The following is a 47,369-nucleotide window of genomic DNA, read 5'->3' on the forward strand; positions in this document are numbered from 1 at the left end:
AGTGAAAAACTCCAATCTATCAAAAATCGCATGTGAATTATAGTGAATTACTCCAACTCGCAAAGGGCTGGGGTAATTTTATATCTGACCGCATCATTATTTGGCGGTTACGTTATTTGAAAGCTATATAAACTCTAATACATACTGGGTAATTGAGAGAAAACCAAATACATATATCGGCTCTGTAACTATTGATAGGGATGAAAAATATGAGGCATTTTTATATATTCAAGTCCTTGATGATGCAAATATTGATGGTTTTGGAAAAGAATTATTCGATGATGTTATTGATAATATAGCGCATGATTTCTTAATTACTACTTTTTACGTTGATTTGTGGAATGAGGCTGATAGGTCGAAGCAAATTTATCAAGAAGCAGGATATAAAATGAAGAATGGGCATTTAGAAATTGATATGTAAAACAAAACAATAGAAATGAGGCGTGTGGATATGAGTAAAAAAGGATATAGCAGACCAGGTTTGTTCGGAACAGTAAATCACTATGATGTGAACGGAAAGAAAATAGGAGAAAGCCGTCCTGGATTTTTTGGAGGTATGAATAATTATGACAGCAATGGGAAAAAAGTCGGGCATAGTGATCCAGCACTGTTCGGAGGCATGAATCATTATGATAGTCATGGACATAAAGTAGGAAGTAGCAGACCTGGCTTTTTGGGTGGTGTAAACCATTATGATAAAACAGGTCACAAAAAAGGACATAGCAATCCGGGGATTTTCGGAGGAATGAGCCATTATGATGAATGAAAATAGCTGTCAAAATATTCGATATGGTTTATAATAAAAGCAGGAAATATAAAGGCAGGTATCACTCACATGGCAAGTAAAGAATTAATTGAAGAAGTTGGAAAGTACATAGATAAATATTATGAACCGGGAACAGATGATATCAAAATGGATGATGAAATGAAATCTATTTTTGATAAGATAACAAGTTTCCGAAAAAAGAGACAAAAGCAACAGGAAGCTCTGGTAGAACAGGAGGCGGTAAGTTGTGCTCCGACAGAATTTGATGTTGGCAGCATGAAGAAAACAAAGATCACCAAAGAAATGTCACAGACTATGGCGACAAATCGAAATATTGATGATCTGATGAGCCAGATGGAAGAAACTTTTTCCGAGCGCCTTCTCCGCATGATTGATGAGAGGGGATTGACAGATTCCCAAGTATATACAAAAGCCAATGTAGATCGCAGACATTTTTCCAAAATAAGGAAGGACGTCAATTATGCGCCGAACAAAAAGACAGTGTTAGCCTTTACAATCGCATTAGAACTGTCTTTGGATGAAGCAAAAGATTTACTTCGGAGTGCTGGATTTGCCTTGTCAAGAAGCTCTAAAACGGACATTATTGTGGCATATTTTTTACAGAATAAGATTTATGATATGTTTGAGATCAATGATGTATTATATGCTTATGGACAGCCGGTATTTGGTTAATTGAAAAAGGGAAGGATAATAGTTTATTATGAATCAAGTGGTAGATAAAGAAATTAGGAAGCATATTTGTGCACTTCATAAGGATATGGATATGGTTTTGAAATTATTAGATTGCGACATGCCGGAGGATATAATCAAGCTACATTTTGAAGGCATCAGAATTTTAGTGGATTATTGTGAAAAACTGGCACTTGAAGGAGAGACAGCAATAGAAACCTTAGATTAATTCATAAAATTGTCAATAGAAAATAGGCGATCATAATTGTCGCCTGGTATGCGACCAACTTGGTTGGTCCTGTATGTAAAATGTGATTATAACGATTGAGAATGGTAATCCCGAAACGGGATGCCAGGATGACCGGAGAAAAGGTCAGGAAAGGAGTAATCACATGAATACAGGATTAACTGAGTTGGTTTTTATTTTGGACAGAAGTGGTTCTATGGGAGGTCTGGAGAGCGACACGATTGGTGGATTTAATGGGATGATAGCTAGACAAAAGGCAGAAGGAAAACAGGTAAATGTAACAACGGTATTGTTTGATGATGAAGTAGAGATTATCCATGATAGATTTCCAATTGAGATTATTGAGCCTTTAACAGAAAAGGAATATTTTGTACGAGGCTGTACAGCCTTATTGGATGCTGTGGGAGAGGCGATTGTGAAAATTGATAATGTTCAGAAGCATCTTCCGGAGACTCATAAAGCAGGAAAAGTGATTTTTGTCATTACAACGGATGGATTGGAAAACTCCAGTGAAAAATACACCTATGAGCAGATCCGGAGAATGATCAGTGCAAAAAAGGAATGTGGATGGGAATTCCTGTTTCTTGGTGCGAATATTGATGCTGGAAAAGAAGCAGAGAAGATAGGGATTGCCCGTAACCGTTCTGTGACTTATGAAAATGATTCCGAAGGTGTTGCAATCAATTTTAGGGCTGTTGGAAAGGCTGTATCAGAAGCTATTGATGCAAAATGCATGGAAGTAGTGTTTGATGACAACTGGTCAGAAGAAATTGAAGAATACAAGAAAAGCAGTCAGATGAGAAAGAGGAGGTAATTTATGTATTTCCTTGTGGATTTTGAAAATGTCAGAAGCGGTGGATTGCGTGGGGTGGATTATCTTGACAATAGTGATTATCTCACAATCTTTTTCAGCAATGCAGCTCATAGCTGTGAGAACAGATATCTGGAAGATATCGAAAGATCCGGGTGCCATTTTGACACCTGTAAGCTGAAAAATACCGGAAAAAATGGACTGGATTTTTACATTGCAACCAGAGTGGGAGAGTTTTATGGAACTGGCCATAAAGATCGTGTTGCAATTATCAGTAAAGACCAGGGGTATAAAGCAGTAAGAGATTATTGGGATGTCAGGTTGCCGGCAAATAATAAGATCATCATATCCCCGTCAGTGGAAAGAAGCCTGATTGCCAGTAATGACAATAGTGACAGGGTGAAACGTTTGAAGAACCAATTATCCGGGGTGGATATTGATGTGTTTCAGGCAAGATACGAAGAGCGCATGAAATTGCAGGAGCTATTGAAACAGATTTTCGGGGATACGGATTATGCCAGTAAAATGCCGGAAATACAGGATATGGTGGAAGAAGGAAAGACACCAAAGGTGATTTATCTGAATTCCCTGCATCGTTTCGGAAAGAAACAGGGGCTTGAAATTTATAATCGCATAAAGCCAATGCTGTATCTGAAAGCTGCACAGGCTTAGAGATAAAAAAGAAGTACAAACAGGAGGAAAGAGAAGTATGGCAATGATGGAATGTCCAAATTGCGGAGAACAGGTATCAGACAAAGCAAAAAAATGTGTGCATTGTGGAACGGTTCTGATTCCAGAAGAAAAAAGATACTGTAAGGAATGTGGAACAGAACTGGAAGAGGGAGTAACAGAATGCCCGAAATGTGGCTGCCCTGTTGATAGTGGTGAAAAAGAGGAAGTGGCACCGCAGCAGGTAGAAGTGACCGGAGTAAAGATAGCAAAAAAATCAAAGAAGATCATTGCGATTGCAGCAGTAGTGGTATTGATAGTTGCTTTGATTGCAGTTGCTGTAGTACAGGGACAAAAGAAAAAAGCTGCAGAAGAAGCGGCAAAGAGAATGGAAGAATATTCTGCAAATTTGGAACTTGTTACATATTCGATGCTCTCTGGAGCTGGCGATGCGGAAACCTGTGGAAATCTGGTGAAGAAAGTCTGGTATAACGCAATTTATGAAGAGCGGGATGATGATACCGATAAATATACCAGACCAAAAGGGTATTTTGTATCTGATTTTAATGATGCATTGCAGAATTTATATTCAGATTCTTCTTTCAGTCTGAAGGTGAGCGGTATCGAGGATAATCAGGATACAGTAAATTCATTGATGAAGAAGTTGAAAAATCCACCGGATGAATATGCGGATGCGTATGAAGCGGTTACGGAGTTGTACGATGCGTACCTCACGTTGACAAATCTGGCGACAGATCCATCTGGCAGCCTCCAGACATTTTCATCCAATTTTAATGATGCAGATTCCGAAGCATTAAAGTGTTTTAATGCAGTGCAAATGTATCTGGAAGAATAGGATGACCAGGGAAAATAGGAATATATTAGTTTCAGAATTATTATGAGTGGTAAGAAAAGAAGGTAAGCATCCATATCATATAAAAAATTGCAATCTGTTGCAATTAATTCACACAAATTGCGTCCTCAGTGGTATAATCTTATCATAGGGCGCTTTTTGTCGTTTTAGATTTTTCTATCACTATTATTCGTTTTAGTAAACGGCAAATATCCCATAAATATGAACACTATTTAGCAGGTTTTTTACGGATTTGGGAGGAACTATAATGGCTGTTTCCTATAAGAAATTATTTAAAATGCTGATTGACCGAGATATGAAGAAGAAGACCTTATGCGAAAAAGCAAAAGTAAGTCAGGGAACGATTAGTCGTATGGCAAAAGATGAGCCTGTTTCGATGGAGATCGTTGCGAAGATTTGTCTGGCTTTGGATTGTACGCTGGATGATATTGTAGAGATCATTCCAGATGAGGAGGATTAGCATGAAAAGAAAAGCATATAGCGCAGGGGCTGTGAAGTTTTCCTTCTGGTTCATGGAATTTAGAAAGGTAGTACAGCTTTTAGCTGCCGAGAACGATTATAAAGAAATCAAAAGATTAAGTGAGGAAGAGAATATTTTTGGAGCATCCACACCAGCGAGGGCTGCCATGATCTGTTCCACAACAACTGCAAGGGCAAAAGCCCTGGATCCAAGTTTTATTCCATTATTCATGGATAGTGATGTGGGAACGCAGAAGCTGTTTGCACTTGCCGCAGTATTGGCACATGACACTTTATTCTTTGATTTTGTGTATGAGGTTATACGAGAAAAGCTGATCATTGGAAGTAATGAATTGGCGGATAGTGATATTAGAATCTTCTTTAAACATAAGCAGGAACAGGACGAGAAAGTAGCAAAATGGAAGGATTATACATTGCACCGGTTAGGTTCCTGTTATAAAACCCAGTTATATGAAGCTGGATTGTTGGATGATAATAAATTTTCTAATACCCGTAAGATTTTGAAACCGATATTAGATCCGGAATTGAAACACTGGCTGGAAGATAATGGACTAAATTCGCTGGCTAAGGCATTTGAGGGGGTTCGATAATGGCAGATTTGAATAAACGTTTGGATGAGATGGAGGCTGCGATTAAAAAGCCATCCTTTAGAGCAAGCAGCGGAAAAGCCAATGAGGTAAATTACTGGATCTTTGATTATCCACCGGAAAGAGAATTGGAAGTTCGTGAACGTATTGAATACATGAAAAATAAGAATTCCAAGGGAACCGATGATTTTGAATTGGTGGTATTTGACCTTTACGATATCATCATAGATTATCTGGAAGAAAAAAACTTTATGGATAAATGCTTCCAGTTTGAACAGAAAAAAGGACTGGACCGTATTACGAAGGCGGTAAACAATTCCATGAAGATCAATGATGATGACAGCTTTATCGTTCAGTATATCAAAGATCATACACCAGAAAATGCAGTTGTGTTTTTAACTGGTGTGGGAAAATGTTATCCGATCTTACGGTCACATAAAGTTTTGAATAATTTACACCAGGCATTTGTAAGAGTTCCGGTTGTGATGTTCTTTCCGGGAACGTATAACGAGCAGGAATTGATCCTGTTTAATGAGATTAAAGATGACAACTATTACAGAGCATTTAAATTAGTGAAATAGAGGGAGCGTACACTATGCAGATTAAAGAAATGTTTGCCAAGAAGATTGACCGTGAAATTCAGGGCGTTATTATTGTTGGACAGGGCGAAGAGACAAATATTGCACAGGAATTGGAAGAATATGTGGTAACAAAGGAGTTGCATAAACACTTTGCGGATTTCTTTGCAGCATATAAAAAAGGAATTGTCGGAAACACACCGAAGATGGGTGTATGGATTTCTGGTTTCTTTGGAAGTGGTAAATCTCACTTCTTAAAAATCCTGTCTTACCTGCTTGCCAATAAAGAAGTTGGGGGAAAGAGAGCACTGGATTACTTTATTGATGACAAGAAAATCATAGACCCTATGGTTATGGCAGACATGAAGCTTGCTGCCAATACATCGACGGATGTGGTGCTTTTTAACATCGATTCCAAGAGTGAATCGACGAGCAAACAGAATAAAGATGCTATCGTAAATGTATTTTTAAAAGTATTTAATGAGATGCAGGGCTACTGCGGTTCCATGCCGCACCTTGCTGATCTGGAAAGACGTCTGAGTGAAGAAGGGAAGTATGAAGAGTTCAAAGAGGCGTTTGAGGAAGCATACGGTGATCCGTGGGATGAATCCCGGCAGGATTTCGACTTTATCCAGGATGATGTGGTAGAGGCATTATCAGAGATTGGTTTCATGAGCGAAGCTGCCGCACGTAACTGGTGTGAAAAAGCAGCAGAACCATACCAGATCAGTATTGAAGACTTTGCAAAACGTGTAAAGGCATATATTCAGAAGAAGGACAAGAACCATCATGTTGTGTTCCTTGTGGATGAGATTGGTCAGTATATCGGTGATGATTCCAAGCTGATGCTGAACCTCCAGACGGTAACGGAAGAATTAGGAAAAGAATGTGCCGGAAAAGCATGGGTTGTTGTTACCTCCCAGCAGGATATTGATTCCATCACAAATGTAAAGGGAAATGATTTTTCCAAGATTCAGGGACGATTTGACACCAGATTATCGCTGTCCTCTGCCAATGTAGATGCAGTCATTAAAAAGAGAATCCTTGACAAGACTGAAACAGCAGGTCAGACCCTGCGGCTCCTCTATGAGCAGAAGGCAACGATCATCAAAAACCTGATCGTATTTAACGACGGTGTAGAGAAAAAACTGTATACCAATGCCAATGACTTTGCAGAAGTCTATCCATTTGTACCATATCAGTTCAACCTTTTGGCAAGTGTACTGACATCCATCCGTACCCACGGCGCATCCGGAAAACATTTATCCGAAGGAGAACGTTCCATGCTTGCACTCTTCAAAGAGTCTGCTGTGAAGTTGATGAATGAAGAAGCAGGAGCGATTGTGCCATTCCACAGATTTTATGATGCCCTTGAGAATTTTCTGGATCACAGCCATCGAGGTGTTATCCTCAAGGCTTATGACAATAGCTATATTAATCCGGAAAAGAAAGATTCGGATGTGTTTGCCATCAATGTATTAAAGACATTGTTTATGATCAAGTATGTTCTGGAGATTGAAGCAAACCTTGATAATATCACAAGTCTGATGATCGACAATATTGATAACGACCGTATTGTCTTGAAGAACCAGGTGGAAGAAGCCCTGAAGGTTCTCCAAAGACAGATGCTAGTACAGAAAAATGGTACATTATATGTTTTCCTGACAGATGAAGAACAGGAAATCAACCGAGAGATCGACAGCCAGACTGTAGAAATGGCAGAAGTCATCAACAAAGTATCCGAGATGATTTTTGAAGATATTTTCACGGATAAGAAATATCGTTATCCGGCATTTAATGGACGTTATGCATTTTCCTTTAACCAGTCAGTGGATGACCGTCCGTATAAATCCAACCAGAATTACGATGTAGGACTCCGTATTCTTACACCTTGGTATGATGGTGGAATGGATGATGCCACACTTCGTATGATGTCGGGACAGAGAAATGAGGTATTAGTGGTTCTTCCAAATGATTCGGCATTTCTGGATGAACTTAGAATTTATCTGAAAATAGAGAAATTCCTGAGATTAAATACATCCGCCCAGCTGACAAAATATGAAACAATCAAAGAGGCAAAGCGTGTGGAAATGCGTGAGAGAAACAGTAATGCAAAACTGTATCTCACAGAATCCTTAAAAGAAGCAACCATCTATGTAAATGGAGATGTGGCGCACGTTGCCGGAAAAGAAGTTACAAGCCGTATCAATGATGCGCTGGGACGCCTGATCCAGACCGTATATCATAAATTATCCTATATTGATGCAGCGATGAGCGAAGCAGATATCCGGAAAATGTTTAAGACTTCCAACCAGATGACCTTGAATCTGGAAGGTGGAGCGGATGCAAATGCACATGCTCTTGATGATGTACTGGCGTATATTGCAGGTAATTCCAGAATCCATATGAAAACTTCCATGAAAACCATCAAGGATCGTTTTATGAAAGCTCCTTATGGATTTGTTGAGGACGATGTACATTGGCTTGTGGCAAGACTGTTCAAGATTGGAAAAATTTCTTTTACAGTGAATGGCTCTAATGTAACGCTCCTGAATAAGAGTGAGGATGAGATTGTAAGTTACATCACGAAAAAGCAGTTTGTAGAAAAACTTCTGATGGAAGAACGTGTTGGCGTTCCTGAAAAAGATAAAAAAGCAGTCCGCAATGTATTAAAAGAACTGTTTGGTACGACTGTTGTATCTGATGATGAAGATACCCAGATGAAGAACTTCCAGAACTACAGCCGGAATATGCTTCATGATATGGAAAAGTTGGAAGGTAACTATAAATATTATGCATATCCGGGTAAGAAGGTACTGGCAGAAGGAAAACGGTTATTACAATCTGTTCTTCAGATTAATACACCGCTTGAATTCTTTGCATATATCTCAAAACAGCAGGATGATTTTCTGGATTTATCAGAGGATTATGAGCCGGTAAAAACATTTTTTGGTGGCGAGCAGCAGCAGATCTTTATGCGTACTTTAGATATGCTGGAAATCTATGAGGACAGTAAAGCATATATCACGGATAAAGAGCTGGAGTCTATCGTTTCTCAGATGCAGGCAATCATCAAAAAAGAACAGCCATATAGAGATATTCCGAAACTCCCGGAACTGCGGAACCAGTTTATGGATGCCTATGGAAAAGTATTGGATGAAGCATCCAAACCGGTTATGAATTCCATTGATCAGGCGAAAGAAAGAGTCGTGGAAGTTGTTGATACGAAAGAGTATGCGGCACAGAAACGTACCGGTTATATTCAGCTGTTTATTGAAATCGAGAATGATGCGACGAAGTGTAATAATGTATCAAGATTAAGAGCCTATGCCGATAAAGCAGATGCGTTAAAGATCCGTCTTTTAAATGAAATGGATCAGATAGATGCAGATATTGCAAGGAAGAAAGCAGAGGAAGAGCGAAAGAAAAGAGAAGAAGAACAGCGTAAAAATGGAGGCGCAGGTAATACTGTTGTGACACCAGAGCCGGAGCCGGTTGTGCATGTGAAGACAACGAAGAATGTGACCATCAAAAATGTGACAGGAACTGCGTCCTGGAGATTAGAATCTGCGGATGATGTAGACAACTATCTTGCACAGCTTAGAAAAACACTTCTTGCTGAACTTGACAAAACAGATATTGTAAATGTCGAATTTTAGCAATAGATGAGAGGGACAGATACATGAACAAGACTGCGATAAAGAATTTTGCCATATGGGCAAGAAATAAACTGATAGCTGATATTCAATATAAAGCCGGTTTAATGGGAATTACTGAGAAGGGTATTGCCAATGCCCTTCCTCAGTCCACCAGAGGTACAGAATTTTATGATATCGGAACATCTGAGCCTTATACCATCAGCGGGAAAGAAATTGAACAGAGAAGACGTTTAAAAGAAGTGATCGAGAATAAAGCGTCTGATACTGATTATTCAACAGCGTATAAGTATGTCATCGAAGAAGTAGCCTATACCTGGTTTAACCGTTTGATTGCTGTGCGTTTTATGGAGGTCAATGATTATCTTCCTGGACATATAAGAGTATTGTCTTCTGAAACGGGAAAGATGGAACCGGATTTAGTAACGACACCTTTTGACGCTGATCTTGAATTTACCAGTACCGAAGAAGAACAGATTATTCAGTTAAAGCAGGATAATAAAATAGATGAGTTATTCCGTATGCTGTTTATTAAGCAGTGTAATGCTTTGAATGAATTGCTGCCTGCGTTGTTTGAAAAAACCAATGACTACACGGAAATTCTTTTAAATCTTTCTGTTATTGATCAGGAAGGTGTGGTATATCATTTGGTTCATGATATTTCGGAAGAAGATTTTGATGTAAACCGTGGCGGTCAGGTGGAAATCATAGGATGGCTGTATCAATACTATAATACGGAACCTAAAAATGATGCATTTGCAAAGAAAGGGAAAATCACAAAAGAAGAAATTCCTGCGGTCACTCAGCTCTTTACACCAGATTGGATTGTTCGTTACATGGTTGAGAATAGTCTGGGACGTTTATGGCTGGAAGGACATCCGGATGAGGCCTTGAAAGAAAAATGGAAATATTATCTGGATGAGGCAGAACAGGAGCCGGAAGTACAGACTAAACTGGATACAATTAAAGAAGAATATAAAAAACTAAATCCAGAAGATATTAAATTGATCGATCCTTGTATGGGTTCTGGACATATTCTTGTGTATGCATTTGATGTACTGATGCAGATTTATGAAAGTGCAGGATGGTCTCAGAGGGATGCTGCTAAGAGCATTGTTGAAAATAATATTTATGGATTGGACATTGATGACCGAGCGTTTCAGATGGCATATTTTGCAGTTATGATGAAGGCACGACAATATAATCGACGTATACTGAATTCTGATATGAATTGCCATATGTATGCTATTCAAGAGAGTAATGGTATTACAACTCGGACCTTGAATAACATGGGTACGAACTTAACGGATGATGAGTATAAAAAAGCATCAAAACAGGTAAAGCAAATTATTGATTTATTTAAGAATGCAAAAGAATATGGTTCTATTATTAATGTTCCTCAAATGGATTGGGAATTAATTAGAAAGTTTGTTGTTATTAAGCAAAATGATAATGAACAAATGACATTAGACATTTATGGAGAAGGTGATGCAAGAAAAAGATTATCAGAGATAATTAATATTGCAGAAATTATGTCAAACAAGTATTTTATTGCAATTACTAATCCTCCATATATGGGTAGTGGAAGTATGCAACCGACAATGGTGAAGTATTTAAAGGAAAAATATCCGGATAGTAAAAATGATTTATTTGCTGTATTTATTGAAAGATGTACAGAATTTTTAGACAAAAATGGAATACAGGCAATGATTACTCAGCAAGCTTGGATGTTTTTATCAAGTTATGAGAATTTGAGACTTAAATTATTTGATAATATAATTGTTAATATGGCACATTTGGGGACGAGAGCATTTGAGGAAATTGCTGGTGAAGTTGTACAAACTACAAGTTTTGTGGTGCGAAAAAGTAATCTGCCAAACTATAAAGGAGTATATATTCGATTGGTAGATGGAAATTCACAGCAAGAGAAGGAACGATTATTTCTTAATCCAGATAAAAAATACATATCCCAGTCGGCAGTATTTAAAAAAGTCCCAGGTGCTTTACCAGCTTATTGGATTACTGAAAAATTTGCATCTATTTTTGACGAAAAGACTGTGGAAAGTACAGCCTTAAAAGTGTGTAAAGGTGGATTTACTGGAAATAATGATAAATATTTAAGACTATGGTTTGAAGTGGATTATAATACTATACCTCAAAAGTGGAATAAGTATTCTAAAGGCGGAAGTTTTAGACGATGGTATGGAAATTCTCAACACGTAATATATTGGGCGAATGATGGGAAAATATTAAAAAATGATCCAAAAGCTGGCATGGGTGCATCTCAATATTATGGAAAAAAACATCTTGTTTGGTCTGGAATATCAACAGGATTAGCTTCATTTAGATATGAACCGCAAGAAGTATTTTTTGATGATGTGAGTCCTGCTGTTGTTTTTAGCTCAGAGTTTAACTGGCAATTATTAGGATTGTTGAATTGTAAAGTTGCAACAGAAGTATTGAAAATTATTGCACCAACAATGCATTTCCAAGCGGGAGATATAAAAGCCATTCCTATTGTAAATGGTTATCGAAGCATTAATGAAAATGTTATTAAAGAGAATGTTAATATATGTAAGACTGAATGGGACTTGTATGAAAACTCATGGGATTATGTTAGGCATCCACTTGTAGAGAATGTTGCTGGTAAAGCGTTTGTTTCAAATAAATATGAAGAATGGGAAATGGAATGTTTAGACCGTTTCGCAAAACTCAAAGCAAATGAGGAAGAATTAAACCAAATTTTTATTGAACTATATGGACTTCAGAATGAATTGGTATCTGAGGTAGAAGAGAAAGATGTTACTGTACGAAAAGCAGATCTTCAGCGAGAAATAAAGAGTTTAATCTCATATGCTGTTGGTTGTATGTTAGGGCGTTATTCATTGGATTGTGATGGTCTGGCATATGCAGGTGGTACTTTTGATGGTAGCAAGTATGAAACTTTTATTCCTGATGTTGATGGAATTATTCCTATAACGGATGAAGAATACTTTGAAGATGATATTGTAGGATTATTCTGTGCATGGTTAAAGAAGGTTTATGGTGAGGAAACACTGGAAGAAAATCTTGACTTTATAGCAAAAGCTTTAGGAAAGAAAGGAAATTCCAGTCGGGAAATCATTCGGAATTATTTCTTAACAGACTTTTATAAAGACCATTGTAGTACATATTCCGTGACCGGATCTGGTAAGCGTCCAATCTATTGGCTATTTGACAGTGGTAAACAGAATGGCTTTAAAGCATTAATATATCTTCATAGATATACGCCGGATACCATTGGAAATCTTCGTGTGGATTATCTTCATAGGATGCAGCGTGTTTATGAAAGTGAAATGAACCGTATGCAGGATATGATTGAACACAGCACGAATAGCAGAGAAGTTGCTTCAGCTTCCAAGAGAAAGGAAAAGCTTCAGAAGCAGTTGAAAGAGTGCCGTGAGTATGACGAGAAGATTGGTCATCTGGCTTTAGATCGTATTGAATTGGATTTAGACGATGGTGTGAAATACAATTATCGTAAAATTCAAACCGGTCGTGACGGAAAGTTCTATGAAGTTCTTGCGGATAGTAAAGCCATTATGATGGATGCAAAGAAATATGCTGACTTTAAGAAATAACATAAGGAAGCATAAAAATCGGGAGGAGCCGATATGGCTGAATTAAATTTAAAACAAATTGTAGATCGTTTAAATGCAGAGTTTACCGGCGATACTCGTAAACTGGTGTTTTGGTACGATGATAAAGCAGAATTTGAAGAGGATATGGAGTCGGTAGAGCTTGAGAATGCCAAGGTTTACCGACTGCAGCCGGACAATCAGTTCCAGACCAAGTATTATTTGGAAAGAATTGATACAACAACGAATTATCTGATTTATGCACCGTTTCCCAAACCGGATGTAAAAGACAATCATTTGGAAGATACGATGTTATATTCCAAACGGTTTTATGCAGACCGGGCATCGCTTCTTTCTGTTGATCTTGGAATTGATGAAAAATATAAGCATGTTATAGAAAAACACATTAAGTTTTTTGCAAATAAAGACAGAACACAGCGGTTCTATGACCTAGAGATTGAAAATTTCAATGAGGAAAATATCCTGATTGGATTATTAAGCGCACTCTGTAAAACCAAAATCTGTTCTTTTGAAGAGGTTGTCCGCATTGTTCTTACTGAGAGCGAATTAGATGAAAATTCATACTTGGAAGAATTTGAAAAGTATGAGCTGTTATCTGCGTTCTGGAAGCTGTGTGAACAGCAATTTGGTTACAGTGATGATAAACCGACATTGGAGAAATTGGTTGTCACAATGTTTGTAACCTATACAGAGCGATACTTGCAGGGTGGTATTCCAAAGTCATGGAATTCTTTCTCTTCAACAAAACCGGGAAATATCATAGCTTTTCTGGATAATTTAATGAACAATGTCTTATATAGAGACAAGTATGATGAACTGTCAAAGCACGTTGCTTCAGGACTTAATGTTGCAACAGCATTGTCAGGATATGAAATAGCTGATTTGTTGAATTGCGATACCTTTATTCAGATTGACGAGTTCATTGAAAAATGGATCGTTGATCGTTTGGCTGCCGAGGATACGGGAGCAAAGGTAGATGAATTATCCATTCCACAGATTTGTGATATGCGATCCAAGATGCATTTCGGACCGCAACTGATGAATCAATATAATATGCTGTGCAGTGCCTACCAGATCATTTCCGAGGTAAATTATCAGCCGGTAGATGGATTTAAGGCTGTCATTAGGGAATACGTTGAAAAGGACTGGATGGTAGACCAGGAATACAGAAAATTCTATTTCTATTATGACAGAATAGAGGATACGGAACACTATGAAATGTTGAAAACATTGGTTGAAAACATTTATACCAATGTATATTTAGGAAAACAGCTTCCAAACTGGAATCAGGCAATTTTGGAAGAAGACAGCTTTTTACAGTTGCCACTGCAGAGAAGATTTTTTGAAAAATATGTGCGTTATTCCAAAGAACGTACTGTGGTAATCATTTCTGATGCAATGCGTTATGAAGTGGGAAAAGAATTATTCATACGTATGCAGGATGATCCGAAGTGTACAGCTAAAATCGAGCCGATGCTCAGTACACTGCCTTCTTATACAAAATTGGGAATGGCTGCATTATTACCAAATAGAAAACTTTCTATAACAGACAGTTACCAGGTGTTAGTGGATGGACAATCATGCGATAATTTAACCAGCAGACAAGCTATTCTGCAGGCTGCCTGCCGGGATAGTGCCTGTGTCCAGTTTGATGATATTAAGGGATTGAAGAAAACGGATCTGAGAAATATCTTCACCGGAAAACAGGTTGTGTATATATATCACAATCAGATTGATGCCAGAGGAGATAAGGCAATTACTGAGGACGAAGTATTTTCTGCCTGTGAAGAGGCTGTTTCGGAGATCATGGATTTGATCAGAAAGATTTCGACAAATGCCAATACATATAAATTTATTGTGACTGCAGATCACGGTTTCATTTATAAGAGAGAGAAGATTACAGAGAGTGATAAGATCTCAGGAATCAATGGAGCAGATGCGTATGTCAATCGGCGTTTTGTGATATCTGCTGATCAGATTCTGGAAGATGGAATTGGAAATATGTCTTTGGGATATGTTCTTGGAAGTGACGACCAGAGGGTGATATCTTATCCGATCAGCAGTCATGTGTTCAAGACACCGGGAGCCGGTCAAAACTATGTCCACGGAGGTTCTTCTCCACAGGAGATGTTAGTGCCGGTTGTTAGTATTAAGATGGAAAAAGGACATATGGAAACAACAAATGTTCAGATATCCCTTGTAAGTATGGTGCAGAAAATTACAAATCTGATCACAACAATGGATTTCATTCAGTCAGATCCGGTCAGTGATACAGTAAAGCAAGCAACATACAAAATGGTATTTATGTCGGAAGACGGGGAACGTATTTCCAATGAGAATACCTATGTGGCTGATAGCAGAGAACCAGATTCACAGAAGAGAATCTTTAGGATGAGATTTAACTTTAAAAATAAGAGTTATGACAAGAGTAAGCAATACTATCTGGTCGTTTATGATGCAAATACCGAAATAGAAGCATTCAGACATCCGGTAATTATTGATCTGGCGTTTGCTGATGATTTTGGATGGTAAACTTGTTCCGATTATTGATGAATAGCCTTTTAAAGAGAGTAATGTAGGTGACAGTTATGTTTGTGATTGACAAAGAAAACAATAAAATTGATAAAATTCAAGCCAGGACATTTCATGAGCTTGGATTTAGGGAAAGAGATCATCTTCAGGAATGGATTGCAAAAAATCCTTCCTGTTTGGGTGATGAGGAATTCCTGATTATTCAGAAAGAATTTGATGGGTTTAATGACACAAATGAGCGTCTGGATCTTCTGGCACTCGATAAGACCGGTTCACTTGTCATCATTGAAAATAAACTTGATGATACAGGAAAAGATGTAAATTGGCAGGCATTGAAATATGTTTCGTATTGTTCCACTTTGTCAACGCAACAGATTATTGATATCTTCCAACAGTATTTGGATAAACAAGGAAAAGGGAAAAATGCCAAGGAAGAACTGGTTGATTTCTTCGATGGGAAACCATTAGAGGAATTATCCCTTAATGAACATGACCAGCGGATGATCCTTGTGGCGGGGCAGTTTAGAAAAGAAGTAACGTCTACTGCTATGTGGATGTTGAATCATGGAATATCCGTACAGTGCTTTAAAGCTACTCCATACCAATATGGTGATGAACTTCTGCTTGATATAGAACAGATTATTCCGGTAAAAGAGGCTGAGGAGTATTTAATCAAAATGGCTGATAAAACAAAGGAAGCACAGTCAGTAAAGGAAGCCAATAAAGGAATAGATGAATTAAGGAGAAGGTATTGGACGGCATTGTTGGATAAGTTCAATACAGTTTCAAAACAATTTCAGAATGTGAATCCATCCACTGACCATTGGCTGTCCGGTGGTTCTGGTGTAAGTGGAATCCCATTTTCTTTTGTAGCTACTAAGAACTATGCAAGTGTAGAAATCAACATTAACAAAGGTGATCGGGAGACAAACAAAGCCATCTATGACAGACTTGAGGCACAGAAAGAAGAGATTGAGAAAGATTTTGGAGCAGAACTTGTCTGGCAGCGGTTGGAAGAGAAGAAGTCCTGTAGAATAGCATCCAGATTGGAAAACGTGAACGTACAGGATTATGATGATTGGGATAAAATAATTGATTTTCATTGTAAGGCGATGCCTAAATTTTATAAAGCGTTACACGATAGGCTGTTGGCTGCAGTAAAAGGGTTATAGAGGAGGCAATCATGGAGGAATACATGGAAACGGGAAACACCCGTGACGAAATAAAAAGAAAACTGCGTGATAATTTCGATGGATATATTGTGCGGAAAGATTTGACGAAATCCATCAGAGAAGGCGCAAATGTGCCGGTGTATGTATTGGAGTATCTGCTTGGTCAGTATTGCAATTCCGATGATCAGGAAATTATTGATGAGGGTATTGAGAACGTAAAACGCATCTTGCGTGACAACTATGTGCGTCCGGATGAGGCACAAAAGATTCTTTCTCTCCTTCGTGAGCATGGTAGTTACACGATCATTGATAAGATTACGGTAGTTTTGAATACGAAGGAAGACCGTTACGAAGCTGCTTTTTCCAATCTTGGCATTAAAAATATTCCAATCCACCCGGACTATGTGAAAGATTATGATCGTCTCCTTTGCGGTGGTATCTGGTGTATCCTGCGTTTGGAATATGAATTTATTGAAGAAGATAAAAAGAATTCACAGCCAATTCGTGTGCGTAGCTTAAAGCCGATCCAGATGCCGCACATTGATATGGACGATTTGAAGAGTGGACGTAAGGCATTTACCAAAGAGGAATGGATTGATGTAATTCTTCGTACTATCGGTATGGAGCCTGAGAAGTTTACACAGAGAGAAAAATGGTTGCTTTTAGCACGTATGGTTCCATTGGTTGAAAATAACTATAACCTGTGTGAGCTTGGTCCGAGATCCACTGGTAAGTCATATGTTTACGAGCAGATTTCACCAAACAGTATTCTTGTGGCTGGCGGACAGACGACAGTTGCAAACCTTTTCTACAATATGTCCAATAATACAGTTGGTCTTGTAGGAATGTGGGATGTAGTGGCTTTTGATGAGGTTGCCGGTATTAAATTCAAGGATAAAGATGGTGTCCAGATTATGAAAGGATACATGGCATCCGGTTCTTTCTCAAGAGGCAAGGCAGAAATTCAGGCAAAAGCATCCATGGTATTCGTGGGAAATATTAATCAGAGTGTCGAAACATTGCTTAAAACGTCATCTCTTTTTGATCCATTTCCACCTGAAATGGGATTGGATACAGCCTTTCTGGATCGTATGCACAGCTACGTTCCTGGATGGGAGATACCAAAGTATCGTCCGGATTTCTTTACTGACGATTATGGCTTTATCACGGATTATTTGTCTGAATTTTTAAGGGAACTCCGTAAAGATTCTTATAGCGATTTGATGGACAAGTATTTTAAGCTGGGCAATAATCTGAACCAACGAGATACCATTGCGGTTCGCAAAACAGTATCCGGTCTGATAAAACTTGTATATCCGGATGGTGAAGCAAGTAAAGATGAAGTAAGAGAGATTGTAGAGCTTGCGTTAGAGCTTCGCCGCCGTGTAAAGGAGCAGTTGAAGAAAATTGGCGGTATGGAATTCTATGATGTCAATTTCTCTTATATTGATAACGAAGATTTTGAAGAACGTTATGTATCTGTACCGGAATCTGGTGGTGGAAAGATGATTCCTGAAGGTATGGGTAAGCCGGGAAGTGTTTATACAGTCGGACGTTCGAAGACAGGTATGGTTGGATGCTATCATTTGGAAACCCAGATGATGCCGGGTAATGGAAAACTGACATTGACTGGACTTGGAACAAGTTCTGAAATAAAGCAAGGTCCGAATACAGCGTTCAATTATTTGAAGGCAAATGGAAACGCTATTTCCGGACAGATCAGTACCACAACTAAAGATTACATCATTGCTTATCAGGATCTTCAGGGAATAACAATGACACCGAACTTGGCACTGCCAACTTTGATTGCTATCTGTTCTGCAGCGTTATCAAAACCAACGATTAGCAGTCTTGCAATTCTCGGAGATATTACGATTGGTGGAACCCTGGTTAAGGTTGAGAATCTTGCAAGTACCTTGCAGGTATGTCTGGACAGCGGTGCGAAGAAGATTTTGCTTCCGTTGCCATCTGCGATGGATTTGGGCACCGTTCCGGCAGATCTTGTTGGCGCATTTAGCTTGATTTTCTATTCTTCCCCAGAGGAAGCAGTGTTCAAAGCATTGGGTGTAGAGTAATGAGAGGCGGTGAATCCGTTGTTTGAACAGGATTTTGCATCCATGCTGCGACAGTATGAGGATGCAGTTGATGATAAAAAGAAATTTACCGGGCTGATCAAAGATTTTTTCCCTGAACAGGCGAAGAACATAAATCTTTTATTAACAGCTTATTCATTGGGCATAGCGCAGGACATCAAAAAAACGTCCAGAATAGGTAACGCATTTGCATTTCGTTTTGTAAAGCAGCTGATGGAGGAGTATGGCATTAGCAGATCTAATGCAGATTGGGCAGTGTCGATTTGGTGTGTGTGTTATGGTCATCAGGTTCTGGGGAAAGAATGCGAGATCAATATTCAGACACCTGGAACGGGACCTGCGGTAAAAGAAGATAGAAGAGAAACAAGAAGCTATGGCGATTTATTCCGATACCGCAAGAGTAATCAAGGGAATGGTCTTAGCGTTTGTGGATTTGATGGTGATAAGAACCAGACAATCATATTTCAAAATCGGCACAATAATCAGCCTGTTATTGAGATCTGTGATGAAGCATTTAAAGCTACTGCAGTTCAGGAAGCAATTTTGACAGATGGAATTGCTTTTCTTGGAAAGAGTGCATTTGCTGATTGCAGTTGCCTTCATCAGGTGATATTGCCATCTTCTATGCGAGAAATAGGCGATAAAGCAATGGAAAACTGTACGATGTTAAAATCCATCAATCTTCCAATAGGACTGGAACGTATTGGTACGGATTCATTTAAGGGAAGTGGTTTACGCACGATTAGCTTTCCAAATACTTTGTATTGGATTGGAGATGGAGCTTTTGCAGAGTGTCAGGAATTAGATAATATCATTCTTCCGAAAAATATTGACCGTATCTCTGCGAGAATGTTTAAAGGTTGCAGAAATATCCGAAAGTTTGAAATGAGTGAAGCTGTAACAGAAATCGGGGAACAGGCATTTTATGGGTGTAAAAGTATGGATATGATTTACATACCGGATAGTGTGACAATGATTGGTGATAATGCTTTTGCAGACACCAGTAAACAGTTTATTATACAGTGTTCCTTCGGTTCTTATGCAGAAGAATATGCACGGAAACATAGGCTGAAATACCAATTGATTTAAAGCAGATGTCACCTGGCAGGCGACCATGTTGTTGTAAGAAGATGATACCATGAAATCAGAGGAGGGATGAAATGGGTTTTTTAGATGCTTTTTTCAATAAAAATCAAATTCCGACAGTCACAACCATCCTTCCGGATGCGGCAAAAAAAGAAATATGGGCAGGGCGGCTGCCTATACTAAATACGGATAATGTTTTTCTGAAAACAGGGGAAAAGATCCATCTGATTGATAAAGCAATCAACCTGGAAGAAAAACGTGTAAAAGAGGCTGCCCATTATGGACATAGTGGACCAGGACTCTTTAAAGGAACCAGATATAATGTAGGAAGAGCAAAGCCGGTGGAACATATTGAATATGTACAGCATCGAGGAATCCTTTATATCACAAATCAGAGAGTAATCTTTCAGGCTAAAGAATGGGGATTTGATAAGACCTATAAATACCTGACTGCGATTACACCATACAGCAATGCGATAGAATTTCAGTTTGGAAATAAGACGTACCAGATGATTGTGAATGATGGATCAACGATTTATCAGGCATTGCAGCTTATAAAGAAAAGGAGATCGATTTACTAATGGATGGACAATTAAAACCAGGAACATACCTCACATCGGAAAGTGGAAATAAGTATAAAGTAATCAGTCTTCTTGGTGCAGGCGGACAGGGGGAAGTTTATGAAGTAGAGTGCAGTGGCAGACATTATGCACTCAAATGGTATTTTAAAGAAACTGCGACAACTGCACAGAAGAAAACACTGGAATCCATTATTGCCCATGGAAGTCCGGATCCGGCATTCTTATGGCCGCAGGAATTAGTTGTACCGGCGCAGGGAAATGTATTCGGTTATATCATGGATATTCGCCCTAAGAATTATAAAAGTATTGTAGATTTAATGAAGAGAAAAGCAGAACCTTCTTTTTATGCGCTTTGTCGGACTGCATTCAACTTGGCTTGTGGATATAAAAAGCTGCATGACTGGGGTGCTGTTTACCATGATATTTCATTCGGGAATCTCTTTTTTGATCCGAGTAATGGAGATGTTTTAATCTGTGATAATGATAATGTGAGCTTTGATTGCAATAAGGCAGGAGGAGTGCTTGGAACACCAGGATTTATGGCTCCTGAGATTGTCAGAGGAGAGGCGAGACCATCAAGAAATACAGACCAGTATTCTCTTTCTGTTTTACTGTTTTATCTCTTTATGGTGAATCACCCGTTGGAAGGACGCCTGGAAGCACAGATTAAATGTATGGATATGGCTGCCAGAGAGAAATTATATGGTACAGATCCAGTATTTATTTTTGATCCGGATAATAAGACAAATCGTCCGGTAAAAGGAATTCATGATAATGCGACGATTTATTGGCCAATCTATCCGGAAAAGCTTAGACAGATGTTTACAAAAGCTTTTACTACGGGTCTTACCGATCCTAAGAAACGAATTACTGAGTTGGAATGGATGACCACATTTGCAAATATGATGAGCGGTATGATGCAATGTCCTAAGTGTGGCGCAAGGATCTTCTATGATGAGGATTTAGTAGCAAAAGGAGCAGGACATCTTTGCTGGAATTGTTCTAACAGTATTGCAGTTCCGACAAGATTGGTGGTAGGAAAGAATACAATTTTATTGAATCAGAATACACGCATCATGCATCACCACATTTATGGCGATTATGATATGAACACAGTAGTCGGTGAAGTGGTGCAGAATCCAAATAATCCCAACCTTTGGGGAATACGTAATGCAGATACTGTGAACTGGACATATGAAAAAGCGGACGGAACACAAATTCCGGTTGCGCCAGGAAGAACAGCTGGTATAGCCAGGGGAGTAAAGATACACTTCACAAATGGAATTGGTGTGTTTGAATAAAATGGAATCATTATTTTGAATATGGATACATACGTCAAAGCGTAAGGAGGTTACAAAAAATGGAAGAATTAAGAAGACCAGGTGGAGAATTAGCAAGCAGACCGTTGCATTTCTTTTGGATTGTAGATTGCTCTGGATCTATGTACGGAGAAAAGATTGGAACAGTCAACAATGCAATACAGACATGCATTCCGGAAATGGCTTCTGCAGCTGAGAATAATCCAAATGCACAACTTTTGATTCGTACACTCAGCTTTTCTACAGGAGCAACCTGGCTGACAACAAATCCAGTCCCGGTTGAAGATTATGCTTGGGAAGATCTGGATGCCAATGGGGTTACAGATCTTGGAAAAGCATTTGAGTTGCTTGCTGCACAGCTTTCTATTCCACCTATGCCTGCAAGAGCACTTCCGCCGGTTCTTGTATTGTTATCAGATGGACAGCCAACCGATAATTATAAAAAAGGATTAGAGGAATTGAAGAAAATGCCTTGGTTTAGAAAGGCAGTTAAGATAGCTATTTCCATTGGTCAGGATGCGGATGATGATGTATTGATCGAGTTCACGGGAAATAGGGAACTTGTGCTTCAGGCGAATAATGCTGCAGCACTTACAAAGATGATCAAGTGGGCGTCCACTACAGCATCTATGGTATCTGCACCTGCGAGCAGACCAATGAATTCTCCAGCGTCCGCTCCTGCTGGAGACAATATTCCAAGCGGAAATCCGTCAGGTAATAGTGTACCAGCTGATGATCCATTTGCGACACCGAATGGTGCACCACTTGTACTTGATATGAGTAAGATTCCTGATCCTAGTGATATTGGTGCGGGAGATGTATGGTAGGAGGTGCTTGCATGAAGCATTTACTTTATGGTGAGAGCGTAAAAGGTGCTACTCACGTGCGTAATGGTGCCCCTCTTCAAGATAGTTACAAAATAGAAAAGGTTTCTGATGATATATCCATCATTGCTGTTGCAGATGGTCATGGAAGTGAGAAATGTCCCAAAAGTAAGAATGGATCAATGATCGCAGTAAATGTATTCTGCAAGGTAATGAAGGACTATATCAATAATTATTCCGATGACACAGAAAGCCTTATTACCTGGCTTAACCGTGAAGGTGAGTTGAGATTTGCACAGAATATTTGTGATGAATGGCAGCGTAGAGTTCGCAAATCATTCAATGACAGTAAAGCAGAAAAACCATTAGGAGACGATGGTAAAACGGATTGGAAGTCTGTGTACAGATTATACGGGACCACTCTTTTGGGATTATTGATTACACCGACATATATATTCGCATTCCAGTTAGGAGATGGAGATATCCAATTGGTGGATGAGAGTGGTGTATCGTCCGTTGTAGAAACAGAGAAAATCCTTGGAACAGAAACTCACTCATTATCCAAAGTGGATGCCTGGAGAAAGGCAGTATCTGTAATACGTCGGAGAGATGTATCAGAAGGTGTTCCATACTTGTATCTGATTTCTACAGATGGATTTGCCAATAGTTATCTTACCGAAGCAGATTTTGCAAAAACCTGTCGTGAGTATTTTGAACTTATCCGAATTCATGGATTTGATACAGTATGTGCTAATCTTGGAAAATGGCTGACGGAGACCAGTGAATTGGGGTGTGGAGATGACATCACGGTTGTTATGGCGTATCTTGATGCAGATCCAATGAATTGTGAGAAAGAAAAAGAGGTTCCGGCTGAGGAATAAAAAGATTAGAGGTGAAAGGTCTGTTGAAAGAAACAAGTGAGTTGACTGGCAGAGCTTCAAACACGCCAGAGGCAAAGATTGCAATATGTAAGTGCAAAGAATCTAAAAAATTATATGGTGTACGTTTTGAGAAAGATGGGGATGGCTGGAAATATACCTGGGCTTTTCCGATTAAAGAAGACGTTGCACGAAGAGAAGGCTATGATACCACCACTATGGTCGGGATGATTCATCCGGATGAAGAATATCCGGGATGCCCATATTGTGGTCGTCGGACTTTTGTTGTTTGCGGGGATTGTCATAAGCTAAGCTGCAATATTGTAGTAGGAAATACTTTTACATGTGATTGGTGCGGAATGACAGGCACAATTTCTGACTATGAAGGCGAAGGTATTTCATCCGGAGGTGATCTCGGATGATCGCTGATCGATATTATTATCAATGTTTAAACGATGTAGAGAAACAGGTATATCAGACTGTTTATGCGGGAATCAAGCAGCATAAAAGCTTGATTCCCATAATGGTATCTGGTCTTCCACAGGAATCTGTAAATCGAATCTTTCATGCAGTGACTGCAGATAATCCGCTTTTTTATTACTGCAATCATTCAGTCATGAATATTGCGCAGGATCAGTTTGGGAATATAGCTTTTTGCCCACAATATTATTTTAAAGAAGATCAGGTATTAGAACATAACATAAAAATTCAGCAGGCAGTTAATCAGCTGATTGCTGATTTACGATTGACAGAAGGCTCAGACTACGAAAAGGTCTTAAAAGTGAATGAGTATTTCTGTAAAAACATAGAGTACGATGATGCCGGGGCTGATTTGGCAGATGTGAAACGTGTGATTATGGCACACACGATTCTTGGGGTATTTGCCAAGCAGAGGGCACAATGTGAAGGAATTGCAAAAGCAGTTAAAGTATTATTAAATGCGGTAGATGTGAAGTGTATTGTCGTTGATGGAACGGCAACGTTAAGTGATGGAACAAGGAGCTTACATGCATGGAATATTATCAAGCAGGACGGTGTTCCATATCATGTGGATATCACATTTAATATTGGTCACACCACAAATGGAAACGTGGCATACGATTGGCTAAATGTCAGTGATGCTATGATAAAAGGAAATCATGTGCTGGATGCGGGGATGAAATTGCCAGTATGTCTTTCGGAAAAGATGAATTATTATACATTGAATAAAGCAGTGTTTTCATCAAAAAAACAGGCATGTGAATATGTAAAAAGGAAAATAAAACACGGGGAACGGCTAATTTATATTAGATTTGGCGGTCGGATTAAAGTGTCAAATATATATATGGAACTTGTTAAAACGGCAAGTGAGGCAATCCAGGAATATTACACAGATAATCAAGATAATTTATCGGTCAGCAGTGCTTTGGGAAGAGATACCAATACACTGAGATTATGGGTACACTAAAGAGAGAAGAAGTCATATGAGTAAATTTGTACAAGGACAAGTTATTGTTTTAAAATCAGATAAAAATACAACGGGTGCAATCGTTAGCATTATGGAAGGATATCCTGAAACACGTTATCAGGTATTTACGACGGCAGGATTGCAAACTTACTATGAGTCCCAGATAGAGGCACAAGAGGTTCAAGATGAATTGGAGATCATAGATGCAGAGCGTTTTCACGCTGGTCTTACTGCGTCTTTAATTCGTAATCCCTCTATTTCGTCACTGTATTCCCTTAATACAGCTCAAATTGATTTTATTCCTCATCAGTTTCGCCCTGTATTAAAATTTATTCGTTCAGATAGACCAAGACTGTTAATTGCAGATGGTGTCGGTGTCGGAAAAACGATTGAAGCAGGCTTAATCTTACGTGAATTGCAGGCAAGAAGAAATCTGGATTCCGTGTTGATTATATGTCCTCGTCCTTTGGTTACGGAACGTAAATGGGAAACAGAGATGAAGCGGTTTGGTGAAGAGTTTACTGCTTTAGATGGGGATCTTTTGCGTCATTGTATCCATGAATTGGATATGGAAGGGGAATGGCCGGAGAAATATAAAAAGGCGGTGGTTCCATATTCTTTATTCGATGAAGGAAATGTCTTTGGAAATAAGAAACATAAAGGATTAATGGAGGTGGACCCTCCGAAATTTGATTTAGTAATCGTCGATGAGGCGCATCACATTCGTAATACAGCGACTTATGGCTATCGGGCAGTGAGTCGTTTTTGTGATGCAGCAGAAGCTGTTGTTTTATTGACAGCAACACCTGTGCAGCTTCAATACGACGATTTATTTGTTTTACTGAACCTTTTGCGACCAGATCTGATTATTGATCGCAAGACTTTTCATGATATGGCAGAACCTAACCAATATATCAATATGGCATCGACAATTGTAAGAGGTTATAAAGATGGTTGGCAAGAAAAAGCACACGAACAAATGGAACTCGCCTGTAATACAGATTGGGGGAAAAAGGTATTCGTTGATAATCCGACAATGAAAACGATTCTTGGAACTCTTGAGCAAAAAGAAGTATCTCTAGAAGATAGAGTACAGCTGATCTCTGATATTGAAAATATGCATACGTTTTCAAATATGATCAGTAGAACCAGAAGACGGGATATTGGGGAGTTTACGATTCGTAAACCATATACGGTGACGGTAGATTTTACTCCGGAGCAGCGAGAACTTCATGATAAAATTCTGGAAGTCATCCATGATATATTCTCGACGATTCATTGTATGGATAATACAAAGTTTATGATGACAACCATACGCCGTCAAACAGCCAGCTGTTTGTTTGGGCTTGTGCCTATGTTACGAAGTATTCTTTGCCGACATTTATGGGAAATATCGGATAATGATGACGATGTTATTGACCTTAGAGCAATTGGTCAAGATAAATCTTTTGCATCATTTAGTGAGCGGATTGAAGAGATATTACATATTGCGGAAAACCTTCCGGAAGAGGATCCGAAATTCGATGCATTGATGGAAATTGTGAGAAAGAAACAGACAGAACCTAAGAATAAAATCATGATATTTAGCAGTTTCCGGCATACACTGACCTATCTTTATAGAAAATTATTGGCAGAAGGTCTACGGGTAGGAATGATTCACGGAGATGTTGACGATGAAGAAAGACGTGCACTCAGAAAACGTTTTGACCAAAATGTTACACCTGTGGATAGCGAAGAAGCATTGGATATTTTACTTTTCTCCGAAGTTGGATGCGAAGGTTTAGACTACCAGTTTTGTGATTGCATGATAAACTATGACCTTCCGTGGAATCCAATGAAAGTTGAGCAGCGTATTGGTCGTATTGATCGAAACGGTCAGACCAGTGAAAGTGTTGCAATTTACAATATGGTCACACCGGGTACAGTGGATGCTGATATATATGATCGCTGTTTGCTGAGAATCGGTGTGTTTCATAATTCGGTCGGGGATTGTGAAGACATTCTTGGAGAAGTGACAAGTGAAATCCGAAAATTAGTGGAGAATTTTGACTTAACAGATGAAGAACGGCGTGAAAAGCTGCAGCAGATGACAGATAATAAGATCCGTTTTATTAAAGAGCAAGAGGAATTAGAGGAGAAGCAGCGAGATCTCTTTGGAATCCATGTTCCGCAGTCTGCATTTGATACAGAGCTGAAGAATGCAACGAATTATTGGCTGTCAGCTGATAACATTCAGAATCTAGTGTACTGTTACTTGAAGCAGCGTTTAGATGCAGAAAAAGAATATATTATTGGAACAAAGGATTTAAAGAAGCTCAGGTTGTCACAGGAAGCAAGATTTGTACTCCTGGACGATTTTAAACAGGCAAAATTGCCACGTAATGAAGTGAACAAGTCATGGAGAAAATGGCTTGAATCTGGGGAACAGATGTTAGACATTACCTTTGAGAGTAAATGTTGGAAGGAAAATCCCAATGCCACTCTTTTGTCAATTACACATCCATTAGTAAAATTGGCGGCAGATTATCTGCAAAGTAAAGGAAAAGTAGTCACAACGCTGCGTGTGAAATCCGATAAATTTGCGGCTGGAGAATATCCTTTTGCTGTATATCAATGGAAACTTTCCGGTGAAAGAGAAGATGTGCAGATGACAACCATTTCAGCCAATACAAATTTAAACCGTATTCTGTTTGAATTATTGAAACAGAGTTATGGAATAAATTATGCTATGGATGTGAAAGAAGACGCATGGAAATCAGTGGAAGCAACACATCACAGTTTTTGGTCGGCGGCATTAAACGAGCATAAGGAAAAAACGACAGAAATGATTGGGTATAAAGAAGCAAGTTTGCGTACCAGTCATGCTGCACGTATGAAAACACTGGAAGATGCTCTGCGGAATAATTCAGATAAGAAAAACTATGTCCAGATGATGACCGGAAAAATTCGTATAGCACAGGAAGATTTAGATATTCATATGATGCAGTTGGAAGAGGCGAAAAGATCAGCAGATATTTTGTTTGAACAATTAGCCTATGGCTTACTTGTAGTAGAACCATTATCTGCCACATCACCAAATCAATCATTTACAGAGGTCATGAAACACATAGCAGATGTTTATGGTAAAGAATTGATAAATTCACCCAAACAGTTGTTGGGACTCATTTCTGATTTAGCCCCAGAGCAAGTCAATGACCGTAGAAAATTAAAACTCTTTTTTGATATTGGAGCTGTAGACATTTTAATTGAGAATGGACTGAAAGATGAAGAACGAGTGATATCTATTGCAAGGAGTGAACTTGGTTTTGAAGAGGAGGATACAAGAAAGTTGATACATTATTTAAAACCATTCATTGAATCATGTGGTGTTTGCGAATAGACGTATTGTAATCAAAGGAACAGGGGGATAAAACATGTCATTATATAAAAAAATCAGTGCTGATAATCGAACCAAGTATGGTACAGAGGCTGAAAAAATACTGAAAATTATTATTAACCAATATAGTGACAGAACGCATTTTATTTATGAAATCCTGCAAAATGCGGAAGATGCGGGAGCAACATACATAAAATTTCATTTGGAAAAAGACCAGCTTATTATTTTACATAATGGTCGTCCGTTCAACGAAAAGGATATAGAAGGTGTCTGTGGTATTGCTAATGGAACAAAAGAAGATGGTACCCGTATTGGACATTTTGGAATTGGTTTCAAATCCGTCTATTGTTATACAGAGCAGCCTTTTATTTATTCAGGGGAATATCATTTTGTAATCAAGAATCAGCTTTTCCCACAGGAAGTGACTGCAAAACCAGGCTTAGATTATAAAGTGACCTGTATGATTCTTCCTTTTGATAAACCGGAGGTTCCTGCAGAAATTGCATATCAGGAAATCAAGGATGCTTTGATAAAGAAGATCACTGCAGAAAGTATTTTAATGCTCAATAATATAGGAGATATTTCAATTGAAATTGAAGGGTATCCGAAAGTAATACAGATCAATAAACAAAAATATCCGTTAGATAAAGGACAGTATAGGGACAATGTTTTTGGTCTTAGTATACAGACTACTATTTCCGATAAGGTGACAAAAAAGACTGGTGAACGGGATGCAGATTATCTGTTTTTTACAGACGCAGAACCTGAAGCAACTGCTATCATATTTAAGGTTGATGGGAAAGAACTACAAGCAGTAAAAAACAGTAAGATATATGCCTTTTTTCCGACTGCAAAGGAAGCACATCAAAACTTTTATATTCATGCTCCATTTGATACGACACCTGCCCGTGATAATTTCAAAGAAGGTGCTGAATATGGGAAACACAATATTCATTTGATTGATGCGATTGGAAAATTGATCTGGTTTGCTTTCCGATGGATGAAAAATCATCAGTATCTGTCGGTATCAGGATTTAATACAGTATTTCCGATATATGAATATGAAGAAGATGATGTTCTGTATGGTATTTATAAAAATAGTATAGACATTATCCGGGAAGAGGAAATACTTCCAACAAATACACCTGGTGTATTCAAAAGAATTAACGAAATTTGTGTACCTCTTTGGGGAGTTATTGTTGATATATTTAATGATGAGGATTTAAGAACCCTCAGAAGAAATAGAAAATTAAGTTGGTTAGCAAAGGAGATTGCTACAGAGGCATACCGTGATCTTAAAAATTTCCTTAACAATAATTTCAAACTGGAAATTTTAGATTGGAAAGATCTGGTTCTTCCTATGGATGCTTTCTTTCTAAGACAAAAATCATTGTCCTGGACAGAAAGCTTGATGGCAAGAATTGAAAACTATTGCATAAAAAAAATAACTTATGACAGCCATTACATAGATGTATCAAAGATTCCGTTCGTAAGAACTGCTTCTGGGGAGCAGATTTGTGCAAGGGATGAAGAAGGAAAATTGCAAGTATATCTGAACAATCCCGATATTGCCAGATATAGAATTGAGAGTACGTTTTTATCCAGCGAACATATTAAGAGCTTTTATCGTAGAGCACTTAACATTCCAGAATATAATATTGAGCAGGAAACCATAGAAAATGTACTGCCGAAATATGAAACAGCAAAGGTTCAGTTTAATACATCAAATCATATAAGGGAGAACATTGAAGATTTAAAAATAATCAAAGATGCAATTTATACAAATCCAAATGTGCTGGAACGGGTACGGGAAAAATATATTGTCACAGATGGTCATGCCTGGTATAAACCGGAAGAGCTTTATATTCGTAGTACGGACGTGAGAAGTGGATATTCCTTAGTGAAAGGGATAGTGAATATAAAATATCTTTCGGATGACTATTTTAGTGGTTCCTTATACAGTTTAAAACTTGATGAGGATTTTTTTAAGAAAATTGGCTGTAATGCCAGTATAAGAGTTGTAGAGACCTCTAAAGACGATTATCTGAAAATGGTAAGAAAATATGCCGGTCCACAGGCAGAAATGGATCTGAGAATAGGTATCTTCCAGAAGACATATATTTCTCGTAAATTGAATTGGTCGTTTAATTACGAAGGATTTCCACAAATTTTTGCAAATATGACAAAGGATAAATCATTGGCAATTGCAAGATTTCTTAATCCAAATGCAATGAACTTTGATATTCAGGGCGAGTTGGTTGCTGCCGATGATCAGCATTTCAGTGGGAAAAATGTGGATAGCATGATGGCATATTCTATGCTTGGATTGCAGCTTTGTTATGAAAAATGGATTTATACAAATGGTGATCCGCATCCGCATAGTCCTTTAGAGGTCGATAAGGAAGACCTTCTTCCAGATTATAAATCGGCAAAACGTCTGATTAGTATTCTGCCTTTCAAAGAGGTAAAAAGTGCACTGACGGAATGGCTGGAAGAAAATATTGATGATAAAGGTGATCTGGATCTTATCAAGCATTACTTGTCATCACCGGAACAATTGGCAAAAGTAGCAAAAGCTATGGCTAAGAGTGAAGCTCAGAGTGAAGCAAAGAAAAACAAAGCAAAATCAGCCAAAGATTTAATTGAAAACGGTGATGTCTCTCAGAAAGAGCCGGGTAAAAGAGATGAAGGGCTAGATATTAGTCCGATTTCTGAAAAAGGTAAGGAGAGAAGAGAGAAAAATCTAGATAAAGAACTTGCAGAATCGTTGGACCATTTAACCAGTGTGGCAAAGGGGTTATCTTTTACCAGTAGATCCAGTAATAAAGAAGAACGTGTTTTCCTTGAGGAACAATATGGTGGACACTGTCAGATCTGCTTAACACAGATAAATAAATACAATGGTGAACATTATTTTGAGGCTATTAATATCATAAAATTTAGTAAATTGCCAGCAAGATTAGAGAATAGTAGCCGATTAGGATGGAATTCTTTATGCCTGTGTCCAAACTGTGCTGCTCTTTATAATTACAGTTCTAAGAAGATATCTACAATATACGATCAGGTAATGCATATGGAAGTTGAACCGGGATCAGAAGAACCATTGGATATTCACATTGAATTGCCCATGGGCGAACCACAAGTGATAGCTTATACACCACGTCATTTTATGGCGTTGAAAGAAGCATTAAAAATATTCTCTGAGGAAGAGTAGGAAATGATATGGCACTAAATTTTTATAAACAGAGTGATATTGATGCTATGGATGCAAATAATATCCCTGTAAGATTCAAAAATTATTTTAAATCCTTAGATTATGCCGGAAAAGTTGCTATTTTGGGAAACAGATATGATTTAGCAGAGGCATTGGGGTTTAAATTACCTGAAGAAGAGGGTAAGGAAGACTATCTGTATTCAGATTCGGAAAATGAAATACCTGATATAGTGGATAGTGCGGATAATGAGGCGGCTGTAAATATAGCGCAGGAAGAATCTGAGGAATCAGAAGAAGCAGAAGAGGAAATAGGTGAAGAATATGATTTCTCTCAAATTAGTCATAATTCTTATGAGGGACAAAGTTTTGCCTACATAATCCAAAACAATATGGAGCCATTAGAAGCTCTTGCTCTTAAGAATAATGTGGAAAAATGTCCCCTGCATCATACACCGCTGAAAAAATGGCAGATTAAGTATACTCAAAATGGTATGTATAGTATGTATGTATATACCTGCGAAGAATGTCACCGTATTTTCATGTACGAAGAGAATATGTCATATATCCATGATGTGTTAGTTGACAAAGGTGTCGCACATACATTTTATAATCTTGACTTGACGAACCATTATCTCCGCAGTCAGATGTCGGAATATGAAATAGGAACGGACGAGAAAGTCTATGTGCCGGATCTATGGATAGAAGAGGCACCAATTTGTCCAGTGCATGGCATTGAATTGTATGAGAGACCATGTTGTCGATCCTACAAGGACAGAAAAGTTTCATTTACCGGATATGTATGCGAAAAATGTAATAAAATCATGGTACGCCGGGCATATATTGACGAATTACAGGATCAGTGCGCAACAATAGGTGTTCCTGCAATTGAGCATGAATCTATAGCGAAGAAAGTGCCGAAAAAGAAACCCTTGCCTCAGAAAGAAGTGAAGCCAGATTATATTATCGAAAATGGAAAGAGAGAAAAGTACGCATATGATCATATTGCGGATTGCTATAAATTAACCGAGGAAGATACGGTAGTTGTTACGGATTCCATATATTGTACTTTGGAAGGGCATGATACAGAAGAAGTATTGGCAATGATATGGGTAAATCAGAAACGAGGAGGGAGAAAGTCTTACCTCTTTGTGGTAGGTTATTGCGCTCATTGTCAAAAATATTATATGGATATTGATGATTATAATGTAGTCTATTCCATTGGTCGCCCGGAAGTTACGATATTGAGTGATATTGATGATGGCGATTATCAAATTACTTCTGGGGAAGTATTCAATCTTGAAAAGAAGCATTTGGGTAATCTTGAACGTGGAATAGCTGGGGAGATTGCGTCCATACAACATAGTTCTGACTATGTTAATCCGTATGCAGTAGGAGATTATGATGATGGCAATCTGTCCTTTGCCAAAAGCCATAGTAAACAAAAGTATGGTCAAAGATTGGAGGATTTGACTGGATATATCAATAAACCGTACTCTTACCGAGTAGATATCAGTTGCGATGATGATACGGAGACATTTTACATAGGTGCTTCAGATATCGTATTAGATAACGGAAAAAAGGTAATATCTGCCAACAGCGAGCTGGGGTATGAACTTATTAACTATCAAACTATATCGGTAAAAAGAAATGGGAAAGATTACAATATCAAGTTATCCCGCCAGTTCGATATTGAAAACGCTGCATTGTATGGCTATGTAAATCTGCGAACAGATGAAGATGTAATATTTAAGAGCGGTATCACGGATCCGTTCTTGGTACGAGTGCTGAATTTGAGAAAAAGACAGCATAATCTTACAGATATCTTTGTTACAATTCAGGAGAACCAGAATAAGATTGTCAATTCAGATTTTCGGAAGAATATTATTGTACAGGGATGTGCTGGCTCCGGAAAAACTATGGTATTGCTTCATAGATTATCAGCTTTAAAATACAGAAATAATTATTTTGATTTTTCAAGTAAAGCAATGATTCTGACACCGAATGAGCAATTCAGCTTACATATTAAAGGATTGGCAGAAGGGTTACAAATAGGAAGTATACACCGAGTATCTGTAGAGCAATACTATATTGATATGCTGATGCAATATGACAAAGTGTTTAAGCCTGAAAATAAGACATCTTCGGAAATGTTTGTTCGACAGGATTATGTGGATTACATCTATTCTGATCAGTTCCGGCAGGATTTTGATGATGCATATGATAAAGTAATAGCTGATCGAAATAGGCTCCTTGATGCTTTAAACAGCCTTACAGAAGCGATGGGTCAGGAACAACGTATCATATCGTTGGAGGATGATTCAAGAGTAATTCCTCAGCTGAAAAATGCAGCGGAGATGATGAGCGGAATTGTCCAGAGACAGGATCAGGTGGTTGATGCTGCAAAGGAAGAATTGGAAAAACACATTACCCGTAAGAGATTCCTTGAAAAAAGAATACCGGAGACACAGCAATTCGCATCTGGAATTGTGAAAGAAACATTGTCAAGAGTGTACGCAAAAATAGCCACATATATGAAAGAAAAGGAAGATGCTATTTCTGAGTTTGAGAATCAGCTGCAGATTTTGACAGAGGAGCAACTAAAAGTTCAGAAGGCATTCAATCCATTTGGAAAACGTGCAAAATTGGAACAGCTTGAAAATGACATTCAGAAGCAAAAAGATGTGATCTCCAAGGCAAAAAAACAATTAGATGTAGAAAAAGAGATTTTCAGCGAACCACAAGATGAAAAAACAGACGAAGAAATTGTTAGTTGGATGCGGTTGGTAGCCCAATATATTAAGAGTGTCCAAGAGGATGTTCGACTGTGCAATAATACGAAGGAAGAGTTTATCAATTATTCGCAGGAGTTTTCTGAGATTGACCAATTAATAAGTGATGCTGAGGAAAAATATAATGATGTTCAGGAGAATCAATATCCAGATGATGTAAAAAGAATGATTAAGTACTTAAATTTAAAAGTTGGTGAGTATGGGATTCTTGAAACATATCAAATGGTATTTGATGAGGCGGTACACAAATTTAAAGAAGAAAACGATGTTAAGAATATCAATGGAAAATACCATAGATATGATTTTTATGCACAACTTTTGTTTGCAATGAAATTTTTCAAGAGAGTATATGGGACATTGGAATTTATGTGCATTGATGAAGGACAGGACCTAGCTCTCAATGAATATCGTTTGATATCTGAGTTGAATCAGAGAAATGTCATCTATAATATTTTTGGGGATACCAATCAGTTGATGAAACCGGGAAGAGGTATTGCAGATTGGACAGCATTGGAAAAAGAGTTTTCAGCACAAATGTTTACATTGAACGAAAATTATAGAAACACAAACCAGATTACAAAATTCTGCAATAGTAGTTTTGGGATGGATGTGCTTCAAACTGGTGTGGACGGTCCGAGCGTTAGGGAAATACCACGCCGTGATTTGGAAAAAGAGCTTGCTGATCTGAATGTGACAACAGAGCGCATTGCAATATTAGTGCCTAGAGGTGTTCAGAAAAAGAAATATATTGATACTGATATTCTGCCAAAAGACATTGCAAAATTAATTGGCGATAATATGGATAATGGATATATCGCTGTTATGTATGTAGATGAAGTGAAAGGTATTGAGTTTGATAAAGTCTTTGTTGTGGGTAATAAAATGACTCGAAATGAGAAGTATATTGCCTATACAAGGGCATTGTCAGAATTAATTCTTGTAGTAGATGATACAGTCCAGGACTATGATGATGGACATGACAGGAAAAAGACGAAAAAGGCTACAACAGATCAAAAGAAAAAATCTTATTCCGGAATTTTGACGTATAAAAGCGGTTCAAAAAATGAGCATCTTGAATTAACAGGGGTTCAACATATGCCGGAGATGGATGAGAATAAGAGTGATAATCAGATAATATCTGACAAGGAAGCTAAAGTTTGTAGAGTTCCATGGGAGTTAGATGAACCACCGAAGTCATTGCCCCTATTAAACAGGGTTTTTGAATTTGAAGGTGTTGGCTCTATACCTTTCGATTATATCAAGGTACTAAAAGCAAGCAGGCCTCAAACGGAAAAGGTAGATTCATTAATAGAATATTACAAAAAAAATCGTCATCTAGATAAGCCAATTACAGTGTCTTGTCAAAATGGTGAGTATGTTCTTGAAGATAAGTTTTTGCGTTATTATGTGGCAAGAGAATTAGGATTAAAGTTTATTGATTGTGAAATAGGAACTCGTAAAGATAATAAAGAGAAAGACAAATTGCGAACTCTGAATACTATGATTTATGATAGCAATGAGAACGATAATGGTATTGTTGTAGATGTAACTCTTTCTTGTATTAAGATCAAGTTCTCTTCAGGTATAGAGAAGTGGTATGACATTAACCGATATTATAAGTCGGGTGTTGTTAGTATATTAGATGAACCTATATCTGAAAAAGTGTTGACAACTGATAATGTTACCATGGATGGAAGCAACGATTATCAACAGATACCCTTTTCTATACAAGATAGTGATATCCTTTTGTCAGAGGAATCAGATAAATCCGAACAGTTTAACTTTGATTTTTCTGAACCAGAGAGAAAGAGCGGAGAGGAAACAGTTGTATCAAATTCAATAAACCCTTCAATAATGGATGTTGCAGTTCCGTTTGAAGGTGTTAAAGAAATTCCTATGAAGTTAATTAAATTGCCAGGATATTTTAAAAGTGCTAAACCAAGTCCTGATAAAGTGCAGAAAACCGTAGAATATTATCAAGAGCATGGAAGATTTGATAAACCAATAACGGTTCAGCTTCAAGATGATAATTATTTATTGAAAGATAAGTATCTTCGCTATTATGTTGCGAAGAAATTGAATCTTGAATCCATCGAAGCTGAATTTGAAGATAAGAAAAAGGAGGTAATTATACCTAGCGAAGAAATAGATGGATCATCGACACCATTACAAAGTATTGCAGGTGCAACGTTAAAAGAGGGTTCATTTGTAAAAGGAAAATATACGGATGAAGAAATAAGAGATGCATTGACAAATGTATTTTCTATATCATCAAAGAAAGATACCAGCTATAAATTTGTATTTCTGAAATCTATTCTTGATTGTATGTATGAGGTAGAAAACGGATTTAGATTATCTTTTGACCGATTATTCCAACGATTTACAGAAATTTACTGGCCGATGGTTGTTGAATATGACTTGCATCAAAAAGTTGGAGAAGATAGTCTTAGTTATGTGGAAAAGATTCTTCTTGAAGTGGCAGATAAATATGGTATGGATGCTAACTCAAAATTTACAGATCTGACGAAAAATCAACAGAGGAATATTGTAAAAACTGTAAAACAGAAATGTAAGCAGAATGTTGTTGGTGCCCTATACGGTGATACAAAAAGGATTTTCTATTCTTTTTCAAAAAAAGATGAATGGATTGAGATAAATCCGTTGGTGTTCCATTTCTTAATGAGATATGAAGATGAGATTCAGGAAATGAATTATAAGGCATGGGCTGAATTCATGGAGCGTGTCAATGTGCAATCTATAGATGAGAAGGCAAAAAAACGACATGGAAAATATAAAGGTACAGGATCAGATTTATATTATCAGATTTTAAAATCAACTTTTATGATAGGACTTCCGTTGATTGCATTGTGGGAACCGGTTATTAGTATTCTGTTAAGGGTTAGCTGATATGGAAAGCAGATAAAAAGAACATACCCTTTTTATGATAAAGAAAATTTGTAGAAATCCTGAGAAATGCTCTATGCAGGATGAAAACAAACCCATATTCCGGAAGGGACATGATTATAAGCTAAAATTGTATGAATAATACTATAGATAGGAAGGACTACAATGATAATGATTGAAGAAAAGAGAAATACAGAAGTATCTGCAGAAGAAGCATTAAGAATGATAGCGAAAATTAGATTTGATTTGGCAAGAGAAGAATCTATGAAGGAACGAAAGTTGTTTCTTTTCCGGTTGAAGCATCCGGTGAAATATCTTAGATGGTCCAAGACAGAAGAAGGGATAAAGTATAAGAGAGAAAAGATGATGCGTGCCATTGGGATAGGTTTTTGAAAAATGGAGGAGGTATGCACTGAACATGAATGCTCTTTGTCTCTTATTATTTGAATTGAAAATATTTATAAGGCAATCAGTAGTGCCATTGTTGCCTTCGCATTTGTGAAACAAACAAATACAAGAATGAATGGGAGTCAATAACTTAGATGAAAAAAACAAAGGATATAGTGAGTCAGGAAAATAAATTTCTTCGTTTATGTGGAGACAAATACAGAGATAAAATCAAAAAGAGAATTCCCATGAGTGTGGGGGATTTTCAAAAATTTATGTATATTTTCAATACGATGGAATTAAATGAGTATTCGGTTTATTTTTCTATGGAAATGTTTCCAGAGTTACTGGTAGAGTACGGGAAACGAGGTAAAGATGATGATTTGGATATTTGCGATGGTGAGTGTGGTCTCCCAGTAGAAGAATTGGTGGAAATCAGTGATGAATGGTTAGAAGAATTTTGTGCTCAGATGCCGCTGGAAAGCCAGAAAAAGAAATATCGGAGAATATTTCTGCTTGATGAAATGTAATAAAGAGCCAAGGTTGTAGTGACCTTGGCTCTTTACAAAATGCCGGATTACAAATCATGTTCGGTTTTCTGTATTTCATTTTTATATGGTGTGCCATTGGAAAGTAGGTGTTCAATATTTTCAGATATGATATTGAGGGTAGATTGCTGTTTTTCCAATTCCTGCTTTTCTTTCTGTACTCTGGAATAATCTTTTTTCAGAGATGTAATTTTATTCTCAAGCCGTTCAGGAGCTGGTAATTTGGTAATACCCAAGTCTTGCAGTTGCTGTTTTAAGGTATCATGCAGTTTGTATTCTGTCCGATGAGCCGATTTATATTTTTTCGGATCAGGTGATTTGTTACCGTCTTCAATAATTTTTCGGCAGGAACGGTATGAATTACAGTGCTTCTGAATAATTTCCTGATGGGATATTTCAGAGCTTAATTCTGAAATTCGTTGTTCTGATGCTTCCAGGGCATGATCAATATCCGAAACATGACGTTGGAAATCCTCATAATTCAGCAGATTGTTTTCGGAGAGGTAATTGAAGGTAAGGGCAGCTTCCTTTAGATTATTCAGCTGTGCCCATCGTTCAAAACCGGCACGGTTTCCAGTACAAACGTAAGTCGAGATATTGATAAATAGCTGAACTTCTCTTGAGGCTGTTCGTGGTGCTTTCGCTTTATGCCTGTTTTGCTCAAGGCGACGAAGAACATTTTCTTCCGAATAGTAACTGCCCAGAGATTTTAAATTTGTGAAGTTTACTTGCTCTGGTGCTCGGAAGGCAAGATTTTTTCCCTGTCGGATTTCATATCCGGCGAGTTGCATCTTTTGAAGAAATTCATCATAGTTGATGGATGAGTATATGGCTTTATCAACAGCTACTTTCAATTTTGCTTTCCAGCTGTTTCCACGATGGTATTCCATATTCTCTTTATAACATTTTCCTTTTTCTCCGGTAGGCATACTTGTTGCAAGACCATTTTCCTGACATATGCGGTTGCTGATCTGGCAGATCTTATGATAGCTTCGCTTGTTAGAAACATATTTGTGTTGGTCAACAAAGCTGGTGGCATTAAAAATAATGTGGTTGTGAATATGATTTTTGTCAATATGGGTACTGATAACATATTCATATTTTCCTTTTAGCACTTTGTCAGCAAATTCTTTACCAAGCCTGTGAGCAGTTTCGGTGTCAACTTCTCCCGGCTTAAAAGACTGAATGAGATGAAATGCGAGATTGTCTCCTTTGTCCATAACATTCTTTTTGCCTTCTTCTCTAGTAAGTGCAAATTCAATATCGGCAGTTTCCGGCGAACAAGCAAAACTGGAGACCAACAGTTTTTCATCCGTCTTGTCTGGATTTGTAATGTAGTTCACAGCCTTGTTGACAGTTACTTTAATGGGGAAGATTTTAATATACGCCATATTTCATTCACCATCCTTTTCAATTCTTCCATTTCATCCTGGTATATATCGCCGGTGGTATTCACTTTTTTTGCAATCTGGTTAATGTTCACACCGATTTTATGCATTTCTTCATATACCTGCCGGATGGGGGTCGTGTCCGTATTGACGATGTAGCCATCAATAGCCATTTTGCGAAGATAAGCTCCCATGTTTCTGGTTTTGGAAAGTATCATCTTTTGTTTTATGAGTTTCCGTTCTTCATCCGTTACATAAAAATGTATTTCTTTATTTCTCTTTCTTTCAGCCATTAAAATTCTCCTTCCTGATATTTCGTCTTACTTGCATTAGTGGTTTTTCAATTTGGGGTAGGGGTCCCTAAATTGCCAGTTTTTCGGAAGTGCGTCCTCACTTCCTGTCCTTGCTGTTTTGCCCTCTGAATGATAAATTCAGAGGAAGAGGAGAAAAGCAAAAGAATTTAAGAAGCTTAACCAGTAGTACAGTATATAAAAATGTGATATGATTATTGTCAAGATATATGAATATCCAGAGGTGAAAAAAGATTGGATAGAGAAGAAATATTTGAATATGTGAAGAAACAATACGGAACAACACCGGAATATTTATGGAAGAGTTCACCGGACAGTGCGGTGCTTCGACATAAAAATGGGAAATGGTATGCAGTGATCATGAATGTAGAGAAATCCAAATTGGGATTAAGTGGTGATAGCACTGTAGAAATAATGGATGTTAAATGTGATCCGGAAATGACGAGCATGATTATCCAGACCTATGGATTCTTGCCAGGGTATCATATGAACAAGCGGCACTGGATTACAATTCTGCTTGACGGGACGGTAAGTGAATCAAAGATTTTGGATTTTTTAGATATGAGTTACGATTTGATTGATGGAGGATTTAAGTTAAAAGAATAATACATCGCAAAAATTACAAGCACTATTAAGAAGAAATAATCAGTCATGGAGGTAACCATATGAGTGAAAGATTGAATGTTGAAAGTATCAATGAAGTCCAAAAAGTTGAGAAAACCAATTCTTTGATGGAGAATACTCAAGATATTTTGCAAGAAACTCGTGCGTTGGTCGAAAGTAAAGATACAATGAGTGTGCCGATTACAGAGTTGTCAACATTGGGCGCTGCTGTATCTTCGCTTATCCCAGCGTTAAATACAGTAACACAAACAACAACTATTGCAGCAGATGGATTATATACGCTTGCAAATGCCGGTGTTGGGGATGTGTTGAAAGTAGCAAAGAATGGAAACTTTTGGGGTGCGTTTAAAACAGCTGACGGAGCTTCCAAGTTTGCACAACTTCAGGCAGCAGGACCAATTTCCGCAACAACACAGACGGTGGCTGCATTTAATCCGGCTACAATGCTGATGGCTGTTTCGTTATTTAGTATAGAACAGGAATTAGGAAAAATTGAGGAAATGCAAAAACAGATTCTTTCTTTCCTAGAAATTGAAAAAGAATCTGAAATTGAGGCAGATGTAGAAACCCTTATGGGAATTATCAATAAGTATAAATTCAATTGGGACAACGAGCATTTTGTTGCAAGTAATCATAAGTTGGTAATTGACATTCAGAGAACAGCAAGAAAAAATATGAATGCTTATCAAAAGAAGATTATGGAGATTTTAGGAAAGAAGCAGTATATCGTTGTGCAAAATAATGTGAACCAGGCTTACAGCAATCTTGAAAAGAAATTCAAGTATTACAGACTGTCACTTTATACATTTTCTCTGGCATCACTAATGGAGATTATGCTGAGTGGAAATTTTAAGGAAGAATATATCTCTGGGGTTAAAACTGAAATTAAAGGATTGTCTGATGCTTATAGAGATTTGTTTAATAAAGGATCCAGATATCTTGAAAAATTAAGCGAGGCATCTTTGGAATCGAATGTGTTGAAGGGAGTAGGAACAGCTGGAAAAACAGTCGGTAAACTTATTGGCAGTATTCCGATTATTGAGAAAGGACCTGTAGACGAGCTTTTGCAGGATGGAGGATCACATTTAAAGAAGAGTGCCGCTGGTATGGAGAAGAAAGTTGTCCATCATTTTGCAGCCCTTAGTAATCCGGGTACAACTATATTCATGGACAAGATGCAGGACATGATAAAAATATATAATCATACGGAACGGATTTGCTTTGATAACAAGAAAATATATTTAATTGCAGATTAGGAAGTAGCAGATTAATGTTGGCTCTAATATTTTAAAAACCGAGGATTTTACTCCTCGGTTTTTTGCTGGCAGGAAGGTCCATCGTCCAATTTGAAGATTTCTTCCACACCCATATCCAGATAATGGGCAAGTCGGATTGCCATTTCCAATGAGGGATTTCGTTCCCCTCGTTCAATTCTGCCGATGGTGCGGCTGCAGGAGCCGGTTGCTTCTGCAAGGTCTTCTTGAATGAGATTTCGTTCTATGCGAATATCTTTCAGGATATTACTGATCGCCATCCAATCACTTCCTTTATCTTTATTCTTATCTTAACAGCCGGTTTGAATGGCAGGGCTGCTTGCCTGTTATTGAAAACCAGGTATGTCAGAAGCATCACACTTTCCGACAACTTTTCCGAATATCTTAAAAGAATCGGATTCCTGAACTGCAATAGGTTTATATTTGGGGTTAAGAGAGATCAGGAATAATCCGTCCGGTTCATCATGGAGCTTTTTGATATAGGCATCGCCGTTAAGATAAAAGATTCCAATCTCACCATTACCAATACTTTCTTTTTTCTGGATCCATGCAATTTCACCATTGTGATATTCCGGTTCCATACTGTCTCCAGATATCCGGACTCCGAAGTCAGCAGTATCCGGAGCCAGATCACCGACCTCGTAGGATTCTTTCGGCGAATCTGTCAGGAAGTTTCCGGTACCAGCAGAAACAGCGTCTCCGAAAATATCCATGAAGATCTCTTTTTTGCGGAATGGAATAATGTCAGCAACTGTCGGCTCAAATAAACCGGAAGCTTTTAAAATTTTTGCATAATCTTTAATCTTGTCTTTACCTTCCTGGTTCAGCCCGTCCATTACGTTATAAGGATTTTTTCCAAAATAAGCATCATAAATATCTTCAATATCCAATAATTTGCAGAGAGTCAGAAAAACGTGAAGCCCAGGTTCTCTTGCATCGGTCTCCCATTTGGAGATAGCTTTAATAGTTACATCTATTCCTTGTTGAGAGAGTAGTTCCGCAAGCTCTGTCTGCGAAAGCTGTTTCTTTTTTCTGTTTTCTGCAATAATCTTGCCGATTGAACGCATATGTTCGCCTCATTTCTATAAAAATTCCGTTAGATTTCTATAGTGGCATTATACAACAAGATACATATAAAATCAAGATAAATCTCCGAAATGGAGAATAAACAACCAACATGTCAGTTGACTATCTCCATAATGTCGGATTATACTTACCATGCAAGGAATGATAAGAAAGCCGTACGGAGGTGATAACAGGATGAGGGACAGGACCATTTTACATAGTGACATGAATTGTTTTTACGCCAGCGTCGAGATGTTGCATCACCCGGAATTTGAAGGAAAACCCCTTGCCGTAGGTGGTGATCCGGAAGCAAGGCATGGGATAGTGTTGACAGCAAATTATATTGCAAAGAAATGTGGTGTAAAAACCGGGATGGCACTCTGGCAGGCAAAACAGGTTTGCCCGGAAATTATCTTTGTCCCGCCAAGAATGGATCTGTATCTCAGATTTTCTGGTATGGCAAAGGAAATCTATTCGGAATATACGGATAAGATTGAACCATATGGAATTGATGAGGCGTGGCTGGATGTTACGGAGAGCAGCAGTATAAAAGGAGATGGTATGCAGATCGCCCAGCAAATCAGTGAAAGGATCAAATACGAACTTGGAATTACAGTAAGTATTGGCGTTTCATGGAATAAGATTTTTGCAAAGCTGGGTTCAGATTACAAAAAGCCCGATGCGATCACTCACTTCCATCGTGGGAATTATAAGGATATTGCATGGAGGCTTCCTGCTTCAGATCTTCTGTATGTAGGAAGACAGACAAATAAGAAATTACAAAAATTAGGGATTCACACGATAGGTCAGTTGGCGCAGACCGATGAAAAGTTACTTGATAGCCATTTCGGAAAAATTGGATTAGTATTGTGGTCCTTTGCAAATGGTTATGATGAAGATCCGGTTTGCGTGGAAGGTTATGAAGCTCCGGTAAAGTCAATCGGGAATAGTACAACTACTCCGAGAGATCTGGAAACGGATCAGGATGTTTGGATTATCCTGATGGCATTGTCGGAAAGTGTTTCTGCCAGATTAAGAAAACATGGGTTTAAGTGTAATGTGGTGGAAATATCAATCCGTGATAATGGGCTGAACAGCATTACACGGCAGAAGCGTATCAGTCAGCCGACCAATATTACGGATGAGATTGTAAAAGCGGCATATGAATTATTCAAAAATCATTACAGATGGGAACATCCAATACGCAGCCTTGGTGTCAGAGGTTCTGATCTTGTAATGCAGGATATCCCGGTACAGATGGATTTATTTGATAATCAGCAAAAACGGGAAAAGTTAGAAAAGATGGATCGGGCTGTAGATGAGATCAGACGACGGTTTGGATATTTCAGTATACAGCGGGCTGCAATGTACCAGGATAAAGTCTTATCCCACTTGGACGCTGGTACCCATACGGTTCATCCACACAGTTATTTTCATGGATAATGGGAGGGATAGATTTGAAACAGACATTAACCAGAAAACAGGAAGAAAGTTATCAGTGTATCGTGAAATTTACCGAGGAACATGGATTCCCGCCAACAGTCAGGGAACTGGGAGAATTATTGGGGATTGCATCAACCTCAACAGTTTTTACGAGAATAAAGAAGCTGGAGGAAAGCGGATACATCCGGAGGATACCGGCATCACCAAGAGCAATAGAGATTTTGTAGCGGAGGTGACAGCATGAATAAGGTATATGTTGATGTGGTAGCGGAGTTCAGTAAAGAGGGCTGCCTGATTCCGATTTTGTTTGTCTGGGAAGACGGCAGAAAATATAAAATTGACAAAGTGCTAAAAGTGGAACGCTGCGCCAGCAGAAAAGCAGGAGGAGTAGGAACGATGTACACCTGTATGGTACAGGGAAAAGAGAGTCATTTGTTTTTTGAAGTAGATAAATGGTTCATGGAAAGGAAGGTTTCATAATTAAAGAGAAGAAAATTAACCGGCGGTGATAGTCACTTTCCCTTTATATCCCGTTGGTTTTACATAAGAAGCTGTATTCTGATCAGCCGGTATTTCCCACAAGTACCATTAGGAATATAGCTTCTGCAATGAGTAATGTAGATTGCTTTCCATCAAAATCATGGGGAAGGCGAACTGGTCTGCAAGACCTACCAGTTAGTGTGATTATTGATAAGGAGAAATAACGATTTATGACAGACAGAGATTATGCAATTAAATCAATGAAAGAGATTACATTCCAGATGGCAACCCACGCACAGGATTATCTGGAAGTAACAATGGACAGACATTATGAAGATATAAAAGCTTTGATGGTTAATTACCAGAAATTAATTTTGGAAAATAAGATGGTACTGGAAGAACTGGAAATGGAATGCCAGGAGAAGATCAATGAGGATATGGCATATGCATTGAGTTATCTTGACGCATATGGAAAACAGCTGAATGTGGTAAAACTGAAACATGAAATGAATAACCTGATGGTGATTTATGGATTGTCTGATATGGTTTACCGAGGTATCACATTGGTAAAGTACTATGCTCCGGACGGAGTAACACTCAGTGAGATCATCCATTCCTGTTTTTGCAGCCATTATAATAAAACTGATGTTGAGGTCCAGCAGGAACTTGGGATTGGACGTACATCCTTTTATAAGATGAAGAAACAGGCATTGAGGTATCTGGGATTTTATTTTTACGAGATTGTTGTACCGCAGGCAAAAAACAAAAGATTTAAACCGTCATTAGGCGTGGAAGAAGAGTAGGTGATTAGAATGAGATACGAAGATTCGATGGTAAAGGTAGCGGATGATATTATCCGGGAACAGCAGGCAGATAGTAAAGCCAGGAATAAAACACAGAAATGGCATGATGAGTATGCTACTTTGAAATTCTTCCGATTTATTTGCAGAAATGTTGGCAACCTCCGTGAAGGTGAGATTCAGCGGTTGATATGGAAACTGAAACAATCCGATAAAGAAGCTGTTGAGAAACATTTGAAAGGCTATGTGTGGGAATTCAATTATGAAAAAATGTATTCTATATTGACAGAGAATCCTGTCTGCGAGAAAGTCTGCCAGAAAAATGGATATTCCAGCTGGTATCATCTGATCAACCGCTATTGTGCAGAAGATTGTTAGAATGTGTTGGTTGTACGTGTGGTTGGTAATAAATAATTTGTAGAAAGAAATTGTGATTAGTTCTGTAGAACGATAACTTGTTTTGCGGCTTCTGTATATCAGGACAGACCATAGTTATACTAACTTTAGACCGAAAAATAGTTCTAAAGGAGGTGCTGCGATGGATCTGAAAGCTGTAGGACAGAGAATAAAGTCGGCAAGAGAAGCAAAAGGTCTGACTCAGGAAGATCTTGCTGCCATGGTAGAATTAAGTCCGACACACGTCAGTGTGATTGAACGAGGCTTGAAAGCTGCCAAGTTGGATACATTTGTTGCGATAGCAAATGCTCTGGAAGTTTCTGCAGATTCACTTCTGATAGATGTTGTGGCACATTCTGTAACAGGAGTAACGAATGAATTATCAGAAATGATCGGGAAACTTCCGAAAGAAGAGCAGAAAAAAATTATCAAAGCGGTCAGGATATTAACAGAATAAAACTTTTATTAAGAAGGGCGGAGGTCCTTCTTTTTTTGCGGTTTTTGTCGTTATTTGTTGGTCGAATAGGGATTATGTATTTACATGATCTATGCTATAGTAGGTCTATAGAACAAATACTAATTCAGAAGAGGAGGAGTAAAATGAACGGTAAAAATATTTTTGGAAAAGTTGCAGAAAAATACCACACTACGCCTGAAGAGGTGTATGATGAGATTCAGAAAGCGATTATTGACGGATTTAATAATCCAAATCCAGATGTGCAGGCAGAATGGAATAAGGTTGCTTGTAAAGGGGAGTATCCAACCCCAGAGGAAGTAATCGCCTATGCGATGGAGACATTAACGGCAGGACGGAGAGGATAAGTAAAGTGAAATTAAAAAAATCAAAGCTGTTATATTTATTGGTAGCAATGCTCCTGGTTTCGGGTTGTGGTCAAAAACATAAAGAAGGAGAACCTGATGTGATCAGCAGCATAAAAACCAATCGGGATGAAATCCTGACTGTGGTTGCAAATAGAGACAAGATTGAAGATAAAGAAAAATTAGCAAATCTACTTATAGAAAAATGTAAAGACAATTCTTTTCAGTCCGTCAAGTTTTCCATGGACAACGGTTATGCAACAAGTCTGGATATCAGTGTATATTACTGGAGGGATGAGATAGAAGGACAGGATCCGGTGATGGTAGTAGAATACAAACCTGTTGAATGGGGAAAAGATTATGATATTATGCAGGATCCGGATAAGTTTGAGTTATATATAGATGGCGAATTGATTGAATAATTACGAACGGTGCATAGACAAATAGTAGTCTGTGTGCCGTTTTTTTATCGTGTGAACTTTTCAGGGTAAAATATGTACGATTATCTCTTTGTGTTGTCCGGCAAATTAAATGATGTCCCATACGGCAGATTATTTCGCACCGATTTTGGATTTCTACAGATGTGTCAGTCACTTTAAAAGTAACTGTTTCTGCGAATTGTT

The 47,369-nt window shown here is 38.1% G+C and carries 41 protein-coding genes; 37 read left to right on the forward strand and 4 right to left on the reverse strand.

Translation table 11 applies throughout. The annotated features are described in order from the left end of the window. Window positions 1-100: 100 nt before the first annotated feature. The 27 genes from ACTNB8_RS12180 to ACTNB8_RS12310 all read left to right on the forward strand — a co-directional run bounded on the left by ACTNB8_RS12180 (window position 101) and on the right by ACTNB8_RS12310 (window position 38,128). Window positions 101-421, forward strand: a complete 321-nt coding sequence (locus ACTNB8_RS12180; protein WP_441055048.1) for a hypothetical protein — start codon at window positions 101-103, stop codon at window positions 419-421. A 30-nt stretch (window positions 422-451) separates the two neighbouring features. Beyond that, the gene (locus ACTNB8_RS12185) at window positions 452-766 is read left to right on the forward strand and encodes a hypothetical protein (protein ID WP_441055050.1); all 315 of its coding nucleotides are present in this window, start codon (window positions 452-454) and stop codon (window positions 764-766) included. Window positions 767-835: 69 nt separating this feature from the next. Then, a complete protein-coding gene (locus ACTNB8_RS12190; protein ID WP_441055052.1) occupies window positions 836-1,459 on the forward strand; it encodes a helix-turn-helix domain-containing protein in 624 nt (207 codons plus the stop codon). A gap of 28 nt (window positions 1,460-1,487) precedes the next feature. Then, complete coding sequence (locus ACTNB8_RS12195; RefSeq protein ID WP_441055053.1) at window positions 1,488-1,685, forward strand: hypothetical protein; 198 nt, start codon at window positions 1,488-1,490, stop codon at window positions 1,683-1,685. A 163-nt stretch (window positions 1,686-1,848) separates the two neighbouring features. After that, window positions 1,849-2,517: a vWA domain-containing protein gene (locus ACTNB8_RS12200; protein ID WP_441055055.1), complete on the forward strand. Its 669-nt coding sequence runs from the start codon at window positions 1,849-1,851 to the stop codon at window positions 2,515-2,517. Window positions 2,518-2,520: 3 nt separating this feature from the next. Beyond that, window positions 2,521-3,186 (forward strand): PIN domain-containing protein, encoded by a 666-nt coding sequence (locus ACTNB8_RS12205; RefSeq protein WP_441055057.1) that lies wholly within the window; start codon window positions 2,521-2,523, stop codon window positions 3,184-3,186. A 37-nt stretch (window positions 3,187-3,223) separates the two neighbouring features. Continuing rightward, window positions 3,224-4,039, forward strand: a complete 816-nt coding sequence (locus tag ACTNB8_RS12210; protein ID WP_441055059.1) for a zinc-ribbon domain-containing protein — start codon at window positions 3,224-3,226, stop codon at window positions 4,037-4,039. Window positions 4,040-4,304: 265 nt separating this feature from the next. Next, on the forward strand, window positions 4,305-4,517 hold the full coding sequence (locus ACTNB8_RS12215) for a helix-turn-helix domain-containing protein (RefSeq protein ID WP_441055061.1): 213 nt from the start codon (window positions 4,305-4,307) through the stop codon (window positions 4,515-4,517). A gap of 1 nt (window position 4,518) precedes the next feature. Further along, a complete protein-coding gene (locus ACTNB8_RS12220; protein WP_441055063.1) occupies window positions 4,519-5,127 on the forward strand; it encodes a DUF1819 family protein in 609 nt (202 codons plus the stop codon). Further along, window positions 5,127-5,705: a DUF1788 domain-containing protein gene (locus ACTNB8_RS12225; protein WP_441055065.1), complete on the forward strand. Its 579-nt coding sequence runs from the start codon at window positions 5,127-5,129 to the stop codon at window positions 5,703-5,705. The genes ACTNB8_RS12220 and ACTNB8_RS12225 overlap by 1 nt, the downstream gene beginning before the upstream one ends. A 14-nt stretch (window positions 5,706-5,719) precedes the next feature. Then, entirely contained in the window at window positions 5,720-9,361 is a 3,642-nt protein-coding gene (brxC, locus tag ACTNB8_RS12230) for a BREX system P-loop protein BrxC (protein WP_441055067.1), read from the forward strand. A gap of 23 nt (window positions 9,362-9,384) precedes the next feature. Then, window positions 9,385-12,978: a BREX-1 system adenine-specific DNA-methyltransferase PglX gene (pglX, locus tag ACTNB8_RS12235; protein WP_441055069.1), complete on the forward strand. Its 3,594-nt coding sequence runs from the start codon at window positions 9,385-9,387 to the stop codon at window positions 12,976-12,978. 33 nt (window positions 12,979-13,011) lie between these two features. Beyond that, complete coding sequence (gene pglZ / locus ACTNB8_RS12240; RefSeq protein ID WP_441055071.1) at window positions 13,012-15,528, forward strand: BREX-1 system phosphatase PglZ type A; 2,517 nt, start codon at window positions 13,012-13,014, stop codon at window positions 15,526-15,528. Between the two features lie 56 nt (window positions 15,529-15,584). Then, a complete protein-coding gene (locus ACTNB8_RS12245) occupies window positions 15,585-16,700 on the forward strand; it encodes a DUF4268 domain-containing protein (RefSeq protein WP_441055073.1) in 1,116 nt (371 codons plus the stop codon). An 11-nt stretch (window positions 16,701-16,711) separates the two neighbouring features. Beyond that, window positions 16,712-18,775 carry a protease Lon-related BREX system protein BrxL gene (gene brxL / locus ACTNB8_RS12250; RefSeq protein ID WP_441055075.1) on the forward strand — a complete coding sequence of 688 codons (2,064 nt, stop codon included), beginning with the start codon at window positions 16,712-16,714 and terminating at the stop codon, window positions 18,773-18,775. 18 nt (window positions 18,776-18,793) lie between these two features. After that, window positions 18,794-19,882: a leucine-rich repeat protein gene (locus tag ACTNB8_RS12255; RefSeq protein WP_441055077.1), complete on the forward strand. Its 1,089-nt coding sequence runs from the start codon at window positions 18,794-18,796 to the stop codon at window positions 19,880-19,882. A gap of 71 nt (window positions 19,883-19,953) precedes the next feature. After that, on the forward strand, window positions 19,954-20,460 hold the full coding sequence (locus tag ACTNB8_RS12260; protein ID WP_441055079.1) for a hypothetical protein: 507 nt from the start codon (window positions 19,954-19,956) through the stop codon (window positions 20,458-20,460). Beyond that, a complete protein-coding gene (locus ACTNB8_RS12265; protein WP_441055081.1) occupies window positions 20,460-21,761 on the forward strand; it encodes a protein kinase domain-containing protein in 1,302 nt (433 codons plus the stop codon). The genes ACTNB8_RS12260 and ACTNB8_RS12265 overlap by 1 nt, the downstream gene beginning before the upstream one ends. 59 nt (window positions 21,762-21,820) lie before the next feature. Continuing rightward, window positions 21,821-22,606: a vWA domain-containing protein gene (locus tag ACTNB8_RS12270; protein WP_441055083.1), complete on the forward strand. Its 786-nt coding sequence runs from the start codon at window positions 21,821-21,823 to the stop codon at window positions 22,604-22,606. An 11-nt stretch (window positions 22,607-22,617) separates the two neighbouring features. Beyond that, window positions 22,618-23,484, forward strand: a complete 867-nt coding sequence (locus tag ACTNB8_RS12275; RefSeq protein ID WP_441055085.1) for a protein phosphatase 2C domain-containing protein — start codon at window positions 22,618-22,620, stop codon at window positions 23,482-23,484. Between the two features lie 23 nt (window positions 23,485-23,507). Beyond that, window positions 23,508-23,903, forward strand: a complete 396-nt coding sequence (locus ACTNB8_RS12280; protein WP_441055087.1) for a hypothetical protein — start codon at window positions 23,508-23,510, stop codon at window positions 23,901-23,903. 194 nt (window positions 23,904-24,097) lie between these two features. Further along, on the forward strand, window positions 24,098-24,928 hold the full coding sequence (locus ACTNB8_RS12285; RefSeq protein WP_441055089.1) for a transglutaminase domain-containing protein: 831 nt from the start codon (window positions 24,098-24,100) through the stop codon (window positions 24,926-24,928). A 16-nt stretch (window positions 24,929-24,944) separates the two neighbouring features. Beyond that, window positions 24,945-28,307: a DEAD/DEAH box helicase gene (locus ACTNB8_RS12290; protein WP_441055091.1), complete on the forward strand. Its 3,363-nt coding sequence runs from the start codon at window positions 24,945-24,947 to the stop codon at window positions 28,305-28,307. A 34-nt stretch (window positions 28,308-28,341) separates the two neighbouring features. After that, a complete protein-coding gene (locus tag ACTNB8_RS12295; RefSeq protein ID WP_441055093.1) occupies window positions 28,342-31,518 on the forward strand; it encodes a sacsin N-terminal ATP-binding-like domain-containing protein in 3,177 nt (1,058 codons plus the stop codon). Window positions 31,519-31,526: 8 nt separating this feature from the next. Then, a complete protein-coding gene (locus tag ACTNB8_RS12300; RefSeq protein WP_441055095.1) occupies window positions 31,527-37,214 on the forward strand; it encodes a hypothetical protein in 5,688 nt (1,895 codons plus the stop codon). 162 nt (window positions 37,215-37,376) lie between these two features. After that, window positions 37,377-37,604, forward strand: a complete 228-nt coding sequence (locus ACTNB8_RS12305; protein WP_441055097.1) for a hypothetical protein — start codon at window positions 37,377-37,379, stop codon at window positions 37,602-37,604. A gap of 149 nt (window positions 37,605-37,753) precedes the next feature. After that, window positions 37,754-38,128, forward strand: a complete 375-nt coding sequence (locus tag ACTNB8_RS12310; protein WP_441055099.1) for a hypothetical protein — start codon at window positions 37,754-37,756, stop codon at window positions 38,126-38,128. A 47-nt stretch (window positions 38,129-38,175) separates the two neighbouring features. On the opposite strand, the gene ACTNB8_RS12315 is transcribed toward ACTNB8_RS12310, so the two are convergent. Next, complete coding sequence (locus ACTNB8_RS12315; RefSeq protein WP_441055101.1) at window positions 38,176-39,537, reverse strand: relaxase/mobilization nuclease domain-containing protein; 1,362 nt, start codon at window positions 39,535-39,537, stop codon at window positions 38,176-38,178. Next, entirely contained in the window at window positions 39,504-39,827 is a 324-nt protein-coding gene (locus ACTNB8_RS12320) for a MobC family plasmid mobilization relaxosome protein (RefSeq protein WP_441055103.1), read from the reverse strand. The genes ACTNB8_RS12315 and ACTNB8_RS12320 overlap by 34 nt, the downstream gene beginning before the upstream one ends. 252 nt (window positions 39,828-40,079) lie before the next feature. On the opposite strand from ACTNB8_RS12320, the gene ACTNB8_RS12325 reads away from it, so the two are divergent. Next, window positions 40,080-40,451, forward strand: a complete 372-nt coding sequence (locus tag ACTNB8_RS12325) for an MmcQ/YjbR family DNA-binding protein (RefSeq protein WP_441055105.1) — start codon at window positions 40,080-40,082, stop codon at window positions 40,449-40,451. A gap of 59 nt (window positions 40,452-40,510) precedes the next feature. Continuing rightward, window positions 40,511-41,725, forward strand: a complete 1,215-nt coding sequence (locus ACTNB8_RS12330; protein WP_441055107.1) for a hypothetical protein — start codon at window positions 40,511-40,513, stop codon at window positions 41,723-41,725. A gap of 47 nt (window positions 41,726-41,772) precedes the next feature. On the opposite strand, the gene ACTNB8_RS12335 is transcribed toward ACTNB8_RS12330, so the two are convergent. Both ACTNB8_RS12335 and ACTNB8_RS12340 read right to left on the reverse strand, forming a co-directional pair. After that, window positions 41,773-42,003 (reverse strand): helix-turn-helix transcriptional regulator, encoded by a 231-nt coding sequence (locus ACTNB8_RS12335; RefSeq protein ID WP_441055109.1) that lies wholly within the window; start codon window positions 42,001-42,003, stop codon window positions 41,773-41,775. A gap of 66 nt (window positions 42,004-42,069) precedes the next feature. Next, on the reverse strand, window positions 42,070-42,810 hold the full coding sequence (locus ACTNB8_RS12340; protein ID WP_441055111.1) for a helix-turn-helix domain-containing protein: 741 nt from the start codon (window positions 42,808-42,810) through the stop codon (window positions 42,070-42,072). Between the two features lie 193 nt (window positions 42,811-43,003). Between ACTNB8_RS12340 and dinB the strand changes: the two genes are divergently transcribed. From dinB to ACTNB8_RS12380, 8 genes are all read left to right on the forward strand, one after another. Further along, window positions 43,004-44,251, forward strand: coding sequence for a DNA polymerase IV (gene dinB, locus ACTNB8_RS12345; protein WP_441055113.1), 1,248 nt, complete (start codon window positions 43,004-43,006; stop codon window positions 44,249-44,251). Window positions 44,252-44,265: 14 nt separating this feature from the next. Beyond that, window positions 44,266-44,478 carry a LexA family protein gene (locus ACTNB8_RS12350; protein ID WP_441055115.1) on the forward strand — a complete coding sequence of 71 codons (213 nt, stop codon included), beginning with the start codon at window positions 44,266-44,268 and terminating at the stop codon, window positions 44,476-44,478. Window positions 44,479-44,491: 13 nt separating this feature from the next. Continuing rightward, complete coding sequence (locus ACTNB8_RS12355) at window positions 44,492-44,731, forward strand: hypothetical protein (protein ID WP_441055117.1); 240 nt, start codon at window positions 44,492-44,494, stop codon at window positions 44,729-44,731. Between the two features lie 230 nt (window positions 44,732-44,961). Further along, entirely contained in the window at window positions 44,962-45,534 is a 573-nt protein-coding gene (locus tag ACTNB8_RS12360; RefSeq protein WP_441055119.1) for a hypothetical protein, read from the forward strand. Between the two features lie 9 nt (window positions 45,535-45,543). Next, complete coding sequence (locus ACTNB8_RS12365; RefSeq protein WP_441055121.1) at window positions 45,544-45,909, forward strand: hypothetical protein; 366 nt, start codon at window positions 45,544-45,546, stop codon at window positions 45,907-45,909. 160 nt (window positions 45,910-46,069) lie between these two features. Next, complete coding sequence (locus ACTNB8_RS12370; protein WP_441055123.1) at window positions 46,070-46,384, forward strand: helix-turn-helix domain-containing protein; 315 nt, start codon at window positions 46,070-46,072, stop codon at window positions 46,382-46,384. Between the two features lie 74 nt (window positions 46,385-46,458). Continuing rightward, window positions 46,459-46,749, forward strand: coding sequence for a sporulation initiation factor Spo0A C-terminal domain-containing protein (locus ACTNB8_RS12375; RefSeq protein ID WP_441055125.1), 291 nt, complete (start codon window positions 46,459-46,461; stop codon window positions 46,747-46,749). A 5-nt stretch (window positions 46,750-46,754) separates the two neighbouring features. Further along, window positions 46,755-47,168: a hypothetical protein gene (locus ACTNB8_RS12380; RefSeq protein WP_441055127.1), complete on the forward strand. Its 414-nt coding sequence runs from the start codon at window positions 46,755-46,757 to the stop codon at window positions 47,166-47,168. The last annotated feature ends 201 nt before the right edge of the window (window positions 47,169-47,369 follow it).

Origin of the sequence: Blautia sp. HCP28S3_G10 (assembly GCF_052065235.1) — a bacterium.
Taxonomy (GTDB): domain Bacteria; phylum Bacillota; class Clostridia; order Lachnospirales; family Lachnospiraceae; genus Blautia_A.

Bases quoted from the DNA above. Each gene is read 5' to 3' on its own strand.
- ACTNB8_RS12195 (WP_441055053.1), top strand. From the start codon at position 1,488: ATGAATCAAGTGGTAGATAAAGAAATTAGGAAGCATATTTGTGCACTT.
- ACTNB8_RS12185 (WP_441055050.1), top strand. From the start codon at position 452: ATGAGTAAAAAAGGATATAGCAGACCAGGTTTGTTCGGAACAGTAAAT.
- ACTNB8_RS12330 (WP_441055107.1), top strand. From the start codon at position 40,511: ATGAGTGAAAGATTGAATGTTGAAAGTATCAATGAAGTCCAAAAAGTT.
- ACTNB8_RS12190 (WP_441055052.1), top strand. From the start codon at position 836: ATGGCAAGTAAAGAATTAATTGAAGAAGTTGGAAAGTACATAGATAAA.
- pglX (WP_441055069.1), top strand. From the start codon at position 9,385: ATGAACAAGACTGCGATAAAGAATTTTGCCATATGGGCAAGAAATAAA.
- brxL (WP_441055075.1), top strand. From the start codon at position 16,712: ATGGAGGAATACATGGAAACGGGAAACACCCGTGACGAAATAAAAAGA.
- ACTNB8_RS12365 (WP_441055121.1), top strand. From the start codon at position 45,544: ATGAGATACGAAGATTCGATGGTAAAGGTAGCGGATGATATTATCCGG.
- ACTNB8_RS12335 (WP_441055109.1), bottom strand. From the start codon at position 42,003: ATGGCGATCAGTAATATCCTGAAAGATATTCGCATAGAACGAAATCTC.
- ACTNB8_RS12215 (WP_441055061.1), top strand. From the start codon at position 4,305: ATGGCTGTTTCCTATAAGAAATTATTTAAAATGCTGATTGACCGAGAT.
- ACTNB8_RS12360 (WP_441055119.1), top strand. From the start codon at position 44,962: ATGACAGACAGAGATTATGCAATTAAATCAATGAAAGAGATTACATTC.
- ACTNB8_RS12375 (WP_441055125.1), top strand. From the start codon at position 46,459: ATGTATTTACATGATCTATGCTATAGTAGGTCTATAGAACAAATACTA.
- dinB (WP_441055113.1), top strand. From the start codon at position 43,004: ATGAGGGACAGGACCATTTTACATAGTGACATGAATTGTTTTTACGCC.
- ACTNB8_RS12315 (WP_441055101.1), bottom strand. From the start codon at position 39,537: ATGGCGTATATTAAAATCTTCCCCATTAAAGTAACTGTCAACAAGGCT.
- brxC (WP_441055067.1), top strand. From the start codon at position 5,720: ATGCAGATTAAAGAAATGTTTGCCAAGAAGATTGACCGTGAAATTCAG.
- ACTNB8_RS12205 (WP_441055057.1), top strand. From the start codon at position 2,521: ATGTATTTCCTTGTGGATTTTGAAAATGTCAGAAGCGGTGGATTGCGT.
- ACTNB8_RS12370 (WP_441055123.1), top strand. From the start codon at position 46,070: ATGGATCTGAAAGCTGTAGGACAGAGAATAAAGTCGGCAAGAGAAGCA.
- ACTNB8_RS12260 (WP_441055079.1), top strand. From the start codon at position 19,954: ATGGGTTTTTTAGATGCTTTTTTCAATAAAAATCAAATTCCGACAGTC.
- ACTNB8_RS12220 (WP_441055063.1), top strand. From the start codon at position 4,519: ATGAAAAGAAAAGCATATAGCGCAGGGGCTGTGAAGTTTTCCTTCTGG.
- ACTNB8_RS12265 (WP_441055081.1), top strand. From the start codon at position 20,460: ATGGATGGACAATTAAAACCAGGAACATACCTCACATCGGAAAGTGGA.
- ACTNB8_RS12320 (WP_441055103.1), bottom strand. From the start codon at position 39,827: ATGGCTGAAAGAAAGAGAAATAAAGAAATACATTTTTATGTAACGGAT.
- ACTNB8_RS12310 (WP_441055099.1), top strand. From the start codon at position 37,754: ATGAAAAAAACAAAGGATATAGTGAGTCAGGAAAATAAATTTCTTCGT.
- ACTNB8_RS12295 (WP_441055093.1), top strand. From the start codon at position 28,342: ATGTCATTATATAAAAAAATCAGTGCTGATAATCGAACCAAGTATGGT.
- pglZ (WP_441055071.1), top strand. From the start codon at position 13,012: ATGGCTGAATTAAATTTAAAACAAATTGTAGATCGTTTAAATGCAGAG.
- ACTNB8_RS12275 (WP_441055085.1), top strand. From the start codon at position 22,618: ATGAAGCATTTACTTTATGGTGAGAGCGTAAAAGGTGCTACTCACGTG.
- ACTNB8_RS12200 (WP_441055055.1), top strand. From the start codon at position 1,849: ATGAATACAGGATTAACTGAGTTGGTTTTTATTTTGGACAGAAGTGGT.
- ACTNB8_RS12245 (WP_441055073.1), top strand. From the start codon at position 15,585: ATGTTTGTGATTGACAAAGAAAACAATAAAATTGATAAAATTCAAGCC.
- ACTNB8_RS12305 (WP_441055097.1), top strand. From the start codon at position 37,377: ATGATAATGATTGAAGAAAAGAGAAATACAGAAGTATCTGCAGAAGAA.
- ACTNB8_RS12355 (WP_441055117.1), top strand. From the start codon at position 44,492: ATGAATAAGGTATATGTTGATGTGGTAGCGGAGTTCAGTAAAGAGGGC.
- ACTNB8_RS12225 (WP_441055065.1), top strand. From the start codon at position 5,127: ATGGCAGATTTGAATAAACGTTTGGATGAGATGGAGGCTGCGATTAAA.
- ACTNB8_RS12285 (WP_441055089.1), top strand. From the start codon at position 24,098: ATGAATATTGCGCAGGATCAGTTTGGGAATATAGCTTTTTGCCCACAA.
- ACTNB8_RS12270 (WP_441055083.1), top strand. From the start codon at position 21,821: ATGGAAGAATTAAGAAGACCAGGTGGAGAATTAGCAAGCAGACCGTTG.
- ACTNB8_RS12300 (WP_441055095.1), top strand. From the start codon at position 31,527: ATGGCACTAAATTTTTATAAACAGAGTGATATTGATGCTATGGATGCA.
- ACTNB8_RS12210 (WP_441055059.1), top strand. From the start codon at position 3,224: ATGGCAATGATGGAATGTCCAAATTGCGGAGAACAGGTATCAGACAAA.
- ACTNB8_RS12340 (WP_441055111.1), bottom strand. From the start codon at position 42,810: ATGCGTTCAATCGGCAAGATTATTGCAGAAAACAGAAAAAAGAAACAG.
- ACTNB8_RS12290 (WP_441055091.1), top strand. From the start codon at position 24,945: ATGAGTAAATTTGTACAAGGACAAGTTATTGTTTTAAAATCAGATAAA.